The organism is Haloarchaeobius sp. HME9146, from assembly GCF_025399835.1.
In the GTDB taxonomy this organism is placed as follows: domain Archaea; phylum Halobacteriota; class Halobacteria; order Halobacteriales; family Natrialbaceae; genus Haloarchaeobius.
In genome coordinates, this window is sequence record NZ_JAODVR010000001.1 from 775,850 (window position 1) to 829,659 (window position 53,810).

A 53,810-nucleotide genomic window follows, 5' to 3' on the forward strand; every position below is an offset into this window, starting at 1 on the left:
CGCGACCTACGGGGCGGACAGCCGACACTACGAGGAAGCAGGCATTCCGACGGTGCTGTTCGGGCCGGGAAGCATCGAGCAGGCGCACTTCCCGAACGAGACCATCGACTTCGAGGACGTGCTGACGGCGGGGTCGGTACTGGTCGATGCAGTCGAGCGGTTCTGCCGCGAGAATCAGCGGTAGTCCGCGAGAATCAGAGGTACGCGTCGAGGGCGTCCGCGACGGCGTCGTCGACCGATTTGCTCTCGATGGCGGCGTGTCGCCGGAGCTCCCGGTACACGTCCGCGGGGAGCGTCACGGTGAGTTCGCCGAGGTTCACGTCGTGTTCTGCCAGGGCGTCGTCGACGGGCACACCGTCGTTGACGGCGCTGGCGATGGTCCGCACCTCGCGGACGGTGAGCTCGCCGTCGAGGGTTGCCCAGGCGAGCTGGAACCGTGCCTCGCCGCCGACGCGGGCGATGTGCTTGGCGGCGGTCGGGGCGATGTGGCCCATCGCGACGTGCCGCCGGATGGACTGTGGCAGGTCGTGGACGCGGGCCCACTTCCGGATGAAGGAGACCGTCGCGGGGTCGCCTGCGCGCTCGGCAGCGACCTTGTAGGACCCCGTGCCACGGACGAGGGCGGCACAGGCGGCGGCACCGCGCAGCATGTAGACGTTGTCGCTGCCGCCGACGGTGTTCTGGGCGAACTGGCGGACCGTCTCGGCCGCCTCGGCGACGCTCTCGGGGTCGTCAGGGTCGAACTCGACCGCGTCCCGGGCGCGCTCGCCGGTCACGGCGGGGTCGCCACGGATGACGGGCTCGCCGACCGGCGATTCGCGGCCGGCACCGGGTGGAGGGTCGTCTGTCATAGACGTGGGTTTCTCGGCATCAGTGAAAAACACCTCGCTGGTGTGCGTGGGTTACTCCTCGTCGCGCTGATCGGAGAGGTGCTCCCATATCTCGGTACAGCCCGCGCCCACGTCGACGTCACGGAGGTGCTCGTCGTGGCGCTTCTTCTTGCCACGTCGCTTCGTTGGCTCTTCCTCTGTCTCGGCTTCGTGTTCGTGTTCGACGTCCTGCTGTGTCATCTGTCTCCCTCCGGTTCGTACAGCTCGGGAGCGACGTCTGCTGACGCGTGCTGGCGTTCGGGAGTCGACTCGTCTGTCATCGACCCTTCCTATGTCAGCTACAGGTATAACCCGCCCTGCAGCCACAATCGTGTCCGCCACTACCTGATACCGGATACTGCGGCCGGTATCTGTGACGCCGCTACGTCGGGCGATTCGGCCGCCTGCTGGTGGTTGGGGGCGCGGGCGGCGTCACCGACGACGCGAACCTTTGCACGAGGCGACGGAAGGAGGCGTCCCGACGCCATACAGGAGGTATGGCCACGCAACTACGGGTCCTCGACGACGGCGCGTGGATCAGCGTCAACAACGAGCGCCAGGTGCCAAACAGCGACATCTGGCCGCTCGCGACGACCGACTTCTGTGACTGTGACATCGCCTACGTGGTGCTCGAAGCGTTCACCGAGGTGGGGGTCAATCGCCACCTCGTCGAGGTGTGTGCGGTCGGGCAGTGCATCGACTGCGGGACCGAGGGATTCCTCGACTGGCTGCCGGTTGGCCGGGTCAGCGAGGGCGAATTCCATCCCTTCGACCCCACCCAGCTCCGGGCGACGCTCGAACCTGGCAAATAGTTCCGGTAGTCGGGAGTACCGGGGCTACCTGACGAGGGAGGCGCTGGTTTAGTGCTAGAGACGGTATGCGTTTCTATGCCGACTGACGTCGAGGAGTGGAAGTCCGAGCTCTACGGCACGGACATCCGCGCCCATATGGAACGGTTCGCCGAGGAGGGCTGGGACGCCATCCCGGAAGACGAGCGAGACGCCTGGTTCGAGCGCTTCAAGTGGTACGGTCTGTACCACCAGCGCGCCGGACAGGAGTCTTACTTCATGATGCGTATCGGGCCGCCGGCCGGCGTGCTCGAACCCGGCCAGCTCCGCAAGATCGGCGAGGTCGCGAAGGAGTACTCCCAGGGTCCCGCCGAGAACCCCGAGTTCGGGAACGGCTGGGCCGACGTGACTACCCGCCAGGCCATCCAGCTCCACTGGATCAACATCGAGGACGTGCCCGCCATCTGGGACGAACTCGAATCCGTGGGTCTCTCTACCCTGCAGGCCTGTGGTGACTCGTGGCGCAACATCGTCGGCTGCCCCGTTGCCGGCAAAGACAAGCACGAGCACGTCGACGCGCTGCCGACCATCCACGAGCTCAACGACCGCTTCAAGGGTAACGAGGAACACTCCAACCTGCCCCGGAAGTGGAAGGTCTCGGTGACGGGCTGCCGCGAGGGCTGTGGTCAGGGCGACATCAACGACCTCGCACTCGAACCCGCCACGAAGGAGATCGACGGCGAAGCAGTGAAGGGCTACAACATCCGCGTCGGCGGTGGCCTCTCCCGGAACGAAGAGCGGTTCGCCCGCGACATCGACGTGTTCGCGACGCCCGAGCGCGTCGCCGACGTCTCCGGCGGTATCTCCGCGCTGTTCCGCGAGTACGGCGACCGCGAGAACCGCTACAACGCCCGCATCAAGTTCCTCGTCGACGAGTGGGGCACCGAGAAGCTCCGCGAGACCTTGCAAGACGAGTTCGTGGACTTCGAACTCCACACCGCCGGCGAGGACCTGCGTTCGGAGTACACCTACAACGCCGGCTACGAGAAGGGCGGCCACCACGACCACGTGGGTATCCACGAGCAGGCGGACGGCAACTACTACGTCGGCCTGAACTGCCTCGTTGGCCGTGTCGGCGCGGACGACGTCATCGCGATGGCGGACGCCGCCGAGGAGTACGCCTCCGGTGAGGCCCGCCTCACCCAGCGCCAGAACATCATCCTCACGGACGTGCCCGAGGAGAACCTCGACGACCTGCTCGCCGAGGACGTCTTCGAGCACTACTCCCCGGACCCGCACCCGTTCATGCGCGGCTCCATCGCCTGTACGGGCACCGAGTTCTGCTCGCTCTCCATCGTCGAGACGAAGAACCGGCAGGTGCGCTACGCCCGCTGGCTGAAGGAGAACGTGGAACTCCCCAACGGTGTCGAGGACTTCCACATCCACCTCTCGGGCTGTACGGCCTCCTGCGCCCAGCCCCAGATCGCGGACGTCTCCCTGCGCGGCATGAAGACGCGCAAGAACGGCGAGCCCGTCGAGGCCCTCGACATCGGTCTCGGTGGCGGCCTCGGCGAGAACCCGCACTTCGCGGAGTGGGTCACCGAGCGCGTCCCGGCCGACGAGGTGCCGGGTGCCATCGAGAACCTGCTCGCGAACTTCGAGGAGCAGCGCGAGGGCGAGGAAAGCTTCCGCGCCTTCGTCGCCTCGCGCGACGCCGAGGAACTCGCCGAGCTGGTCGACCCCGAGGAGACCAGCTACGAGGACCCGTTCATGCACAACACGAAGCGGACGTGGTACCCCTACGCCGAGGACGACTCCATGGACGCGAGTCCCGCCCCGAACGCGGCGGACGGCACACCGCTGTCGGCCGACGACTGAGGTCGCTGGCACGCCACTTCGTCGCGTCCCTCGTCACTGCGCGGCGAACAGCAGCAGTCGGCCGCTGACGAAGGCGAAGTACGCGACGACCATGTAGAACCCTTCTCTCCTGCCGAGACTTCCTTTCCCGAGCGTCCACACCCACCCCAGTACGACGACGCCGGCGAGTATCTTCACCGGGAGGTCCCACACCACGACGGCCTCGGGGACCTGGTACGTCGAGATGGCCCCGCCGAGCCCGATGGCGAGCAGCGGGTTCACGATGTTGCTCCCGACGAGGGTCCCGACGGCGATGTCCGGTGCGCGCCGGCGCAGCCCCTCGAACACGGTCGAGAGTTCGGGTAGGGCCGACGCGAGCCCGATGGTGACGAGCCCGACCATCGACCCGCCGAGCCGGAGCCGGGCGACGATGATCTCGACCGTCTCGAGGACGACGTACGAGCCGACGACGACCCCGACCAGCCCGAGGAGCGCGATGAGCGCGTCGCGTCCCACGCGCTTGCTCTCGGGCTCCGGCGGCACCCCGCCGCGCTCGCGGTGCGTCACGGCGTAGTAGGTGTGAGCCACGTACGCCGCCAGCAGGACTAGCCCGTCGACCCGTGAGATGGTCCCGTCGAAGGCGACCGCCAGGACGAGCACGGACGCCAGGACCATCGGGACGAACGTCGAGGTGAGGAAGACCTGGCGAGGGCGATACCGGCCGTACCCCACGAGGAAGATACCGAACAGCAACAGCTGCTGGGTCACCGACGAGCCCATGTTCCCGCCGAGGACGGTCGCCGACGTGACCGTGTAATCGAGCGCCCCCGAGACGATGCCGAGGGAGGCGATGACGTGCGAGCCGATCTCGGGGAGACTCGTCCCGACGGCGACGATGGTCACCCCGACGACCACGTCCGGCACGTCGTAGTGCTTCGCCAGCCGGATGAGCGCCCCGACCGCCGTCTGGGCACTCTTGACGAGTATCGCCAGGGCGAGTGCGCCCACGAGTAACGGCTGGAGCGTCGAGACGTCGACCATGGTTGTCCAGTCGGCGGACTGGTACTTGAGGGTTGTTCGAGACCGAAGGCCCCCGACTGGTTCGACCTACCTGACGCTGACATCGCTGAAGACGGTGTTCGTCTTTCGACGCGCCGCCAGCTCCAGCGAGCCGTCGAACGGCGCAGGAGACACTCCAGTCGGTTTACTCCCGCGGGTGACCCCCAGATGGTGGTTGTCGGCCCAATCGCTCGATTTGTAGAGGTACGTCTCGACACCGGGTTCGATGGGTTCCTCCAGTGGCCAGTGGCCCCCGTCCTCCTCCCCGAACAGCTGGACGTAACTCCCTGGTTCGAGCCGGACACCGGACTCGATGACCATCTTCACGTACCGGTCGTCGTCCGACAGCGTGGCTGCTACCTTCGGGACGCGCTCTCGCGCGGTCGGGAGCCACGACGGTTCGGTCACCGTGACCTCGCCGAGAGAGTCGAGCGTGAACTGGCTCGCGTATCGAATCTCGTTCCCGTCTCGTTCCTGTATCTGGTAGGTCGCTTCGACGGACCGAACGACCGCGTTCTCGTCGATTTCGACCGTCGCTGAGAGTGTCTGAATCGTCCCCTGATGGTACCCGGGAATCGCCGACTCGTCTTCGACGGTGTCTGTCTCGACTTCCCAGACTGCGGGGTACTCCTCCTCGACCAGCGTCGGTTCGTTCCAGTCCCCAGCACGCAGCAGGGGTTCGAGCTCTTGTCCCCACGTTATCTCTTCGACGGAGTACCCCTCGCTGTCGTTCCCGTAGGTGTAGTGGTCACCCATGTCCTCGCGCCAGAGGGCGTCGGTACCCGACCGGAATATCTCGAACGGGGCTCCCCCATCGGTTCGCGTCCACGAGCCGAGCGCGGCTCTATCGTCGACTCGGTGCGATTTCTGCCACTTGATGTGCGAGCGTTCGACGTCTATCTTCGACCACTTCGTCTGGAAGCTCGCGCTTGCGAGCGCCTGGGTGTGGAACGAATAGAGAAACCGACCGATACCGTCGTCTGAGAGGCCACTCGGATACTCCAGTTCGCCAACTCGGCCCGTCGTCGTCTGTGTCTCGGGCGCTGTCGCAGTCGCGGTTGCAGTGTCCGTCTTCGTATCGGTCTGCACGGCTTGCGTCCCGGTCGTCGTTTCGTCGCCAGAACTCAACCGCAAACAGCCCGCAGCGGCCACTCCGGAGAGCGCCCCCAGCAACGCTCGTCGTTTCATACGCGAATCTATCAGGATATCTTGATAAGCGTGCTGGCTGTCAGGTCCTCCCGGCCCCGCCACCCATCGCACACTCGCCGCCGACGAGCGGCCTAAGTGCCCTCGCACCCTGTGCCCGAACATGGCTGACCGACTGCTCAAGGTCAACGCGTACACGACCCTCGACCTCGTCGACGCCGAGGCGCGGGGCCACGACTTCACAGAGGAGGGCTTCTCGGTGGCGAACGTCACCACCGACGACGACGGCAAGGTCCTCCTGCAACTTGAACTCGACAACATGACGGAACAGAACCTGCCGGCACACGTCGACGAACTCTCGCTCGACCCGGACCAGGCGCGGACGCTGGCGGCGGCGCTGGAGAAGAGTGCCGAGAAGACGGCCGGCGGCGGCGAGTAGTCTCAGATATCGAGCGTCCTGAACGGCGTCTCCGGCGGTGGGGAGCTCGTGTTGAGTTCCCACTCGACGCCGTTGGTGTCGACGACGAAGGCCGCCGACTCGCGCTGGTCGACGTCGCAGTCGAGGTCGCGGGCGCGGTCGCAGATGTCGCCGAGTTCTCCCTCGCTCACCGAGAGCGCGATGTGGTCGACGTGACCGCCGTCGGGAGCCGAGGGGTCGTGCGAGAGCGCCAGTGCGAGCCCGTCGCGGCCGACGAACGTCAGACCGGGCTCGACACCGGCGTCCCTGGCGTCGGGCCAGTCCACACCCTCTGGCAGGGCACCGAAGTCACCGTCGAGGCTGCCCTCTCTGAACAGCACATCGAGGTCGAACAGCTCACAGTAGTACGATTCCGCGGCGGCCACGTCGGGGACGGCGAGCGCAACGTGATGCAGGCCACCAATTGTCATATCTAAGATAACGGACTGGACAGGTAAAAAGACCGTACCGGTGGTGGGTACGGCCGCGCCAGTTCGTGGGGCTCACCTGCCGTCTCAGAGCGACGGGTACCACGAGCTGGCGGCGCGCTGGACCGCCCGGAGGTAGCCGGACCAGGCGGCCAGTGGGGCGAACGCGAGCCCGGCACGGCCGCTGCGGCCGTCGGACTCGTCGAACGTCGGGCGGACCGTGACGGTCGCCTCGCACGACGGACAGTCGTACGCGGTGCCCGTGGGGTGGTCCGCGAGGACCCAGTCGCCGTCGATCGGGGACTCGTGGTCGCAGGCCGGGCAGAACAGCGTCGCCTTCGGTCGGCCGGCGCTGATGCCCGGGGTGGAGGATGTTGTGGGCATACGCGAGGCTCAGGGCTGGAAGAACAAAAGCACACGCTGAGGATGTCACACGTACGCAACAGGGCTGTTCACACGACTCTGGCGGGGGTCGCCCGGGCGGGTGACTGGCTCACGCGAGCGCCACGTCGAGCGAGAGCATCACCATCACGCCGACCATCGTCCCGAGGGTCGCGATGCGCTCGTTCCCGCGGGCGTGGGTCTCGGGCATGATCTCGTCGCTGATGACGAACAGCATCCCGCCCGCGGCGAACCCCATCGCGTAGGGGAGGATCGGCTCTGCCATCGAGACGGCGAGCGCGCCGAACAGCGCGAGCGGAATCTCGACCAGCCCGGCCCGGATACCCGCGAAGGCGGCGTAGAACCGCTTTCCGAGGCCGGCGTTGATAGCCGCGATGGAGACCGCCAGCCCCTCGGGGATGTTCTGGATACCGATGGCGAGCATGAGCGAGATGGCGTTGCCCAGCGCGCTCTGGCCGTCGACGGTCGCGCCCGGGTGGATGGCGGCCGAGCCGAAGCCGACCCCGACCGCGAGTCCCTCGGGCATGTTGTGCAGCGTGATGGCCACGATGAACAGCAGGACTGAGGCGACCCGGGCGTCATCGCCGCGGCCCTCCATGCGCTTTCGCCCGGTGATGGCGACGTGGACGTGAGGCACCCACTCGTCGGCCCGGTCGAGCAGCGCGACGCCGGCGAAGAAGCCGACGACGACGGGGAACAGGTTCCCGCCGGCGAGTTCGATACCCGGCAGGATGAGGCTCGTGAAGCTCGCCGAGAGCATCACGCCGGCGGCGAACCCGAGCGCACCGTCGAGCGAGCGCTGTGACGGGTCTTCCCAGACGAAGACGAGTAACGCGCCGAGCATGTTCATCCCGGCGATGACGAGGCCGCCGACCAGCCCCCAGAGCAGGGCGCTGTGGCCGAACCACAGGGTGAACTGCTGTTCGACGCTCGCGACGAATCCCGGCATTCGTCCGGGGCTACTCGGCCGCCAGAAAAGAACGTTGCTACCCCGTCGTCGTCGTGCAGTCGGGGCCCTATTCCCCGGCTTCGGTGAGCCGCGCCAGCTCGTCGTCGGTCAGGTCGATGGCCGACGCCGCGACGTTCTCCTCCAGGTGCTCGATGCTCGACGTGCCCGGAATCGGCAGGGTCACGTCGGAGTGGTGGAGCAGCCACGCCAGCGCGATCTGCTGGCGCGAGGCGTCGTGGGCCTGTGCCACGTCGTCGATGGTATCGCCCACCGAGTCGAGGTCGCCCGCACCCAGCGGGAACCACGGGATGAAGCCGATGCCGTACTCCTCACACGCCTGCAACACGTCCTCGTCGTCGCGGTGACCGACGTTGTACTGGTTCTGGACCGTCGCTATCTCGACGATGTCGCGGGCCTGGTCCAGTTGCTCGACCGTGACGTTGCTCACGCCGACGTGGTCGACGACGCCGTCGTCCTTGAGTTCGGCGAGGGCCTGTATCGAGTCCTCGAAGTCGGTGTCCGGGTCGGGCCGGTGGTACTGGTAGAGGTCGATGCTCTCGACGCCGAGGCGGTCCAGACTGCAGAGGTGCGCATTTCTCAGATAGTCCGGGTCGCCCATCGGCAGCCAGTCGCCATCGCGGTTCCGCAAGAGGCCGCCCTTCGTCGCCACGACCAGGTCGTCCCGTGTCGTGTCCAGCGCCTCGGCGATGAGGCGCTCGGAGACCCCCGGGCCGTAGGAGTCCGCGGTATCGATGAGGTCCACACCGAGGTCGACCGCGTGCTGGAGCACCTCGTGGGCGTACTCCTCGTCCTCGGGTCGGCCGATGATGTCCTCGCCCGTGAGGCGCATCGCGCCGAAGCCGAGTCGCTTGACCGTGTATTCGCCGCCGATGTCGAAGGTGTCCGCCTGATTCTGGACTGGCATAGGTGTGGGTAAGAAATCGGGTTCTGGACTGAAAGGTATCCGTGTCGCGGTGGATTGGGAGGGGGAATGAGGCGGTGGGTGCTGGACTGGGAATCTGGCGTGCGCGGCCGAGCGTGGTGAGCGCGAGGCGACGGCGTCGCCTCGACGCGAACGGGGAGGAACGACCCGTGAGCTAGTGAACCCGCGAGGCGGAAACGCGCGAGGGATGAGGACCACAGTGGAGCGAAACGGAGTGGAGCAGAACGAGGACCGCAATCGGCTGGGGAGGGTGTGGTGCGGTTGCGGTGTGGCGGTGCTGTGCGGTGGCGGTTTCCAGTGCCACCAGCGCGAGTGAACTGCTAGTCGAAACAACCAGTTCTTCGAGTCGTGGAGACGGATTCGTCCAATCTCGCGCCAATCGCGACGCCATGCGATTTCCACCCTGGCAGCACTTCCTCCAGCAGTACGACCTTCAACCCTCGCCACCTACACAACACCCAACATGAGCAAGTGGACCCTGGCCGACATGCCCGACCAGTGGGGGAAGACCGTCATCGTCACCGGCGCAAACAGCGGCCTCGGCTTCGAGGTCACGAAGGCGTTCGCGGAGAAGGGCGCGACGGTCGTCATGGCCTGCCGGAGCGTCGAGAAGGGCGAGCAGGCCGTCACGAAGATCCAGCAATCGGTCCCGAACGCGGACCTCGACGTGCGCGAGTGCGACCTCGCCTCCCTCGAATCGGTCCGGGTCTTCGCCGAGGCGTTCAAGGAGGACTACGACGAACTCCACGTCCTCTGCAACAACGCGGGCGTCATGGCCATCCCCCGGCAGGAAACGCAGGACGGCTTCGAGATGCAGTTCGGCGTGAACCACCTCGGACACTTCGCGCTGACGGGGCACCTGCTCGACACGCTCCACGAGACCGAGGGCGAGACCCGGGTCGTCACGCAGTCCAGCGGCCTGCACGAGCGCGGCGAGATGGACTTCGAGGACCTCCACGGCGAGCAGTCCTACGACGAGTGGGACGCCTACGCCCAGAGCAAGCTGGCGAACGTCCTCTTCGCCTACGAGTTCGACCGGTTGCTCGACGAGGCCGAGATAGAGAACGTCCTCAGCGTGGTCTGCCACCCGGGCTACGCGGCGACGAACCTCCAGCGCCGCGGCCCCGAGCAGTCCGGGTCGACCCTGCGACTCTGGATGATGAAAGCCGCGAACGCGGTGCTGGCGCAGTCCGCGGCGAAGGGGGCGCTGCCGATGCTGTACGCCGCGACCGCTTACGACGTTGCCGGCGGCGAGTACGTCGGGCCGGGCGGGCTCATGGACATGCGGGGCTACCCCGAGAAGCAGCGTTCCAGCGACCGGTCGTACGACGTGGGAACTGCAGAACGGCTCTGGGAGGTCTCGGAGGAGCTGACGGGCGTCGAGTACGACTTCGGCGTCCGGGCGACGCTGGACGGTCGAGAGGGGCGGTGACTCACGCCATCGCGCCGCGGAGCACCTTCGCCGCGGTCAGGATGGGGTCCCACACGGGCGCGAACGGCGGGGCGTACGCGAGGTCCGTCCGTTCGAGTTCGGGGACCGTCGCGTCCTGTTCCAGCGCCATCGCGAGCACGTCGATGCGGATGGCGGCCCGGTCCGCGCCGACGATGGTCCCGCCCAGCAGGCGTTTCGAGTCGCGGTCGGCGACCAGGGTGACGGTCGTCTCGGCCCCGCCGGGGTAGTACCCCGACCGCGAGCGCGAGGTGATGGTCTCCGAGACCGGGTCGAACCCGTGCTCGCGGGCCGTCTCTACGTCCGTGATACCGGTCCGGCCGCACTCCAGGTCGAACGCCTTCACAACGGCGGTGCCGGCGATGTCGCCGACGGGTTCGGGGTCGTCGTCGGTACCTGCGACGGTCTGGCCGATGGCGCGCCCGGCCCGGTTCGCGGTGAGGCCGAGGGGCACCCAGTCGGGGTCGCCCGTGACGGCGTGGCGCATCTCGGCCACGTCGCCGGCGGCGTAGACGCCCTCGACGTTCGTCCGGCCGTAGTCGTCGACCGCGATGGCACCCGAGTCCCCGATGGCGACAGGCGTGTCCTCGATGATGGCCATGTTCGGCCGGATGCCGATGCCGACCAGCGCCATCTCCACGGCGATGGCCTTCCCGTCGAAAGCGATGGCCTCGACGGTCCCCTCGCTGTCACTCCGGATGCCCTCGACCTCGCTGTTCATGTGGAGGGTGACCCCCTGCTCGCGGAGGTGGTCCTCGACGCGTTCGGCCACGGGCTCACCGAACGGTTTCAGGACGTGCTCGCTGCGCTGGAACAGGTGCACGTCGAGGTCGTGCGCCGAGAACGCCTCCGCCATCTCGATGCCGACGTAGCCGCCGCCGACGATGGCGACCGACTCCGGCGGTTCCATGTTGCCGTAGTGGGTCACCTCGGCCTCGTCGACGTAGGGTTCGCCACCGATGTCGGCGACGGCGTCGGTTTCGGGGCCGAGCAGGAACGCCCGTGTCCGGGCCGCCGAATCCAGCCCGTGCATGGTGAACGCGCCCTCGCAGCCCGCGCCGTCGATGGGGCTCGTGACGGCGTGTGCCCCGGTCGCGACGAGCAGGTCGCCGTACGGTTGCTCGAACGTCTCGTCGTGGCTCCCGCGAACCGTCACGGTCTGTGCGTCGGTGTCGACCGACAGCACCTCGTGGTGGCGTTTCAGGTCGATGCCACGGTCGGCGACGTCCTCCGGGGAGAGCGACAGCAGCCGGTCGAGCGATTCGACCTCGCCCTTGACGAAGTACGGCGTCCCGCAGTGGGCGTAGGACACCCACGACCCCTTCTCGAAGACGACGACCTCGCGGTCGGGGTCCTCGCGTTTGCACTTGCTCGCGGCGCTGAGGCCAGCCGCGTCACCGCCCACGACGACGAACGGGTCTGTCATATCTAGTTCCTCTCACGAGGAGGCAAAGACAGTTCCCCCTACTGATACGGGCTGTGTCCACATGCCCCGCCGACCGACAGCACCCACTCGCCACCGATCGTCGCCTCCCCGGCCGCCGGGTCTGCGAAGGTCGCCCACTGGCCGACGTCGACGATGTCCTGGGCACATGCTGGCCGGTCGTGGGTCGCCGAGGACCCGACCTCGTAGGCCACGGTGTGGCCGCGCACATCTCTCGGTAGTGTCGGGGTCGTCCACCGGTACACCGCCGGATCGGTGTCACCGTCGAGCCGGAGGGAATCGGCCGACCGGGGTTCGTAATCCTGGACCGCCACGAGTGGGTCGGCTCGCTCGTGTCGGTCGTACTCCCCGTAGTCGTGTGTGACGGTGAGCGAGACGGCTTCCGCGTCGCTGTCCCACCCGTGGGCGTTGACGCCTGGAATGAGCGTCTGTGACTGTTTGAGGCCGAACCAGCCGTTCTCCTGGGCAGCCCTGTACTGGACGTGCAGCTTCCCGAAGGGTTCCCGCAGGTAGGTGACTTCCGTGTCGAGCCGTGCCCAGTCGTCCGGGGACCTGTCGGTTCTCGTGCGCTGTCGGTTCCAGAACTGCGTCGCCTGGTCGTGTGTCCGTGGGGCGTCGCCGGGGCTTCCTGCGATTCCGACGAACTCGCGCAGGTGGCCGGCCGCGACCGTGTCGATGACGTGGGCAGTGATGCGGTGGGTTCCGTCGAGCGACGGCCGGGCCTGGAGGGTCATCCGCCCGTCGTCTGCCCCGACGGCTTCGAGGGCGTCACGACGCCGTTCGTCGAGTTCGGTCGGGCTAATGTGCTGGTCGTACGACCGGACGGCTCGCGTCGCTCCCGTCCCACTGTCGTGTCTGGAGAAGACGTCCGCAGTGCTTGAAGCACCGGTACTCGGGAGTCCCGAGGTGGTGGGAACGAGGCTGGTCGCCGCGAGCCGGCTCAGAACGCTACGTCGAGTCGTGGAGGGACCGTTGTCGTGCATCGTACTCGAAGGACCTGTGTCCAGTTCGTCTCGACGTTCGGAACCACTGCTGAAAAACCTGTCTGGAAAAATATGTTCCTCTGACGGTCGCTCGGTACCTCCCGCTCACGTCGGATGATACCCGACCGAGGGGGGCAACTTCACCGGTCGAGTTATTTCATCCCGTCTCATTGTCGGACCAGATGCCTCACGTCGCCTTCGCAACCAGCGCCGACTCTGCCGACCTGACCGACGACGACCGACAGCTCGCGGCCGCCCTTCGCGAGCGCGACGTGACCATCGACCCGGCCGTCTGGTCCGACGAATCCGTCGACTGGGTGGACTACGACGCCGTCCTCGTCCGGTCGTGCTGGGACTACCACAGTCGAATCGGCGAGTTCGAGGACTGGGTCACGGCGGTCGCGGCGGAGACGACGCTCTGGAACACACCGTCGACCATCTGCTGGAACAGCCACAAGTTCTACCTGCGCGACCTCGCGGGCCGTGGCATCGAGACGGTTCCGACCACCTACGTCTCGGGGGCGGATAGCAGGTCGCTGGAGGCGATTCTCGACGCCAACGACTGGCGCGAGGCCGTCGTCAAACCCGCCGTGAGCGCCGGCACCGACCAGATCTGGCGGACCGACCGGGCCCGTGCGGACTCGCACCAGGAGCGCTTCGAGAGCCTGCGGGACCACGAGGACATCCTCGTCCAGCAGTTCGTCCCCGAGATATCAGATGGCGAGTGGTCGCTCGTCTTCGCCGACGGTGCGTACACCCACGGCGTCCTGAACCGTCCCGAAGCGGGCGATTTCCGGATACTCGACCATTTCGGGGGCAGGCGGCCCGTCGAGTCGCCACCTCCCGACGTTCAGGAGGCGGCAGGGGCGGTCGTCGCCGCCGCGACCGACGAACTCGGTGAGGTCCCACTGTACGCCCGCGTCGACGGTCTCGAGGTGGACGGGACGTTCACCCTGTTCGAACTCGACCTCGTCCAGCCGTCGCTCGGTTTCGACCGCCACCCGGCCGCGGCAGGGGTGCTGGCGGACGCCGTGGTTGAACGCCTCGACGAACTGTAATCTGGGTTTCTGAGTTGTCTGACGCCCCGACACGACCGTTTAGTGTCTTGAGCCACTTCTGTACGGGTATGGCAACCCTGGCCACGGATGCGGAGCGCGACGCGTTCGCCGAGCGGCTCATCGGAGCCCTCGCCGGCGCGTTCGACGTTTACGCCATCTACATCGGCGATACCCTCGGGCTCTACCACGCCCTCGCCGGTGACACCCCCCTCACGGCAGCCGACCTGGCGGCCGAGACAGCCACCCACGAGCGGTACGTCCGCGAGTGGTGCGAACAACAGACGGTCTCCGGCATCCTCACCGTCGACGACCCGGCGAAATCGGCCGAGGACCGCCGGTACGCCCTCCCCCCGGCCCACGTCGAGATACTCACCGACCTGGAGAGCGAGCGCTTCATGGCACCGTTCGCCCAGCTGTTCGTCGGTGCCACGAGCCCGATATCGGCCGTCGTGGACGCCTTCCGGACGGGCGAGGGCGTCCCACGCGAGGCGTACGGCGACGACTACCGCGAGGGCCAGGGACGGCTGAACCGCACGGCCTACCTCGACCTGCTCGGGCGCGAGTGGATCCCCTCGATGCCCGACGTGGACGCCACCCTCCAGCTGGAGAACGCACGGGTCGCCGACGTGTGCTGTGGCCACGGGTTCGCCGGTATCGGCGTCGCCGACACGTACCCGACGGTCCACGTCGACTCCTTCGACACCGACGAGGCTGCGGTCGAGTCGGCCAGGCGTCACGTCGCCGAGTTCGGCCTGGTCGACCGGGTCGACGTCCAGCAGGAGGACGCGGCCAGTCTGCGCACCGACGACCACTACGACCTCGTCCTCGCGTTCGAGTGCATCCACGACCTCGCGGACCCGGTCGGTGCACTCACCGCGATGCGTGACCTCGCCGGCGACTACGGGACCGTCCTCGTGATGGACCGCCGGGTCGGCGACGGTTTCGGCGACGAACTGGAGTACGACTGGCTCACCTACGGCTGGAGCATGCTCCACTGTCTGCCGGTCGGGATGGCCGAACAGCCGTCGGCCGAGACCGGCGCGGTCATGCGTCCGGACACCCTGCGGCGGTACGCCGAGGAAGCCGGGTTCGACCGGGTCGAGGTGCTCCCCATCGAACACGAGCGCAACCGCTTCTACCGCCTGTACCCCTGACCTTCTCCCGATTCGTCGCTATTCGAGCCTCGCGACCAGTTCGTCGAAGCCGTCGACCGCGAGGTCCGGCTCGTCGCCGAAGGGTTCCCACGGGTTGTCCTTCCGGTTCACCCAGACACCCTGCATCCCGGCGTGTTGAGCGCCCAGTACGTCGAACCAGCCCGCGGTGACGTGGGCGATCTCGTCGATGGACGTGCCGGTGCGGGCCGCGGCGTGGCGGTACAGTTCGGCGTCGGGTTTGAACACTTCCACCTCGTGGGCGCTGACGACCCCGTCGAGCAGGTCACCGATGTTCGCGTGTTCGACCATCGAATCCAGCATCTCCGGGTTCCCGTTCGAGACGACGTAGGTGTCGTAGCCGGCGTCTCGCAGGCGTTCGATACCGTCGCGAACGTCGTCGAAGACGTCCAGTTCGTGGTACACCGCCAGTATCTCGTCGCGTTCGTCTTCGGTGACAGCCACGTCGTGGGCGTCCAGTGCGTACGTCAGGGCGTCGCGGTTCACCTCGTAGAACGGCTTGTACACGTCGACGTGGTTGCCGACGAAGGTGTATTCGAGCGACCGGGCGCGCCACAGTCTGGACACCGGTTCCGGGTCCTCGACGCGGGCGGCGAGGGCGTTCTCGGCCGCATCCACGTCCACCAGCGTGCTGTAGGAGTCGAACGTGACCGTCGACACCTGTGACCGGTCGAAGCTCATACGTCACCGATGTCGCGGTTCCAGACGGGCGTGATGGGCGCTTCGAGGCGCTCCATCTCCTCGTCGGTCAGGTCCACGTCCAGTGCGCCCACGTCCTCGTCGAGGTGGTCGACCGACTTCGGGCCGACGATGGGGGCGTCGACGAGTTCCTTGTGCAACAGCCACGCGAGGCTGACCTGTGTCGGGGTCGCGTCCTTCTCGTCTGCGAGTTCCCGCACCACGTCGAGTACGGCCCAGCCGTCCTCGGTGAAGCGCTCTCGCGTGTACTCGTCGGTCGCGGCGCGGCCCTCCTCGGGCTTCTCGCCGCGCTCGTACTTGCCCGAGAGGAACCCGCCGGCGAGGGGCGACCACGGGATGACCCCGATACCCTGGTCCCGGCACGCGGGCAGGACGTTCGCCTCCTCGTGGCGGTCGACCAGGTTGTACTCGCACTGCATCGAGACGAAGCGCTCGTAGTTCTCCACGTCGGCCTCGTACAGCGCCTTCGTGAACTTCCAGGCCGGCATCGAACTCGCACCGACGTACCTGACGACGCCCTCGTCGACGAGGTGGTCGAGTGCCGAGAGCGTCTCCGAAATCGGCGTCTCGTCGTCCCAGCGGTGGATCTGGTAGAGGTCGATGTAGTCCGTGCCCAGCCGGTCGAGGCTCGCCTGCGCCTGATCGAGGACGTGCTTTCGCGAGAGGCCGCCGCCGTTCGGGCCGTCGCGCATCGGGAAGTACACCTTCGTCGCGATGGCGAGTTCGGAGCGGTCGTACTCCTCGATGGCCTCGCCGAGAATCTCCTCGCTCTCGCCCGTCGAGTAGATATTTGCCGTATCGAAGAAGTTGATGCCGCGCTCTCTGGCGCGGTCGATGACGTCGAGGGACTGCTCGCGGTCGTGGGTCATCCACGGCTGACTGGTGCCGAAGTTCATGCAGCCGAGACAGAGGCGCGAGACCTCCAGGCCGGTCTCGCCGAGTCGTGTGTACTCCATGGGGATGGAGTCGTGCGCCGGGCAGGTGTAGGTTGGGTTGGCGGTAGTCCCAGCGTCTTCCCACCCGGCAGAATCGCTTATCTCCTCATATCACGGGTACAAGACGGTTGTCGGGCCCTGCCCGGGTCGCATACTCCGTGTCTCGTTCTTGGCCTCACTCACCCAGTCCGGCTTCGTGACGTCGACCGGTCCCGGCGTGATCTCGAGATAGAACCTGTTACCCATCTCCGCATAGGCGTTGACGATCAATCCATCGCCTCTGACTGTGAAATTCGCTGTCGGGGCCGTGTACTGGAAGTACCTTGTACCGTCTTCAGTCCACGTTTCATCGAGCGTGAAGTTGCCTTCTCCCTGTTCGACAATCTGGGTCAGCAGATTGGCGATTCCACTTCCTGCGTGTGCCGTCTCGAAGTCCTGGTACTCCTGCCGCATATACGAAACGTCCGAGGAGCCAGCCTGCGACCGCCGTCTGAACGAGTCACCCGATTCGTTCAGGAACGCGACCAACTCTGTCGGCGCAGATTCGTCGGGGGTCCGTACTGGATACGACAGCCGTCGCGTAGTCCGCCGTTTTTCATCGATGTCGCTTTTCATCTCCAGTCGACTGTACTCGGCCCACCGGGAACTCCCGTTGTCGTATTCGACCTCCGTTCGCTGCATGTACCGTATGGAGTAACTGACAGTCGAGATGACTGAAACGTGTTCGTCTATCAGTCTGGACGCGTTCGTCACCCCCGATTTGCCGACACCGGCCGGATACGCGCCAGCCGGCAGGGTCGACTCCGTGGACGTGTCAGTCACTGTCTGTCCTTCTGTCGAATGCGTATCCGACGCTTCGACGGCAGTGGTCCCGGTGTCACTGGTGGGTGTCTGTCCCAGTCCCGCACACCCCGCAGTCACGACCATCAGACCAACCAGGAAGAGAGCGGTCAGTTTCGTGGTCATGCCCGGAATTGTTATCTGGTATACAAAAACGTTCTGCCCGGTAGACAGTATCTCCCTACTCGGTGTGGGTCGACCCCGACGACCTGTCCGTACACTCGTCCGCACCGGCCTCGATGGGTTCCGAGCGCTCGCGATAGGTCTCGAACACGCGCTCTGCCCACCCCCTGGCGATGGCGGAGTCGGTGTCCACGAACACCCGCATGGTCCCGGTCTCGTCGTCGTAGCCCCCGATGGCGACCCGGTCGTCGAAGATGGCGAGCCCGTAGGGGAGAGCGTCTCGAGTCCGCAGGGTGAGGTGTCCAGCGTCGATGGCCTCGCGGGCGCGGTCTGGGTAGGCCTCGAACAGGTTCTCGACGACGGTAGGGAGGTACAGTATCTCGGTCTCGACCCCGTCGAAGAGGTGCTCGTACACGCTCGCCAGCCCCGGCGGGGCCATGTGGGTAGTGTTGAACCCCCGGAACGTCTCCGTCCGCTCCAGCAGGGAGACGAACCGGGCGACCGGTCGGTACGGGTCCGCTGGGGTGGCGGTCGTGACGGTCGCGTCGGCGAACGGCCCGACGACGAACTCCTGGTGGTCCTCGCAGATGACGTCGAGCAGCGGCGCGAGCGACGACCCGGCCCGCAGGTTCCGGTCGAACGTCACCAGCTGCTCGGCGTACACCTGCCCCTTCCCGGTCAGCCGGAAGTGGTCGTCCTCCCGGACCGCCAACCCCTCTTCGGCGAGCCAGCGAGTGAACCGGTGGCTCGTCGCCCGGGAGACGTCGAGTTCGGCTTCGATATCCCGGCGGTCCAGCGGCCCCGAGAGGAGGGCTTCCAGCACCTCGCGGTGCCTGACGACGGCGACGAGGTCGTCGGTCGGCAGGCGCTCGTCCGCTCCGGCGGCCGGCGTCGGCTCGGCCGCGAGTTCGAGGGTCGTCTGCAGTATCTCGTCGAGTATCTCGTTCGGCATCGGTGGTCCTCCCCGTGGCGTTTCGTGATACTTGTTCACACAGCTGGTTAGCTCTATCTCCGTTTCGTGGGTCGCCACTGGGACACACGTGACCGGCCTCTTCGTTCACGCCCTGAGACGGTTCTCATGGCCCGTACACCGTCTCGGTAAGTGACTATAGAGTGTCACGTCTCCTCTCGGTAGCCATGGGACAGACGACCACCCAGGCCAGCAAGGAACAGTTCATCGAGCGCTTCGTGGATGCCGTCGACGGTGCATTCACCATCTACGCGATATTCCTCGGCGACCGGCTCGGCTACTACCGCACCCTCGCCGAGGCGGGCCCACTGACCACCGCCCAGTTGGCGGCCGAGACCGACACCCACGAACGCTACGCCCGCGAGTGGTGCGAGCAGCAGGTCGTGACCGACGTGCTCACCGTCGACGACCCGGGACTCCCGGCCGAGTCTCGCCGGTACGCCATCCCCGAGTCGCGCGTCGAGCCGCTGACCGATGCCGACAGCCTCGACTTCCTCGCCCCGCTGGCACAGGTGTTCGTCGGCGCGGCTGCACCCATCGAGGCGGTGCTGGCGGCCTACCGGACCGGTGATGGCGTCCCCTTCGACGCCTACGGGCACGAGATGCACGAGGGGCAGGGGCGGATGAACCGCGCCGCGTTCCTCCACCAGCTCGGCCAGGAGTGGCTCCCTGCGCTCGACGACGTGGACGAACGCCTGCGGTCGGTCGGTGCCCGGGTCGCCGACGTGGGCTGTGGCCACGGGTACTCGGCCATCGGCATCGCCCGGTCGTATCCGACCGTGACCGTCGACGGGTACGACCTCGACGAGGCCTCGGTCCGGGCAGCCCGCGAGCACGTCGCCGAGGCGGGGCTCGAAGACCGGGTGACGGTCCACCAGCGGGACGCGGCCGAGGCGACGACCGACGAGCCCTACGACCTCGTGACCGCCTTCGAGTGCGTCCACGACATGTCCGACCCGGTCGGCGTGTTGCGGACGATGCGCGACCTCGCCGGCGAGGACGGGACCGTCCTCGTGATGGACGAACGCGTCGGCGACACCTTCGGCGAGGAGGCCGACTTCGACTGGATGATGTACGGGTGGAGCATCCTCCACTGTCTGCCGGTCGGGCTGGCGGACCAGCCCTCGGCTGCGACCGGGACCGTCATGCGAGCCGGGACGCTCCGCGAGTACGCCGACGCCGCCGGCTACGACCGGGTCGAGGTGCTCCCCATCGAGAACGACTTCTTCCGGTTCTACCGGCTCACGCCGTAGTGCGCCGCTAGCCTCGCATTTTATACTGGATTGCCTCGCTGTGGCGCGTATACACATGGCACGACCCGCGCAGCCACACCGAACCGACCAGTTCGTCACGGTCGCCGACACCGAGATTCACTATTCGGCCTGGGGTGACCCCGACGACCCCGTCGTGGTGTGCGTCCACGGTCTCTCCCGGAACGGGCGGGACTTCGACCCGCTCGCCCGCGAACTCGCCGACGAGTACCGCGTCATCTGTCCGGACATGCCCGGCCGCGGGCTCAGCGAGTGGGCCGACGAACCCGACACCGAGTACGCGAAGGCTGGCCTCCGGGAGACCGTGTTGGGCTTTTGCGACGCGCTCGACCTCGAGGAGTTCCGCTACGTCGGCACCTCGATGGGCGGCCTGCTCGGGATTCCACTCGCGGCCGGTCCGCTCCGCGACCGAATCACGCACCTGGTCTGCAACGACATCGGGCCGGTCCTCACCCACTCCGAGGTCGGCGTCGAACGCATCGTGGACTACCTGACGAACCCGCCGGTCTGCGACACCGTCTCCGAACTCGAGGCCTGGTACCGCGAGACCTACGCCACCGCGAACCCGAAGACCGACGCCCAGTGGCGACGGTTCACCCTGACCAGTATGCGACGGCGAGACGACGGTCGCGTCACCCGTGACTACGACGAGCGAATCGTCGCCCCGTTGCTGCGCAACGACGAATCCGACGCCGAGGCGTGGGCGAACTGGGAATCGCTGGACTGTCCGGTGTTCGTCGTCTGGGGCCGCGAGTCGGACATCCTGCACGAGGAGACGGTCGAGGAGATGCTGGAACGACGACCGGGGATGGAACTGCTCGAACTCGACTGTGGACACCCGCCGGGGTTGAACGACGAGACACAGATTGCACCGATCAGGGACTTCCTGGCGGCGTGACCCCCGCCAGTAGCCCGGCTCGTCTCCCGTTCGAACACAAGAGGTTTACTCTCACTATCTGTTCATGACGATATTCCGATGCTACGTTCCCGCCGCTCCCTCCTCGGCACGCTCGCGGGCCTCGCGGGGCTCTCGACGACGACCGCTGGCTGTCTCTCCTTCGGCGGTGGCCAGGACTACCGGTTCCTCGCGAGCGACCTCGACACGCCGCTGGGACGCGAGTTCCTCGTCGCGAACCCTGCCTCTCGGCGGGCCGAGACCCGGCTCGACTACACGGCCGAACGCAAGCAGGCGTTCGTGGACGAACTGTTCGAGACCGGGACGGTCACTGCCGTCCAGTGGCCCCTGACCGAACTGACGTACTGGGGCGACCACGCCCGCCCTCGCCCCGCGTTCGTCCTGCGAGACGGTGTCTACTACCACATCCACGTCGAGGAGGAACAGGTCGACCGGGACCGATGGCTGTTCGCGGTCGAACGAACCGACGACGAGCCAGCGGGAGACGCGACGGTCCTCCGGGAGCCATTCTCCTCGCTCTCGGAACGAGACGCGGCCATCGTCCAGGCAGCCCTCGACGCCATCTACGCCGGGAACGACGGGTTCCTCGGCGAACCAGAGTTCGACGAACTCCAGCCCGTCGAGTACCACGAGGGGATGGACCCGGACGCGAGCGAACTCGTTCCGTCGCCACCGTTCGAGTACGTCGAATACGCCGAGGACTACTATCGTCCGGTCACGGACCGTCGGACGGTGTCGGTCCCGAAACGGACGTTCTCGCTCGAGCAGGTCGCCGACTCCGCGGAGGCGTTCGAGCGCTACGCCAACGAGACCATCCCCGACGTACGCTTCTCTGACGTGTCGGTCTCGGACGCCGAGCGCGAGGTGCTTGACGCGGTCGTCGACCCGGAGAACTACTCCGGACACAACGAGGACCATCCCCTCTCCGACGGGCTGGCGTCGGCGCTGGCCCACCTCGGCATCCGGGCGCATCTGCGTCCCGCCAGCGAGTACTCTGGGCGGGTCGAGTTCCGCAACGCGATCGCGGAGTACGAGGGCGACTGGTACCGGTTCGACCTGCTCGTGAACCCCAAAGACGTGAACTGAGAGGCGACTGGAAGTCGTGTTACGAGACTCTCTCGGCGTCGCGTATCACAGGGAGCGCAGCCCCTCTCAGACCTCGACTGTCGACCCCAGCTCGGGTGCGGCCGCCTCGAACCCTTCCTCGCGCAACTCGGCGGCGAACCCGGCGCAGTCGTCGCCGTGGTTCACGAGGATGGGCGTGTCGCGGTAGGAATCCAGGAACTCTCGCAGGGCGTTCGCGTCGGCGTGGGCCGAGAAGTCGTACTGCTCGGTCTGTGCGGATATCGGCATCACCCGGCCGTCTATCTCCGCCCGGCCGTGTTCGAGCGCCTGGTGGCCCGGCGTGCCCTCGACCTGATATCCAGTAAACGCTATCTTGTTCACCGGGTGGTCCCGGATCTCGGGGACGTAGGTCATCGCGGGGCCGCCGTGGAGCATCCCCGAGGTCGTGATGATGACCGTGTTCTGCTTCGCGATGCGCTTTCGCTGCCCATCGCGGCCGGTGACGAACCGGGCGTGCCCACTCGCCCGTTTCAGCTCGTCGGCGTCACGCAGGAAGCTGGGATACCGGCGGAATATCTCGGTGACGTGCTTGCCCATCCCGTCGACGTAACAGCCGATGTCGTGGGCGGCGCAGACGCACATTATCTCCTGGGTGCGGCCGATACCGAAGGCAGGGACGACGACCGTGCCGCCCTCCCAGATGGTCGTCTTCAGGCTCTCGGCGAAGCGCTGTTCGATTTCGGGCCGGGGGTCGCGGTAGGTGTCGGCGTAGGTCGCCTCCGTGAGAACCACGTCGGCGTCGGGGCGGTCCCGGGAGCCGGCGAGCAGGCGCTGGTTCTCGGTGTGGAAGTCGCCCGAGTACAGCAGTCGTGTCTCCCCGTCGTCGACGAGGACGTGCGCACTGCCGGGGATGTGGCCCGCGTTGAAGAACGTCACCTCGTAGCCCGCGGCCTCGAACGGGACGCCGTAGGCGTGGGTGTGCGACACCTGCGTGAGTCGCTTCAGTTCGGCCTCGGTGAACGGGCAGTCGTAGGTCCCGCCGTTGAGTTTGAGCGTGTCCCGCCCGAGCACCTGCGTGAGTTCGGCGGTCGGCGGCGTCCAGTGGACCGGGGGGCGCTCGTTGCCCGACAGCAGGGCCGGGATGGTGCCGACGTGGTCGAGGTGGCCGTGGCTCACGACCACGGCATCGGGCGTCGGCTGGTCGACGGGGTACTGCGGGGGGTTGCCCGAAGCCATCCCGAAATCGAGCAAGAGCGAATCGTCGACGAGGATGGCACTCCGACCGATCTCGCCCGCACCGCCGAGGAACCGTAGCTGCATCTGTCTCCACCTTGCTGCTGGAGGTGTTTCCCTTCGTCGGTTCGGAACGTCCAGCCGACGGGCTCAGAACGTCCCGTTCTCGCGCTGGCTGCGCCTGACGGTGAAGTACTGGTACTCGTCGCCGTAGGCCAGCGCGAGCGACCCGAGCCACCAGTTCCAGCGCTCGACCACGTCACCCTCGGGTGCGTCGCGGAGGTTGTCCACGATGACGTCCGACGTGAGCTCGTGGCCCGCGTCCCGCCGGTACTGCCCGGAGTCGTGGAGGTCCACTGCCTCGCGCACGACGACGTGGGCCTGTCCGCCGAACTCGCGTTCGAGCCGGAGCTCGAGTCGGCCGGGTTGCATGGTCGCTGGTTCGGCGGCGGGTGACTTACCTTTCGGGGTGGTTTCGACGGAGTTTTGAACGACGGTGAACGAGTTGGGAGCACTATGGCGAGTTTCAACGTCGTCGTTGCGGACCCCGAGACGGGCGCGACACACCAACTCGAAGCAGAGGAACAGGACGCCAACCGATTCATCAACAAGGAGATCGGTGACGAAGTCGACGGCGCCGCCGTCGGCCTCGACGGCTGCACGCTCGAGATCACGGGCGGCTCCGACGCCGCCGGTCGCCCGATGCGTGCCGACATCGCCGGCCCGAACCTCAAGGAGGTCCTGATGAAGGAGCGCTCCGTCGGCTACAAGCCGGACCGTCCGGGCCAGCGCAAGCGCCTGACCCTCCGCGGTCGCGTCGTCTCCGACGAGACCAGCCAGATCAACACGAAGGTCGTCTCCGTCGGCGACAAGAGCGTCCCGGAGCTCCTCGGCCTCGAAGGCGGCGAGGACGAGGACGAAGACGCAGACGAAGAGTAAGACCACCAGACGGGTCCGTCCCGAGCGCGTCGTAGGTCTCCTGAGGGTCACTCCCTCGGCGCGCGCTCGCGGCCCACGACACTTCTTTCGCGCCCTTCCCCGGCGAGCGACAGGTATTCCAGCCGTGACGGTCCATTGGTACGTATGGCTGATCGCGTTTCTTCCGATGCAGTGCCGACGGTGCGAGCGAAGTTACAGAAACACGGAGCGACCGACCGACTCAGAATCGAACTCCCGGCCGAGGAGGCCGAGAAGTTCCCCGAAGGCGAGGTCGTCCGGATGATGCTCGATGGGAAAGAGCGCCACGCCCGCATCGAATCGCACCTGACGAGCGAGGGGCTGGTCATCGCCGGTGTCTTCGACACGCCGTCGGCCGCCCGCGAGAAGAGTGGGGACGACCGACTCGCCGAGTGGTGTTCGAAGCACAACCGCAGCGCTGGCGGGTCGGTGCTGGTCGACATCATCGAAGACGCGTTCCAGTACGGCGTGCGGGCCCCGGGAGACCGCGCGTTCTACACCGCACTGGAGAAGCCGAGTGATAGTCTCGCGTCTATCGCTGAAGATATCGAAGATTAGAGCCGGGGGAGGAACGAGTAGAGCAGATAGCCGAACGCGAGGTGCTGGAGCATGGTGCGTTCGACGGTCACGCGGACCTGGTGTTCGTCCTCGATAGAGTACTCCTTGGTGCGGACCTTCTTGTGCATGCGAAGCGTGTCTTCCTCTTCGAGCTGGTGCAGGCTGGGGTAGACCGTCCCCGGGCTCAGCTGGGCGTCGAACAGGCGCGTGAGGTCCGAGATGAGCTCTTTGCCGTGGGTCTCCCCGCGAAGGGAGATGAGCATGAGCAAGATCTCGTCGAGGTTCTCCTTGATGATCGTCTCCTCGAAGTCCGCGTGGTCGGTCGGGAGCGCTTTCTCGACCGAGTCGAGCATCTCGTCGAGCTCTCGCTCGACGGATTTGTCGTCGACCTTGTGGGCGGACCCGATGGTCAGTTCGTACTGTTCCTCGCCACTATCGTCACCGGTGGCAGCTGCCGTGAGGTCGCTGAACACCGACTGGGAATCGGAATCGTCGTACATATTGTCGTCACCTTTTGGCCTTCTCCGAACGGACGTAAGGGGCCTCCACCAGGAGCCTCGAGCCGCGTCCAGATACTGAATAGATGCTAGGAGTCCTCTGCAATAAGTCAATCGGCCAACCAACATTCTATGACATAAGTGTAATGGCCGAGAGGCGCTGGAATTCGCTAGTCAGGAAATGCAGTAAATTACAGTCTCAGGTACTCGAAACTCTAAAATTCAGAATTGGTGATTTCTGTCGGTACTGCCGATACTCGCAGCATGTATCAGAAATATTTTATGGCTCGTCAGTCGTCACCGATGGCTTTGATTATCTCCTGTCGAGGGGGGTCCTGGTCGTCGAGGTCCTTCTCGACCCGTCGTTCCGCGAGCCGGGCGAGCATCAGGTGCTCTTCGAGGTCGTCGTCTGCCATCCTGGCGATGTACTTGAGCGACCGGGCGTGGGTCCCGAAGGGTGTCCCCGAGAGCGTCTCCAGGGGGTACTCCAGTGTCGCCGGTTCGTCGTACTTCCTGTTGTGGATCTCGGCCAGCGACAGCCCGCGGATGTACGTCACCATCGCGTTCCGGACGGTCGAACTGATCCAGCCGAGGTGTTCGTAGTAGCGCAGGCAGTTGAGCGCCCCGCTGGTCCCGAACGTCTCACCGAGGTAGCGAGCCCACTCCATGGTGGCCTCCATGGCCGCCGGAGTGCTGGGCATCGACCGCAGATACGGTTTCTCGGTGTGCAGTGACATCCGTGTCTCCTACTGGAATCCTCGGTCCATATCGGTATAAAAGCTCTTGCCATATCGAGCACTGAGTCGCGGGCTGTGTCGCGCCGGGGCGACTCAGACGGAGATGAGCGCGTCGACGACGTAGCGGGTCAGCTCGGCCGTGAGCGCGCCGGTCCACGTGAGCGCCACGAAGTGGACGTACCCACTCAGCATGTGGCCGCGGTCGGTCACCCGGATCATGATGGACGAGAGCACCGCGTTGAGTACGATGGTCAGGATGAGCAGGAACTCGATCATCTGCACGTCGTACTGCTTCGTCGACAGCAGGAAGCTCATCTGGCTCGCGCTCAGGTTCATGTCCTCGGTTATCTGCATCAGCAACTCGACGACCTCCAGCCCGACGAAGAAGGAGAACACCGAGGCGGCGGTGAGGCCGTACAGGACCCCGATGAGGGTCGTGGTCGCCTGCTGGCGCTGTTCGCGCACCTTCAGAACCTCTCCTAAGTTGCGGGAGATGACCTGCCCGAGCATCTTCGGGTCCCCACCCATCCGGCGGCCCTCGACGTACATGTCGCCGAACTTCTGGATGAGGTACGAGCCGGTCTCTGCGGCGAAGAGGGCCCACGACCGCGTCGAGTCGATGCGGATGTTCAGGCGCTTGTACAGGTTGTCGATGTTCTTGGTGAGCGAGCCGAAGTCCTTCTTGCGAAGGGTCTCGAGGACGTTCCCGGTCGAGGTCTGCTTGACCGACTCGACCGCCCCGAGCGCCCGGATGAAACTCGGGAACTCGCTGTCGCGGTCCTGGACCTTCTTCTCCTCCCTGCGGACCAGCCAGCCCGGGATGAGCAGGGGCGTCACCGGGATGGCCGCCATGATGGGCAACGGGAGGATGTCGCTCTCGATGGGAAGGTAGCCGAGCAGGATACCACCGACGACGGCGAAGGAGACGATGGAGAGGCCACCACCGACCACCATCGCGGGGAGGGCGCGCTTGAGCGGGTAGTCACCGGCAGTCTCCTGGATGTACCACACCGGGTCGTACGGCGAGATGGTGTGGATGGCGTAGACGAACCCGGCCTGCACGATGACGAACATCCCGATGACCGCCCCGACCGCGAGCGTCGGGTTGACCCCCACGAGGACGGGGAGGACGATGGCGAACACGAGGACGAACGCGGTCGACAGCATCATCGACAGGTAGAGCTCTTTCATCACGTCCAGTTTGTTCAGGTCCGCCTCGTACCGGATGACGAACTGCTGGATGATGCTCTCCTGTTCGTCGATGAGGAACTCCGAGATCTGCTGGCCGCCGCCGATGGTGTACGCGAGGCGTTCGAGGAAGTCAGAGAGCAGGGGGGAGTTCACCTGCCGGGCGCGCATCCGGCAGGCGTCGTCGAGGCTCTGGTTCCACGTGTCCACCAGCGCGACGAGGTAGCCCATCTCCTCGGCGAGCGCCTGGTACTCGTCCTCCTCGGCGAGGGTCCGGAATATCTCGACGCGATTGATGTTCGTCATCGAGAGGACGGTGATGTGGGTCAAGAACAGGTGAAAGCGCTGCCGGATCTGCTTGCGCTGTCTGTCCTGGACCGCTTTCGGATAGAGCAGTGCCGCGACCACGGAGAACAGTCCGAGCAGGACGAGCGGGCCGCCGACGGTCAGCGAGAGCGACAGCGCGACCGTGATGGCGATGGTCCCGACCGCGAACACGAACGACGGCAGGACGATGATGAGCAGGTACGTCCGAACCGGCATCTCCATCCGCCGGTAGGCCTCCTGGATGGAGGAGATGAGGGCGTTCACGTCGCCGGGCTGTTGGGTCGCGGTTGACATGGTCAGATGGTCGCGCCGAGGTCGGCGGTCCGGATGGGGATGCCCTCCATCCCGTCGCGCTGGAAGTCGGCGATGAACTCGTTCACCTCGTGGTAGCCGAGGATGTCCGCGTCCATCGCGCGCCGGATGAGTTCGGCGCGCTTGTCGAGTTCGTCGTAGATGAGCCGGGTGTCCTGGTAGCCGAGCAGCTCCGCGATCTGCTCTTCGAGCACGTAGGAGTTGTTCCGGCCGGTGAAGTCGACGTTGTCCTCGCGGGGGTCCCAGTTGAACGCCTGTCGCGTGACGACGCCGCCCTCGTAGTCGGAGTAGCCCTCTATCTCCTGGACCGACGTGACCCGGCGAAGCACCTTGTCACCCTGCTTGACGCGGTTCTGGAACAGCGCCACGTCGCAGTTGTCCATGAACGTCTCGGGGACGTTGATGGGCGCGCCGGTGAACCGCTGGATCATCGAGACGATGTCCGAGGCGTGGAACGTGAGCATCACCGGGTGGCCGGTCTGGGCCGCCTGGAACGCCATCTGGCCCTCCGCCCCGCGGACCTCCCCGACGATGATGTAGTCGGGGCGCGAGCGCAGCGCGGCCGCGACGAGGTCGAACATGTCGACGTCCGCGCCGTCGTCGCCCGAGCCCTCACGCGTGAGGAGTTGCTGCCACGTCTCCTGTGGCGGCTTCACCTCGGCGGTGTCCTCGGCGGTGTATATCTTCGAGTCGTTCGGGATGAACGAGAGGCTCGCGTTGAGCGTCGTCGTCTTCCCCGACGCCGTCTCCCCGACGACGAACACCGTCTGCTCGTTCTCCAGGCAGAGCCAGAGGTACGCGCTGAGTTCGGGACTCAGGGTGCCCCACTTCGTGATCTGGAAGATGGAGAGCGGAATCTCCTCGCCCTGACGGATGGTGAGCGACGGGCCTTTCACCGAGACGTCGTCGGAGAAGATGATGTTGACACGCGACCCGTCCGGGAGCGTCGAGTCGATGATGGGGTGCGAGTCAGACACCGGCGTGTCCATCCGCTCGCCCATGTTACGGATCCAGTTCTGGAACGCCTCCAGCGAGCCGAAGTCGACGTTCGTGCCGACCATCCCGTAGGTCCCGTGGTCGATGTCGCACTGGTGCGGGCCGATGACGTGGATGTCCTCGTTCTCCGGGTCCTGCATGACGGGGTCGAGCGGGCCGAGGCCGACGATGTCGCGCTGCAGGTGGTAGCGAAGCGAGTGGTAGGTCTGCTGGTCGACCGTGATGTTCCCGCCGAGTGCCCCGCCGATGCCGCTGATGGCCCCGCCGACCGAGACGACCTCGTTCAGGAGGCCGTCGAGGTGCTTCTCGAACTCATCGTTCTCCGAGGGCGCTGGCCGGGTGACCGACCGGTCGAGGATGCGCTGGCGGACCTGCGCGTACAGGTCGCGCTGTTGCTCCGAGAGCGTCGGTTCGATGCAGTAGTAGGTGGTGTCGATACCGAGGTCGCCGAAGACGTGGACGAACACGTCGTCGGCCACCTGGTAGCAGACGTTCGGTCGGTCCGATTTGTAGTCGCCGGGGTCGTCGACCAGCGTCGGGTACTCCCCGAACTCCGCGCCGAACTCCTGGAGGTGGTCCATCAGGTGCAGATGCTGTTCGGCCTGCTGGCGCAACTCCGAGGACATCCGGGTGGTGCCGTACTCCGCCATCTCAGGCCACCGTCCGGTTCACGACGGTCATCCCACGACCCTGCTGGACGTTGAAGCCGATGGAGTCGTCGACCGGGTCCCGCATGTTGGTGAACCGGCGCACCCGGATGGTCCGTCGGATGGCCTGTCCCACGGTCTCGGTCTCGATCTGTAAGAACACGTCCGCGACGCTCCGGATGGGCAACAGCGCCTTCTCCGTGACGGCCTCGGGGTCGACGGTCAACACGACCGACTTCCCCTTCTTGGTCATCCCCTGCAGATAGGTGAGGACGCTCTCCATCTTGTGGTCCTCGTCGCCGACGCCGGTGATGGCGTCGAACGTCGGGTCGTTGCGCAAGAACGCGCTGAAGGCGTCGACGATGATGACGTCGCCCTGCCACAGCAGGCTGGGCTGGGTCAGCCGGGAGAGCAGCTCCCGGCGGTCGCCGTTGCGGTGCGTGTCCACGTCCGCGGTGAGGAACAGCACCTTGCCCGACAGCAGGTGGTCGACCACGTCGTACGACAGCGAGTGCATCTGTCGGATGAACTCACCAGCCGTGAGTTCCGTCGAGACGTAGCCGACGTAGGCGTCTTCGGACGCGACGCCGTACGCGATGCGCTGGCTCAGCACCGATTTTCCTGCACCGTCGACGCCTTCGACGAGGACGATGCTGCCTTCGGGGATGCCGCCCCCGAAAGCGTGGTTGACGCGGTCAGTGTCGGTCAGTCCGAGCGAGTAGTAGTCGTTCATACGTAGAATTCGAACACCTCCTCGTCGCCGTTCACGATGATGACGACGCGGTGCGCTCCGGTCGCGAGGCTCCGGTCCAGGTCGAGTTGTGCGACGTTGCCCGGCCGCCACTCGCTGCCGTCGATGACGGTCAGCGAGCGGTCGCCATCGGTCACGTACTGGCCGTCGACGAGCACGTCGACGTTGCTCGTCTCGTTCGGCAGCCGCTGGTTCCCGGTGTTCTTCACCAGGAGCGTGATGGTGTCCGAGCCGTCGTCGTACACCGCGGTACTGCCGGGGTCGGAGATGATGTCGACCTCGGTGTCTATCTTCTGTGCCGCGTCCGCACTCTTGGCATCTATCGAGCTACTCACCTCGCCGACGTTGGTCACCATGGTCCCGGCGACGCTCACCGCGATGAGCATCGCGGCGATGAACATGATGAGACTCGAGACTGATGTGCTTGCCATCTTACACCTCCGTTATCGTTTCCGCCACGCCGTACTCGGTCACCACCTTCACCCGGTCCGGGGTGGTGGTGATGCCGGTCAGTTCGAACTCGAGGGACTCGCCCGGCATCCAGAGGACCCGGCCGGAATCACCCTCGACCCGCGTCGTCGCGTCGGTCCGGTAGACGCCGTCGACCAGCAGGTCCGTCTCGTTCACCGAAAGGGTGCGAGAGCCGGTGTTCGTGACGTTCACCGTCAGGGTGTCCGCGCTGGCGTTGTACGTCACGTTCGTCACGTTCATGTCCGTGTTCCGCCGTTCCAGCTCGCGCTCGCCGCGGTCGTCGACCGCGGTCGTGACCCGCTCGTTCGCGCTCTCGAGGACCGGGACGGCCGTGCTCACGGTGAGGAGCACGCCCACGAACAGGATTGCCGCCGCGCCACTGATACTCAGTCCCATGGTTACAGTCCGGTGTCGTCCATCGTCTCCTGGACCGCGCTGAGCTTCATGATGTACTCGTAGCTCTCGGCGTGGTCCTCCGCGTTCAGTTCTTCCGGGTCCCGACTCGGGTCCACGTTGAGGTCGAGGTCCGGTCCCGAAAGGACGCCCTCGAGGTACGATTTCACCGCGGGCGATATCCACCCGATCTCCTCGTAGTAGGCGATCGCCCGCAGGGTCGCCGCGGGCCCCGCGCTGGTCACCAGGTCGGTCAGCCACTCGAACACGATGATGTCCGTCGCGTACGTGTCCGCGAGGCTGGGCAGCGTCGCGTCGGAGCCGACACCTTCGGCGGCGACGAACGGGTCGGTCGCCTCCGTCACCTGGTCGGCTCCGTCCTCCCGGTCGTTCTGTGCAACGTCCTGTTCGGCGGTGCTCATCTCGGCGTCCTCCGATTCGGACGTGGTCTCGACCTGTATCTCGTTGTCCGGTTCATCTGCTTCTTCTGGGCTATGCGTCTGTACTGTTTCGCCGTCGTCATCGTGTTCCTCGTGGTCGGCTTCGACCGCCGAATCGGCCGCCTGCTCCGCTTTGAGGTCGTCGAACGACACCGCGTCGCCGTCCTCGTCGTCCTCGTCCGCGGTGGAGTCGGTCGGTTCAACGGGGACCTCGTTGTCGTCCCCGTCTACACCGTCCTCGTCCGCGTTTTCGCCGTCCTCGTCGTCCTCCTCGCCGGCCGGCATCCCGGCCGGTTCGTCGGTCTCGGTGGCGAAGCCGAACCCCTCGGCGTCTTCGTCCATCGCCGCGCCGGGCTGCCCGCCCTCCATGAACGGGTTCGCGCTCGCGGTCAACTGGTCGTAGATGCCGAGCAGCTGGCGGACCGTGTCGTTCACGTCTTCGATGCGATCGGCGACTTGCTCCTGAGAGCCCTGGATGCCGTCCAGCTGGTTCTGGGACTGGCTCAGGTCCTCTTCCATCCCGTCGATACGCTGTTCGAGCGTCTCGATCTGCTCTTCCTGGTCGAGCTCGTCGATGGAGACACGGGTGTTCTGTGGCTGGGGGCTCTGGTTGCCCTGTCCGGGCATGCCGCCCTGTCCAGCCTGTGAACCGCCTGCCGACTGCTGCTGCTGGTTCTGGCCGGCACCGGGGGCGGTCCCCCGTGCCTGATTGCCGCCCGAACCGAGGAAGTCGGCGAGGATGTCTCGAAGTCCCATGTCGTGTCGTTAGTACTCGTCTTCGCTCGTGTGCGAGCCGTCGTCTCTGCGACGTAGTGCGAGTCTCGCGACCGTCTCTGTGCTCTCAGCAGTCACCATCGAACACTTACAGGGTAGTTTGTATAGAGGCTCGTACGAGTTCGGAGGCCGACTCGGTGGGCGTATCGAGACGTGAGTCGACGACCGATTCGACGCCCGAGGGCATACGGGCCTTGATAGGCTCATACTCCGATGCCATACTCGGGGAACGCTCCCCAAGCTGTGATGCTACACATCGGCTCACCCCGGAACGGGGAACGACGTTCGCGGCAGCTGGCGACAGACGGGATCGACCCGTCCGCCCAGCTGCCGGTTGGCCCATCTGGGCCATGCGCAGCTGGTCACGGCCACGTGGGCCATCTCGCCCGCGCGGTCGTGAGTGAGCCACTCGCACACGGGGTGAAATACCGATGAACGTAACGGAATCAAAAGATGGTGACCGCGGGCAGGTCGGAATCGGCACCTTGATCATCTTCATAGCGATGGTCCTGGTGGCCGCAGTCGCAGCTGGCGTGTTGATCAACACGGCCGGCATGCTCGAAGCGAAGGCGTCGGACACGAGTTCAGACGCCCAGGCCCAGGTCTCGAATCACATCACCGTCGTTTCGGCGACCGGTGAAGTGAACGCAAATGGCACCGGAATCGATACGGTCAACATCACCTTGATGAAGGCCGCCGGTGCCGGCGACATAGACCTGACCAAAGCGTCGTTCGAATGGGTCTCAGACACCGCAGCAGTCACGCTGTCAAGCGACAGCACTGCTGTCTCGCTCACGAAGATGAGCGGAGACTCGAACACGACGCTGAACGACCGCTCCGACCGGATCCGCGTCACCATTAACGTCACTGACGCAGCAGTCGAAGGACAGTACCTCGCAGAGGGCGAAAAAGCGATGTTGCAGATAGTCGATGCATCTGGGGCGAAGACGCTTTACGGCATCAACGTCCCGTCGACCATCTCCGACGAGAAATTCGTCAAAGTCTGAGAGGGAAACGAACCGTGCCCCATCCGGGGCACCACGATCACACATGAACGAACGCACAATCAACGCGGACGCGAACGCAGATGGAGTCCTCTCGCCGGAGGACCTCTCTCCCGACGAGGACCGCGTCAAGGCCCTCGAGGAGAACCGGTTCGTCGTTTCGGCGAGCGAGGACTCGGCTGCGAACACGTACGGCGGTGAGAACCGATTACCGGACGTGGACCCGGCGCTCATCCCAGACGTCGGGTCCGACACCCGGGACCGGGACCGGCCGACCAGCGGGTCGGCCGACCCCGCCGATACGCTAGCGAACGCGAGTGCCCGCTACGGTGTGGACGTGACGGTGAAGACCGACGACGGTATCGAACGCGAACAGTTGACCTCGAGCGACATTCGGGTCGTGTTCACGAAGTTGCTCCGCTGGTACGCACGGCAGCTCGACGACGAGCTCCCACCGGAGGAGACGCTGCAGATCCTGCTCGACGCGTCCGAGCTCGAAGTTACGTACTGAATCTGGTAGTTTCTCGGTTGTTTCTCGACGCTGTAGCGGTAGCGAAGAACGTGTGAGTTTCTACTAACCGATAGACTAGAGTACGGAAATCGGCTCGTTTTCCACCTCGTATCGAGACGTGAGTCGAGGTTCGAATCGGCACCTGAAATGATACTTGCCTTGATAGTACTACCTTGCTATGGACTATTCGGGGCGCATCCCCACCCAGGAAAATGATAGTGGACAATACAACGAACGGCGAACGCGGCCAGGTGGGCATCGGTACGCTCATCATCTTCATCGCGATGGTGCTGGTCGCAGCGGTTGCAGCTGGCGTGCTCATCAACACGGCCGGGCTGCTCGAAGCGTCTGCGTCCGACACGGGCGCGGACTCGCAAGCACAGGTTTCCAACCAGATCGACGTGGTCACCGCGGTCGGTGAGACGAACGCGACCGACTACGTCGACACGCTGAACTTCACGGTCAAGAAGTCCGCAGGCTCGGGCAAGATTGACTTGCAGTCGGCGACCATCGAGTACCTCTCGGACGACGCGAGTACGACGCTCTCGTACGGTGCGACCGCGGACGCGTCGAACTACTCGACGACCTCGCTGGTCGGTAACGGCGACGACGTGCTCGACAACACGACCGAGCGCGTGAAGATCACGGTCGACCTCTCGTCGGGGAGTGGCCTCGCTGATGCCCTCGCAGCTGGCGAGGAAGCGACCGTCCGGCTGGTCGACCAGTCCGGTGCGACGACCATCTACGGTGTGAACGTCCCCGACACGATCTCGGGTGAAACGTTCGTGGCGGTGTAATCATGTTCGGAGAATTCAACGCAGACGACGACCGCGGTCAGGTTGGTATCGGCACGCTCATCATCTTCATCGCGATGGTGCTGGTCGCAGCGGTTGCAGCTGGCGTGCTCATCAACACGGCCGGGCTGCTCGAATCGTCTGCGTCCGACACGGGCGCGGACTCGCAAGCACAGGTTTCCAACCAGATCGACGTGGTCACCGCGGTCGGTGAGACGAACGCGACCGACTACGTCGACACGCTGAACTTCACGGTCAAGAAGTCCGCAGGCTCGGGCAAGATTGACTTGCAGTCGGCGACCATCGAGTACCTCTCGGACGACGCGAGTACGACGCTCTCGTACGGTGCGTCCGCGGACGCGTCGAACTACTCGACGACCTCGCTGGTCGGTAACGGCGACGACGTGCTCGACAACACGACCGAGCGCGTGAAGATCACGGTCGACCTCTCGTCGGCGACGGGCGTGGCTGATGCCCTCGCAGCTGGCGAGGAAGCGACCGTCCGGCTGGTCGACCAGTCCGGTGCGACGACCATCTACGGTGTGAACGTCCCGGACACCATCTCGGGCGAGACCTTCGTCGCGGTCTAAACTAGCGGCTGACACCCGCTCCGAGTCGTCACGTCTGCGGGCGTATCCATCCCATCGGTTCGGTCTCCGGACCGGGGATGCGCCGGTGAGACCGACCGGAGGAACGGCCGCTCGACGCGTCCGACCCACGGATGCGCTCGTAGACCCGACCCGGGATTTCAGTACAGTGCGACCGATCGACAGAAACGATGTGGCGTATCCCACACACATCACAGGCAACGAAGATTCGGCTCGAATCGGTGTCGACCCCTCACGCTATGATAGTGGCGTATCCCAGGGCACATCGCGAGGCAACGCGAGACTGACCCGATTCGTCCCGGATTCGTACTCCATTCCCACCTTCGCGGGCTCGCGGGCACTTCCCACGTCCGTGACTCGCGTTCTTTTTACCATTCGAGGAGCTACCGCGTCTATGAGCGATTCACCCCGTACGGAGTTCCTCGCAGGCGAACGTACCGACGACGTCGCACTGTATCTCGCCGACTCGTTCGTCGACGACATCGGCCGACTGGAGAAGTACGGCGAGCGCGCCGACGACGGCATCGTCATCGTCGTCGACGGCGACAGCGGTCGGAACGCGTTCACCGTCGGCACCGGCTCGGACGCGATGGCGTTCGCCCAGGAGGCGATGAAGATCGAGGGGACCATCGGTGCAGACCTGACCAGCGGGGAGTGCCCCGAGTGCGAGGGCGGGACTGTCGATTACGTGTTCGCGTTCGCCGAGGAGCAGAACGAGGAGGTCGGCGGGCTCTACGAGGAGGGTGACGTCATCCACGCCTACGCTCGCTGTACCTGCGGTGCGGCGTACAGCCACAAGTGGGTCGCCGGCGAGCGGTAGGCGATGCCCACGGTCGTCACGGTCGGCAGCGCCCTGCTTGACCGAATCTACCCGGTGACGAACCTGCCCGAACCCGACGGCGGCGCGTTCGCTCGCGACGAGCAGCTCGCGGTGGGCGGGGTCGCCGCGAACGTGGCCGCGGGGCTGTCGACACTCGGGAGAGAGACGGGCGTCGTCAGCCGGGTCGGCCGTGACGACGACGGTGACCGCGTGCTCGCGGACCTGCGCGAGCGCGGCATCGATGCTTTGCGAGTCAAACGCGGCGAGGAGCGCTCCAGCTACACGATGATTCTGCGGGACGACGACGGGGAGCGCATGATAATCGCCGGCGGCGAGAGCATCCCGAAGCTGCGACTGGACGAGAACGATATCGACTACTGTCGCGAGGCAGACGCCGTGTTCACGAGTGCCTACGCCCCCGACCCGGCGGTCTCGGCGCTGGTCGAGGCGGCGCAGGAAGACGGCGGTTTCCCGCCCATCGTCTTCGACCTGGCGGGCCCGCTTGCGGAGCTGGAGGGGCGGGGAACCCAAAAAGAGACCATCGACGACCTGCTCTCTGTGGTGGACTGTTTCGTGTCGAGCGAGGTGCCCATCGAGTCGTACCTCGGCTGTACCGGCCGCGAGGCTGCTGCGGAACTTCGAGAGCGGGGCGTCTCGCGGGCCGCTCTGACCCAGGGCGAGGACGGCGCGTTGTTGCTCGACGGCGAGGAGATCGTCGAGGTGCCGGCGTTCGGGGTCGACGCCGTGGATACGACCGGTGCAGGTGACGCGTTCTCTGCGGGACTGGTCGATTCGTGGGTGCTCGATGGCAAGGCTGCGGCGAAGGCCGGCCGGTTCGCGGCGGCGGTCGCGGCCGAGAACTGTCTCGGCGCAGGGGCTCGCGGTGGGTTGCCGACGCGAGAAACGGTCGAATCGCGGTTGTCGCTGTTCTAGCGCTCCGTCTCGACGCCCTCGTCGTCCTCCTCGGGGAGGTTCCGGAAGGCGTCGATGATGACCTGCTTCGTCGTCGCGCCGCGGGTCGTCCAGTGGTGGGCGTAGTCCAGCATGTCGTCGTAGATGCGGGGCTTGCAGCCCGCGGCCTTGGGGTGGCCGCCGCCGTTGACCTGCCCTGCGACCTCGTGGCAGCGCTGGAACTCGTCGGTTCCTCGAATACTTGCCGAGCCGGCGGGCTTGACGATGACCGTGGCGTCAGCGCCCTTCTCGCGGAATGCCTCGGCGACCTCGTTCTGGGAACAGCGGCCGTAGGTCACGGCCACCTTCCAGCCGTCGATGTTCCGAATCTCGCCGCGCTCGACCGCCTTCTCGATGAGCGCCTCCTTCTCGACCCGGCGCTCGGCGAGCAGCTCACGGGCCGTTTCGGGCAGTTCGACGCCGTGCTCGGCGACGATGTCGACGTACTCCTCGGGTTCGAGCCAGTACGCCAGGTCGGCGATGTCGTCCGAGCGGGGGTCCTCGCGGAGCCAGAGGTCGTGGTCGCGGGTGACTTTCGCGAGTTCGGCGAACTGTTCGTCGAAGTCGTAGTCGAGCGAGCGCAGCGCCACGTCGGCGGTACACTCCTCCTCGCTGTCACCGACGACGAGGTCGACGCCGGCCTGGCGGACCTTCGCGGCCACGTCGTCGTGCCACTGGTGGTGGTCGAACCAGCGGACAGAGGCGCTGTTCGCCATGAGGGCTTCCAGTTCCTCGTCGACGTACTCGAACTTGTCCGGGCAGAGGTCACAGACGAACACCTGCACGTCCGGGCTGGCGTAGTCGGCGACGCGCTGGAGGCCGTCTTCGAGTTCGTGCGGGCCGGCGGGGACGAGTGCGCCCTCGCCGAACACCTCGCGGACCAGTGCGACGCAGGCCAGGCCGTCGGCGTCGGGGTCGGCCACGACGGCGACCTCCTGGCCCTCCAGGGCGGCGGCGACCTCGCGCTCCTTTCGCTCCTCGTCGATCTCGTCGGGGACGAAGAAACCGGTCCCGGGCAGGATAGATTTGCGGGACAGCGGCATGTCCTCGTCGTCGATGACGTCTTCGTACATGCCCGGACAGTGCGGGTGGGCGGGGAAGAAACCGCCGGTTCGTCAGCGTCGCGCCGCGTCGGCGGCCGGAACCACCCTCTCGACCACCGTCCCATGGGGCTCGTTCTCCCTGAACGTGAGCGTCCCATCCGAGAGGGTCACGGTCCAGAACAGCAGCCAGAGACCGAGGCCGGAGCAGTGGACCAGCGCGTCCTCGGTGCCGTCCCTGATCGCTGCGACTTCGTTGTCCGGGATGCCGCTCCCGGTGTTGGCGACCCGGACCATCACGTGCTCCCTGTCGGGGTGTTCGACCGAGACGACGACCGTTGTCGACGGGTCGTTGTGTCGAATCGCGTTGTCGATGGCCTCGGTCACGGCGAAGGAGAACTGGGGGTGCACCATGGCAGGGGCGGACGCCGGCAGTTCCGTGGTGACCGCCGTCGTCCCGTGGGCGGATGACATGGCGTCGACGCTCTGGGCGACCACGTCGACGAGGTCGATGGCGGTCGAGTCGGCGTCCTCCCACACCCGGTTGAGGCGCTTCGCCTGGCCGCTCAACCGTTCGACGTTCTCCGAGTGCGCCCGGACCCTCTCCAGCGCTTCGACAGCCTCGGCGTCGTCGACGCTGTCCACGAGCAGGTCGGTGTAGCCACGGATGATGGTCGTCTCGTTGCGCAGGTCGTGCCTGAGGACCCGATTGAGCACGGTCACCCGCCGGTTCAGTCTGTCGACGGCGGCCTTCTGGCTGCGGAGTGTCTCCTGTTCGTCGAGGAGTCGTTCCCGGTATTCCGTCACGGCGAGTCCGATGACGGCGGTCGCAGCCGAGGCGTTCAGCAGCAACACGGGGACGTTCTGGATGGGTACCCCGTCCAGTTGCTGCATCGAGATGAGGACGGCGGCGACGACGAGTCCCACGCCAGCCGAGGCGACGGTCCAGGAGAAGACCCGGAAACTGTCCCCGAGACCGAGTTGCAGCCGGGAGAGCCGGTTCGCACCGTAGATGAGACAGCCCGCGAGCACGGCCAGCAGCCCTGACTCGCCGACGGTCGAGACCAGCGAGTCACGGTGCCACACGAGATGGACGAACGCGGCGAGCAGGTACAAGCCGCCGAGGAGGAACACGGGGACGGACCGGTATCGTTCGAGGGCCGCCCTGTGCATACTGGCGGGAAGCGTGGCTGGTGACTTAATCTATCGGGCCAGAACGCTCAGAGGGCTGCTGTTTTCCCGAAAAAACGAGGGGTTTTCTGGAGAACCTACGATTTCTCCTGCAACTGCCGAACCGTCAACACCGGCCTGTCGCACGTCCGGACCACGCGCTCGGCCACACTGCCGATCAAGAACCGGTTCTCGCCGTGCCGTCCCCTCGTCCCGGTCGCCACCAGGTCGGCGTCGACCTCGCGGGTGTACTCGCAGATCTCGGCCGCGGGGCGGCCCTCGCGGACGGCGGTGACGACCTCGGCATCGGTCTCGGCGGTGACCGTCTCGAGGGCTTCCTCGCCGCTCTCTTCGAGGGCGGCGCGGAACTCGTCGCGCACCGATTCGGGCGACGATTCGACCTCGGAGGCGTCGACGACGTACAGAGCGTGGACGGTGGCCTCGAAGCGCTCGGCGAGGTCGAGCCCGACCGTGACGGCTCGCCTGACGCTCTCGGAGCCGTCGGTGGCGATGACGACGGTATCGAACATACGGCAAGCGTCGCAGTGGGACGGCTTAAAGCCCGCGCCACGTCGCCATCTCGTCGTGCTGCGGGCGAGTCGCGGGCAGACCCTGGCGCGGTGGGACCGACCCCTGTAGCTTTTTGGTGCCCGGCGTTGCACTCACGAGCATGACCGACTCCCCGCCCGCGACGGCTCCGCTCGACGTCGAGATGGTCCTCGTACCGGTCGACGGCAGCGACGAGTCCGTCACGGCCGTCGAGTACGCGGTGGCCATCGCCGAGAAGTACGACGCCAAGGTCCACGCCGTCTACGTCGTCGGCCAGGACGTGGTCCGGGGTATCGAAGAGGGTGTCCTCGACCAGGCGGAGGTCGCCGACGACGCCCAGACGTTCATCGAGCAGGTCGAAGACAGCGTGGGGGGGACCGAGGTCCCCCTGAACAGTTCGACCGCCTACGGCTTCTCGACCCATCGCAAGACCCAGCATCCGGGCAGCGTCATCCTCGACACCGCCGACGACCTGGAGGCGGACTTCATCGTGGTGCCCCGCGAGCCGCTGACCAGTGACTCCGGCGACGTGCTGGCGAAGGCCGCAGAATACGTGCTGCTGTACGCGAGTCAACCGCTGCTGTCGGTCTGAGTCGAGGGCTCAGGAATCGTCCAGCAGCAACGACATCTCTAACTCGAAGCTCTCGGAGCCACAGGTCTCGAAGCCGGTGTCCCGGTAGAGCGAGACGGCGGCGGTGTTCCAGCGCTCGACGGTGAGCCAGACGCGCTCGACGCCCTCCTCGTGGCCGTACCCGAGCAGTGTCTCGAGGAGCTGGCGGCCGATACCGGCGCGCTGGTACGCCTGGAGGACGAAGATGGCGAGTTCGTGGGCGACCTGGTCGGTCTCGAAGGTGCTGGTGTCGGGGACGAGGGTCGCGTGGCCGACGACGCGACCGTCGTGGCGGGCACAGATGTTCAGCCCCTCGCCGACGATGGTGTCGAGCCAGTCGCGGATGCGGCCCTCGCCGGTCGGGGGAATCCCCTGGGCGCGGTCGGCGGGGTCGAAGTCGAGGTACATCGCGGTGATGTCGTCGACGTCGTCCATGTCTGCGGGCTCGAGTTCGATGGTGCGCTCCTCCTTGTCCGCGAACGACCGCGGTGGCGTCGGGAACGGGCCAGCTGGCTCGTCCGGGTAGACGCGTTCCGGACTCATCGGACTAATCTCACCGTGATGTTGGCGTTGAGCAGGACGAACTCGGTGATCGGCCCGAGCCGTATCTTGCCCATCGGGCTCTGGGTGCCGCCGCCGATGGCGAGCTGGTCGAAGTCCTCGCGTTCGGCGATATCGACGAGCGTGCTACCCGGGTGGCCCGACACCACCCGGACCTCGGCGTCGATGCCGGACTTCTCGACGAGTTCGCGAGCCTGTTCGGCCATCTCGGACTGTTCGCGCTTCGCCTCGTCCTTCTCGACGACGACGATTGTCAACTCGTCACCGGCCTCCTTCGTCCGCTCTATCGTCTTTCGCAACGTCCGCATCGACTCGTCGCTTCCCTCGATTCCGAGCAGCACTCTCATGTTCTTACGTCCACCCGCCCCCGTGAAAACCGTTGCCCCACGACCTGCGCCCGTCCAAGCTCAAACGGGCGTTTGAGCCTGGGATACGGCCTTTATCCTGCCTGTCGTGGTAGTCGTATGCGCAGTTCCCTCCCCGCACTCGTGCTCGCTGGCATCCTCGTGGTGTCGGCGGTCGGTGCCGGCCTCGTGGCCGTCACCGGCGGATTCGACCCTGCTCCAGACGACCCCTCACCCGACGACCCCGGCTCGAACGTGGGCGACGGGAGCGTCACACAGTTCGAATCGGCGGCTGCCTTCACCGCCTACGTCCAGGCCGCCCAGGACCGCGGCGGCTACGGCGGCTTCCTCGGTGGCGTCGCCGTCGCGGAACCGGGGGTCGAGTTCACCACCGACTCGGCGAGCAGCGGTGCCGCCGAGGGCGGTGACGGGGCCGCTGGTCAGGCCGGGAGTGCGTCGGCCACCGACGGTGCGTCGCGCGTCTCCGGAACCAACGTGCAAGAGACGGGCATCGACGAGCCCGACCGGGTGAAGACCGCGCCCGACGGCTCCGCCATCTACTACGCGGACGGCCGCGGCTACTGGGGTGAGGGCGGCCAGACCCGCGTCCTCGACACCAGCGACCCCGCCGCGCCCGCGGTCGTGGAGAACATCGATGCCTCCGGGAAACTCCTCCTTTCGGGTGACACCCTCGTCGTCTTCGACCAGCGGGGCATCTACGCCTACGACGTGTCCGACTCCGCGAACCCGGAGCGGACCTGGTCGCGCACCCTGAACGCGAGCGTCCGGTCGGCCCGCCTCGTGGACGGGCGGCTCTACCTCGTCCTCCAGAAGGGGGTTCGCCCCGACCACCCCTGCCCGGTCGAACCGTTCGGTGACGGCCCTGGCATCGCCTGTACCGACGTGTACCACCCGACCAGCCAGACCGACGCGACCGTGACCTACACGACGGCAGTCCTCTCGCCGGAATCGGGGGAGACCCTGGACTCCGTGACCGTGCTGGGGACCTACGGCCACTCGGCGACCTACGTCTCCGAGAACGCGGTGTACCTGACCTACACGAAGCGGGTGAGCCACGCCGAGACGTTCGAGGGGTACCTCGAATCGAGCGACCTGCTCGACCAGCAGGCCGAGAGCCGGCTCGACGAACTCGCCACCTACGACCTCTCGTCGCGGGCGCGACAGGTCGAACTCCAGGCGCTCGTGCAGAACTGGCTCGCCCGGCAACCCGCCGAGGAGCGCCAGGAACTCCAGCAGCAGTTCCAAGAGGGCTACCAGCAGTACGTCGAGGACCGCAAGCGCCAGCTGCTCCGCTCCGGCATCGTGAAGATCGCTATCGGGGACGACGGTGACTCGCTCTCGGTCGCCGAGACGGGCGAGGTGCCGGGCCGTCCGCTGAACCAGTGGGCGCTCGACGAGCACGACGGCGAGCTCAGGATCGCCACGACGGTCGACCCGTGGGGTGCGACCTCCACGAACGACCTCTACACGCTCGATTCCTCGCTCTCCATCCAGGGGTCGGTCGAGGACATGGGCGTCACCGAGCGCATCTACTCGGTCCGGTTCATGGGCGACACGGCCTACGTCGTCACGTTCCGCCAGATAGACCCGTTCTACGTGGTCGACCTCTCCGATTCGGCGAACCCCGAAGTCAAGGGTGAGGTCAAACTGCCCGGCTTCTCGCGGTACCTCCATCCCATCGGCGAGGACCGGATGCTCGGCATCGGGCAGGAGGACGGGCAGGTAAAGGCGACCGTGTTCGACGTGTCCGACCCGCAGAACCCGACCGTCGCGGAGTCGAAGATACTCGACGCCCGCTGGTCCGCAATCGCCCAGACCCACCACGCGTTCCTCCACGACCCGAAGCACGACGTGTTCTTCTTGCCCACCGAGCGCGGCGGCTACGTCTTCGGCGAGGACCTCTCCCAGAAGACGTTCGTGCAGACGGACACCCCGGCGACCCGGGCGGTGTACCTCGACGACTACCTGTACGTGTTCAGCGAGTCCGAACTCGTCGTTGTGGACGAGAATTCGTGGGAGACCGTGGCGGAGGTCGTGCTCGGCGTCGATGGCGGCGAGGAACGCGAGGAGAAGCCGATACCGACGGAACCTGAGGACTACCAGCGCGAGAAGAACGTCCACATGGCCTCGCTGGCGTCCGGCGCATCCGGCGCGGTGTAGGCATCGCCCGCATCTCCGCCGGCCCAGTCGTGGCCCATCCCCTCGACCTCCCAGTACTCGACTGCGACGTTTCCTGTCCCGTCCTCGAACTGCCGCCTGCGCCAGTCGTAGCCACCCGTCGTCCCAGAATCGTCTGATTCTGGTGTCGCGTCGACGTTCCCGTCGTCGGCCCCGTCGCTCGCGAGGTCGTTCGTCTCGATGGCCTGCACGGTCGCCTGGTCGCCGTTGACCGGGTAGACGGTGGTGTCGCTCGTCCCGTGGAAGACGATAGTTGGAACCTCGCCGACGACGCCGTTGGCCTGCATCGCGTCGTAGGCGGCCTCGCCCTGATAGTACGGGTCCGGACCCCCCCACGTCATCGCGTAGGTGGCGCCCGTCGCGGTCTCGGCGGCGTCGTACTCCAGCCCGGAGTGGACCCCGCCCGCGGCGTACACGTCGGGGTAGGCCACGAGCAGGTTCGGGACCATCGCAGCCCCCGCGGAGAAGCCGGCGACGTACACCCGCGAGGCGTCGAGCGATTCTTCGGCGATCTCGTGCTGGGCGATGCTGGTGATGCTCTCGCCCTCGCCCGACCCGCGCTCGGTGTTGTAGTCGTAGTACCAGTTCCAGCAGTCGAAGCTGTTCGCGAACGACGACTGGTCCGGGTACACCACGACGAACCCCCCGCGCTCGGCGACCGCGTTCATCCCGGTCGCCCGGGCGAACTCGGCCGGCTCCTGGCCGCAGCCGTGGAGCATCACCAGCAACGGCTTGCCGGCCGCCCCGTCGGAGGGGACGTACTTCGTGTAGTGGTAGCCGTCCCAGTACTCGTGGGTGAAGCTGCCGCCCGCCGCGAGGGTCCCTGTCGACCCGGCCGCGACCGCGCCCGTGGCTGCCAGTGCTGTCCCCGCCGACTTCAGGATGTCACGTCGCCTCATGGCAATACTTGCCACGCGGTCTCCGTCCGGGGTATAGCCACGGGTTCACACGTTAACCGTGATGGTGATTCGTGGTGGTGTGTGTCTGTCGACCGTAGCTGAAATTCCGGATGGCGCGTGCTTGCGAGCGTGCTGGAAGCCGCGAGCCAGCAGCGCGCGAGGGATGAGGACCGCAGCCGCAGGCGAGGACCGGAATCGGCTGGGGAGGGGGTGGTTCGGTGCTGTGCGGGGCGGTTCCATTGCCACCCGCGCGAGTGAACTGCTCGTCGGCACCATCACTAGACCTGTTTCTCCCTACGACCCCACTCGAACTACACCGACCAACCACAACCGCACCGACAGCCAGCGAAGCTTTTTCCCGGTTGCCGCCAGACGCACAGCCAATGACCGAGCAGACGCCCGACGATTCCCCCGAGGTCCCCGACGCTGTCGACGAGGAGCCGGACACCCCAGAACGAGCCGACCTGGAACAGACCAGAGACGACCAGGAACCGGCAGCCGAGTCGGCCGAGCAGTCAGAACCGGCCGCAGTTTCTGACACTGAGACGGCCGAATCCGACGCAGCCGACACAGCCGCCACCGAATCCGAGACGGACGCCGAAGCCGACACCGACCCCACCCCCGGCGTTCCCTCCGAGGAGAACCTCGACGTGCCCGAGGACGTGGCGAAGTACGACCGCTTCAAGAAGATGGACGGGGCGCAGTACGACCGCGTCAACGAGTTCCTGCGCGACCGGACCTACATCACGGCCCGCGAGTGGGCCATCGCCCGGCTGTGTTCCGACTTCCGCACCGAGACGGGCGTCGAGATGACCAAGATTGGTGAGAACCTGCCCGAACTCGTCCCGTTCATGACCGACACGTACACGCCACAGGCCGTGAACCAGGCGCGCTCGGCGTTCGAGGACAAGATTCGGACTGCAGGCGCGACGTTCCTCTACGGCGCGATGTGTGACTTCTTCACCGCCGAGGAGCTGGACGACGTGATGTACGAGGCGACCGAGGTCGCGAAGTTCCTGCTCGAGGTGGAGGGCGTGAACCTCTCGGTCGAGGAGGAACTCGACGCCGAAGAGCGCATCTCGTCGGTGATGCGGGAGGTGCGCGAGGCGAGTTCGGAACTGCGCGAGCAAGAGGAGTAATCGGTTACCCGGCCAGCAGCCGAGTCGTGTGCTCTGAATGCTCTGAACGACGACGAGCGCGTGTCCCCCGGGCCGATGACCAGTGAGGGTGCTCGTTTCCTCACCGGCGTGGGTGGAAGCACGGTTGCTATCTACCGTGACTGCCTTTCTCTATCATGGGTTCGAAGGGCAACCGTCGCGAATCGGCAGTCGACCGAACTGCAGGGACCCGGCGACCCGCGGTCGGTCGACGGGCGCTCTTGCAGGGGATGGCTGTCGGCGTCCTCTCGGCCGGTGTCGGAGGGGCCAGCACGACGGTCGCCGTCGCCAGCGCGGACGAAACGCTCGAATGGGACGGTAGACCGGTCGTGCTCTCCGAGCCGAACACGACCTACCAGCTCGTGAGCGACTTCTACGGGACCATCACCATCGAGGCGAACGGCATCACCCTCGACGGCGCAGACTTCGTCATCGAACCGACGGAAGAAACGGGCCAGCCGGGAGACGGTGTGGCCGTCAGGCCGATGCAACGAGCGCCGACCGATGGACCACCGGATGAGGAGGAATCCTCGGACGAGATCGAACCATTGGGCGAGGATGAATCACCGGCTGAGAGCGACTCACCGGGCGAGGCTGGACCTTCAGACGAGAATGGACCACCGGGTGAGGGTTCCGTTCGGGGAGACGAGGCGGTCATCGGCGTCAGCATCGAGAACCTCGTGGTCAAGAACGCCCAGACCGGTATCCGGGCGTTCAACGCCCCGGCCCTTCGCCTGAAGAACGTGGACGTGGAGGGGGCACGCGGTGGCGTCAACGTCTCCTCCGCGTCGTGGGACGTGGCCGACAGCGACCGGTCGGTCCCGGCCGAGACGGTCCTCGAACAGGTTCGTGTCCGTCGGTCGCAGTGGGACGGCTTCGTGGTGGCTCGGACGCCGGTTCGGTTCCGCAGCTGTCTGGCCGACCGGTGCGGTGGGCCAGCCAGGGCGTCGGGGTTCAGGCTGCAGGACAACGGGATGGTCTCGATATCGAGGTGCCTCGCGCAGAACTGCAACGAGTACGGGTTCCATCTGACCAGCGAGACCCCGACGGATGCATCGGTCCGGATGGCCGCCGCGCTCGGGAACGGAACCAGCGGCATCCACAGCCACGCCGTCGACGACCTGGAGCTGTACTGCTGTTACGCCGGGGAGAACGCCATCGATGGCATCGCCGTGGTCGAGGTCGACCGGCTGTCGATGCTGGACTGTACCGCGAGTGAGAACGACGGGACCGGCATCGCGGTCGTGACGACCGATGCGGGCACCGGCATCTACGCGGGGGTCGTAGCCGAGGGGAACGGGGAGCAGTTACGGCTTCCAGCGGCGTTCGAGGAACGGCCGCGCGGGGACTTCGCCCACGAGGGCTGTGTCCCGAGTACAATGAAGGACCGGCTCCTCGACTGGGCTGCCCAGAAGCGCGAGAGGACCGAACCAGTGGAACCGCCGGCCAGTCCGCCAGGCAACGGTGGGTCGGTGTGACCCAGGGCCGGTCGGCGCGTCAGGTCGCGTTTTCAGGTCGCGTCGTCCGGCTCAGTCGTCGCCGCGTCGGTCGTCTCTGTCAGCTGTCCGTACTCCTCCAGCCGGAACGAGAGGTACGCGAGCACGACGGCGAGTGTCGCGAGTCGGCCGGCGTTCGCGAGCGCGCCGGGGAGGTCCGGTGAGACGACGGGGACGATCGGGAGGTTCCCCAGCACCACGCTGGAGAAGGCGAACCCGGCGACGGCGATGAGGAACGTTCGCCAGGCGACGGTCAGGAGGAACTCGTATTCGGGTCTGGAGGCGGACATCTGTTCAGTCGAGACTCCCCATCCCGGGCACGAAAAGGCTGGGGTCGTCGTGTGCGAACGTGACGACGCTCGCGTCCGTCCCGTCTGGACCCTCGGCGGGCCGGACGTGCGTGAGCAACTCGCCACGGTCGCGGGCGGCGTCGAGCATCGGCGTGGCCGCCTCGATGTCGTAGTACAGCGGAATCACCACGGCCGATTCGGTCGCGGTGTCGGCGACGGCGACGATGACGAGTGCGACGGAGTCGACCCGGCGGGAGTACACCTCGCTCGCGTCGAAGGTGGTGGCCTCGGTCGCGACGGCGGCCTCGACCGGCCCGAACTGGTCGGCCGGGACGAGGACCTCGATGCCGACGGTGGGCAACTCGTCGCCAGCGTCGGCACCGTCGTCGGTCAGCAGGGTCACCTCGGTCGGTTCGAGGGTGCGGGCGTTCCAGCCCGCGTCGCGGTACTCGGCGGCGATGGCTGCGGCGTCTTCCAGCAGTTCGTCGCGGTGGGCCGCCACCACGTCGGCAGGGTCGGTCGTCACGACGGTCACTCGCCACCCGGCAGGAACGGCGCGGGCTCGTGCTGGGTGAACGTCAGGATGCGACGCTGGTCCAGGGGGCGGAGGTGGATGCGGAGTTCGCCCTCCTCGCTCACCATCTGGAGGAACTCCTGGGAGGAGTCGGCGTCGTAGTAGATGGGGACCAGCAGCGCCGTCTCCGTGGTGGCGTTCTTCAGGGCGGCGACGGCGAAGACGATGCCCTGCTCGACGGCCCGGAACGCCTCGACCTCGTCGAAGTCCCCGTCGGCGTCGTACGCCGCTTCGATGCGGTCGAACTCGTCGTCGGGCAACACGACGTCGAGGCCGGTCTGCCCCTCGCCCTCGGTGATGGTCGCGATGTCTCCCGGATGACATTCGAGGGCCTCCCAGCCCGCTTCGCGGTACTCCTCGGCTGTCGCTTCCATGTCCGCGACGACGCGTTCCCACACCGGCAGCACTCGCTCTGCGACGTGCTTTGGGTCCTCGGATTCGTCCATACGTCCGGGCCGGTGAGGGACGGACAAAAGCGTTCCCTTCGCTGGTTGAGCTATCGTTTCTCATGTGGAAAGGTATTTCCGGCCAGTATTGCGATATGAAGCCAATGACCGACCTACTGTCTCTCTCCGACTTGCAGACACAGTTCAAGACGGAGCGCGGCACGGTGAAGGCCGTCGACGGGGTCGACCTCACCATCCGCGAAGGGGAAACCGTCGGACTCGTTGGCGAAAGCGGGTCGGGCAAGAGCGTGACGGCGCTGTCGGCGATGCAACTCGTCGACGACCCCGGCGAGATCGCCGGCGGTGACGTGACGTTCCGCGACGCCGAACTCGCGACCGAACTGCGCGAGAAGTACCCGAAGAAGGCCGATGGGTTCGTCTCCGGGGATACGGTCACCCTGACTGACGCGCCCGAGGCGGCCATGCGAGACATCCGGGGCGGGGACATGAGCATGATCTTCCAGGACCCGATGACTTCGCTCAACCCCGCCGTGACCGTCGGCGAGCAGGTCGCAGAGAGCCTGCGCCTGCACCGCTACGACGGGAAACGAAAGGACACCTGGCTGAACGCAATCCGCGAGCTGTTCCCCGACCGCGACGTGGACGACCGTGTCATCGAGGACACCATCAACATCCTCGACGCGGTCGGTATCCCCGAGCCCGAGGCCCGGCTCGACGAGTACCCCCACGAGTTCTCCGGTGGGATGCGCCAGCGCGTCCTCATCGCCATCGCGCTCGCCTGCCGCCCGAAACTGCTCATCGCGGACGAGCCGACGACGGCACTGGACGTGACCATCCAGGCCCAGATTCTGGACCTCATCAACGACCTGCAGGACGACTTCGGCATGTCCGTGCTGTTCATCACGCACGACCTCGGCGTGGTCGCCGAGACGTGTGACCGCGTCGCCGTGATGTACGCCGGCGAGATCGTCGAGGAGGGCCCGGTCGAGGAGATATTCCACAACCCTTCGCACCCGTACACCTACGCCCTGCTCGAGTCCATCCCGACCGAGGACTCGGACCGCCTGACCCCCATCGAGGGGAACGTCCCGGACCTCATCGACATGCCTGCCGGGTGCCACTTCGCTCCCCGATGCCCCTGGGCGACCGACGAGTGTACCAGCGGCGAGATGCCGTTCAAGCAACACGGCGGCCCCGACGTCCAGCACCGGGCGAAGTGCGTCCTCGACGAGTTCGAGGAGAGCGAGTACGGGGCCGACCTGGAGACCGTCTCGGCCGAGCGCGAGGAGTTCGGTGGCGAGCCGCTCCTCGAGGTGGACGACCTGCACAAGTACTTCTCGCGGGCCGACGACCTGCTCGACAAGTGGCTCTCGAACGAGCCACAGACCGTGAAGGCGGTCGACGGCGTGGACCTCGACATCTACGAGGGCGAGACGCTGGGGCTGGTCGGCGAGTCCGGCTGTGGGAAGTCCACGACCGGCCGTGCCATCCTGCGACTGCTCGAACCGACCGACGGGACCGTCGTCTTTGCGGGGGACGACCTCGGCGGACTCGGCAGCAAGGGCCTTCGCGAGAAGCGACAGGACATGCAGATGATCTTCCAGGACCCGCTGTCGTCGCTGGACCCTCGGATGACGGTCGGCCAGACCATCATCGAGCCCCTGAAGATACACGACCTGCCCGAGAACACGGGCGGGAAGTCACAGCGCCAGGCGCGCCGCGACCGCGCCGTCGAGCTGATGGAGGCGGTCGGCCTCGAACCGGCGCAGTTCGACCGCTACCCCCACGAGATGTCCGGTGGGCAGCGCCAGCGCGTCGGCATCGCCCGGGCGCTCGCGGTCGACCCCGACTTCATCGTGGCCGACGAGCCGGTGTCGGCGCTGGACGTCTCGGTGCAAGCGCAGATTCTCAACCTCATGGAGGACCTTCAGGAGGAGTTCGGGCTCACCTACCTGTTCATCGCCCACGACCTCTCCGTCGTCCGGCACATCTGCGACCGCGTGGCCGTGATGTACCTCGGGCAGGTGGTCGAGACCGCGCCGACGTGGGAGCTGTTCGACGACCCGCAACATCCCTACACCCAGGCGTTGCTCTCCTCGATTCCCAAACCCGACCCCCTGGAGGACACCGACGACCGCATCATCCTCAAGGGCGACGTACCGAGCCCCATCGACCCGCCGTCGGGCTGTTCGTTCCGGACGCGCTGTCCCCAGGTCATCCCGCCGGCAGACCTCGACGTCGACCAGGAGACGTTCCGGGCGGTGATGGACTTCCGCCAGCGCGTCGAGGCGCGTGACATCAGCCTCGATGCGGTGCAGGACGAGGCGGTCGAAGACGACCCCGGCGAGGTCGAGCCACCGATGCAGGCCGCGACCGACGGCGGCGCATCGACGCGCGACCTCGTGGACGCCCTCGTCGACCGTGAGTTCGAGGAGCCGCCACGGGGCGAGGCCGGTAGCATCGTCCGCGAGGTGTGCGAGCTGGTCGTCGCCGACGAGTGGGAGCAGGCCGAATCGCGCCTGCAGGAGACGTTCGAGACCCCGTGTGAACAGGACGACCCCGAACTCGCCGGTGACCGCCACCAGACGGCCTGTCACCTCCCCCGGTAACGCGTCTCTCGATTCTTCTGTCGTACCACTGTCGAGGTTTTCCGGTGAATACCGATGGTACAGAGCCTCTCTCGCAAGTATTGCTATCTGTCGATTTCGCCCTGTAACACGTCCTCATGGCCTTGTTTAGGTGTGTCACAGCATCGGTATGTTTATAAGGTAAACGGTGCCACACGTGGCTATGGCACGCGATACGGTTGACAGACGCAGTTTCTTGAAGGCAGCTGGGACGGCGACCGTCGCAGCGACGACGACGGCTGGGTGTCTCGGCTCCCTCAGTGGTGACAGTGGTGGGGGCGGGGGCACACTCGTCTACTCGCGCGGCGACCACCCGACCAACTACGACCCGCAGCAGACGACAAGCGGTGAGGTCGCGAAGGTCACGAACCAGATCTTCGACCAGCTCATCCAGTTCGCGCCCGGCAGCGGGGGCCAGCTCAGCGACAGTCTCGCGACCGAGTACAGCCTCGACGGGACGACCGCGACGCTGACCCTCCAGGAGGGCGTGACGTTCCACAACGGCGAGGAGTTCACGGCGGCCGACGCCAAGGCGACCATCCGTCGCTTCACCGACTCCGAGTACGACTACTACCTCGGCGACGAGAACCGCTCCGGCTACGGCCCGTTCACCTTCGGGAGCTGGGTCAAGAGCATCGACGCCAGCAGCGACTACGAGCTGTCCATCGAGCTCACCCAGCAGTACGCGCCGTTCCTCCGCAACCTCGCGATGTTCGCGGCGGCCATCCTCTCGAAGAAACAGATCGAGTCCCTGGGTTCCAACCCGAGCGGCCAGGTCAAGCTCGGCACGGACCCCAAGGGGACCGGCCCGTTCCAGTTCGACGAACTCGACAACTCCAACCAGCGCGTCCGTCTCGCCGCCTACGGTGACTTCTGGGGCGACGGACCGAACGTCGACGAGGTCGTCTTCTCGACCATCAAGCAGAACTCCACGCGCGTCTCCAGCGTCATCGAGGGCGAGTCCCACATCACGGACAACCTCGACTCGCAGTCCTCGAAGCAGGTCCAGGACGCCGACACGGCGACGCTGGCCTCCAAGAACGGCATCAACGTCGGGTACATGGCGTTCAACATGGCCCGCAAGGAGGAGTTCCGTGACAAGAAGGTCCGCCAGGCCATCAGCTATGCGGTGAACACGGAAGCCATCGTCAACCAGATCTACGAGGGCTTCGCCAGCCAGGCCGACCAGCCGCTCCCGCCGGACGTCCTCGGGCACAACGTGAACCTCGACCCGTACCCGACGGACAAGGACAAGGCGTCGACGATGCTCGAGGAGGCCGGTGCGTCCGACATCGAGTTCGAGCTCGCGACGTTCTCGAACCCGCGTGGGTACAACCCGAGCCCGGTCCAGACGGCCAACCAGGTCAAGTCCGACCTCGAGGAGATCGGCCTGACGGTGAACATCAACCAGTTCTCCACGTTCTCCTCCTACCTCGACTACACCGCCCAGGGCAAGCACGACGCGTGTTTCCTCGGCTGGTACACCGACAACGCGGACCCGGACAACTTCCTGTACGTCCTGCTCGACCCGAAGGTCGACATGGACGCCGTTCCGGACGGCCAGGACTGGGTCAGCTTCGACACGGAGGGCTACAGCACCCTCAACGTCGGCGGCTGGGCCAACACCGAGTTCATGGAGACGGTGCGTGAGGGCCAGTCCACCTACGACGAGGCCAAGCGCAAGGAGCTCTACCGGAAGGCGAACGAGATCGCTCACGACGAAGCGCCGTGGATCTTCGTGGACTACGCACAGACGCTGCGTGCGGTCAACGAGGCGGTCGAGTCCGACTCCTACACCGTCAGTTCTGTCGGTGGACCGTACCTTGAGACGGTTACACTGAAGTAGCGCAGCCCCATTCCCTCCGTTATTCACTCGTACAATGGTCTCTAAGCGGTTCGTACTGAAACGGCTGTTACTGCTCGTGCCGGTCCTGTTCGGAGTGGCGTCGCTGGTCTTCGCCATCCTCCATCTGGCCCCGGGTGACCCCGTCAGGGTCATCCTCGGCCAGCGGGCCTCCGCGGAGCAGATCGCACAGGTTCGCGAGCAACTCGGGTTGAACGACCCCTTCTTGGTGCAGTACGTCCGGTTCCTCGCCGATGCAGCCCAGTTCGAGTTCGGCCAGTCCTACCAGATCGCGAAGGGCCAGCCGGTCAGGGAGGTCCTGATCGAGAAGCTCCCGGTCACGGTGGAGCTCGCGCTGTACGGCCAGGCCATCGGACTCCTGCTCGGCATCCCACTGGGCGTCCTCTCGGCCGTGAAGCAGGACACGCTGACGGACCACGCGACCCGTATCGGGGCGCTCGCCGGTATCTCGGTGCCCATCTACTGGTCCGGGCCGCTGCTCATCCTGTTCTTCTCCATCTACCTGGGCATCTTCCCGACCAGTGGTCGCATCGGCAGCACCATCTTCCTCGACAACAGCTGGTCCCTCCTCGGGGTCGAGTTGCCGCTGACGGGGATGGTCACGATCGACACGCTGTTGCTGGGTCGCCTCGACGCCTGGCTTTCGGCGGTGCATCACATGTTCCTCCCGGCGGTGACCATCGGGGTGTACTCGATGGCGCTCGTCTCGCGGATGATGCGCTCGTCGATGCTCGAGGTCGTCAGGCAGGACTACATGCGGACCGCCCGCGCCAAGGGCCAGGGTGCGAAGATCACGACGTTGAAACACGGGTTCAAGAACGCGATGATCCCCGTCATCACCGTCGTCGGCATCCAGTTCGGGACGCTGCTCGGTGGTGCGGTGCTGACCGAGACGGTGTTCGGCATCGGTGGCGTCGGCACGCTGCTGGTCGACGCCATCGGCGCGAGTGACTACCCGCTCGTGCAGGGCACCGTGTTGACGTTCGCACTACTGTTCACGCTCGTGACCCTGGGCGTCGACATCACGTACAGCTACCTCGACCCACGCATCCAACAATGAGCACGGAAACATCGGACTCGAAGTCGAAGACGGTCGGGACGGACCGTGGGCTGCTCACGCGGCTACGCGAGTCGCCGTTCCTCTCGCAACTCCTGTCGAACCGCCTCGCCCTCATGGGCATCGGCATCATCCTGATGATGCTGGTGATCGCCGTCTACGCCCGGCTGTTC

At 66.1% G+C, this 53,810-nt stretch carries 59 protein-coding genes (2 of these 59 running past the window's edge); 26 read left to right on the plus strand and 33 right to left on the minus strand.

From position 1 onward, the window contains the following. Nucleotides 1–184: the 3' end of an ArgE/DapE family deacylase gene (locus N6C22_RS03980; protein WP_261649548.1), read on the plus strand. It extends 1,073 nt beyond the left edge of the window; only the last 184 of its 1,257 coding nucleotides appear in the window; its start codon lies off the left edge, out of view; it ends in the stop codon at nucleotides 182–184. Nucleotides 185–194: 10 nt separating this feature from the next. On the opposite strand, the gene N6C22_RS03985 is transcribed toward N6C22_RS03980, so the two are convergent. After that, nucleotides 195–851 (minus strand): hypothetical protein, encoded by a 657-nt coding sequence (locus N6C22_RS03985; RefSeq protein WP_261649550.1) that lies wholly within the window; start codon nucleotides 849–851, stop codon nucleotides 195–197. Nucleotides 852–902: 51 nt separating this feature from the next. Next, complete coding sequence (locus N6C22_RS03990) at nucleotides 903–1,070, minus strand: hypothetical protein (protein ID WP_261652578.1); 168 nt, start codon at nucleotides 1,068–1,070, stop codon at nucleotides 903–905. Between the two features lie 296 nt (nucleotides 1,071–1,366). Between N6C22_RS03990 and N6C22_RS03995 the strand changes: the two genes are divergently transcribed. Both N6C22_RS03995 and N6C22_RS04000 read left to right on the plus strand, forming a co-directional pair. Beyond that, nucleotides 1,367–1,681, plus strand: a complete 315-nt coding sequence (locus tag N6C22_RS03995; RefSeq protein WP_261649551.1) for a hypothetical protein — start codon at nucleotides 1,367–1,369, stop codon at nucleotides 1,679–1,681. A gap of 75 nt (nucleotides 1,682–1,756) precedes the next feature. Further along, nucleotides 1,757–3,535: a nitrite/sulfite reductase gene (locus N6C22_RS04000; RefSeq protein WP_261649552.1), complete on the plus strand. Its 1,779-nt coding sequence runs from the start codon at nucleotides 1,757–1,759 to the stop codon at nucleotides 3,533–3,535. Nucleotides 3,536–3,568: 33 nt separating this feature from the next. Here N6C22_RS04000 and N6C22_RS04005 read toward each other — a convergent pair whose 3' ends face one another. Together N6C22_RS04005 and N6C22_RS04010 are read right to left on the minus strand one after the other, a co-directional pair. After that, a complete protein-coding gene (locus N6C22_RS04005; protein ID WP_261649553.1) occupies nucleotides 3,569–4,555 on the minus strand; it encodes a sodium:calcium antiporter in 987 nt (328 codons plus the stop codon). A gap of 66 nt (nucleotides 4,556–4,621) precedes the next feature. Further along, nucleotides 4,622–5,761 (minus strand): hypothetical protein, encoded by a 1,140-nt coding sequence (locus tag N6C22_RS04010; protein ID WP_261649554.1) that lies wholly within the window; start codon nucleotides 5,759–5,761, stop codon nucleotides 4,622–4,624. Nucleotides 5,762–5,882: 121 nt separating this feature from the next. Between N6C22_RS04010 and N6C22_RS04015 the strand changes: the two genes are divergently transcribed. Continuing rightward, nucleotides 5,883–6,158, plus strand: coding sequence for a DUF6360 family protein (locus N6C22_RS04015; protein WP_261649555.1), 276 nt, complete (start codon nucleotides 5,883–5,885; stop codon nucleotides 6,156–6,158). A gap of 2 nt (nucleotides 6,159–6,160) precedes the next feature. Here N6C22_RS04015 and N6C22_RS04020 read toward each other — a convergent pair whose 3' ends face one another. From N6C22_RS04020 to N6C22_RS04035, 4 genes are all read right to left on the minus strand, one after another. After that, on the minus strand, nucleotides 6,161–6,607 hold the full coding sequence (locus N6C22_RS04020) for a VOC family protein (protein WP_261649556.1): 447 nt from the start codon (nucleotides 6,605–6,607) through the stop codon (nucleotides 6,161–6,163). 84 nt (nucleotides 6,608–6,691) lie between these two features. After that, nucleotides 6,692–6,988, minus strand: coding sequence for a hypothetical protein (locus tag N6C22_RS04025; RefSeq protein ID WP_261649557.1), 297 nt, complete (start codon nucleotides 6,986–6,988; stop codon nucleotides 6,692–6,694). 109 nt (nucleotides 6,989–7,097) lie between these two features. Then, entirely contained in the window at nucleotides 7,098–7,955 is an 858-nt protein-coding gene (locus N6C22_RS04030; protein ID WP_261649558.1) for a ZIP family metal transporter, read from the minus strand. Nucleotides 7,956–8,022: 67 nt separating this feature from the next. Then, the gene (locus tag N6C22_RS04035) at nucleotides 8,023–8,880 is read right to left on the minus strand and encodes an aldo/keto reductase (RefSeq protein ID WP_261649560.1); all 858 of its coding nucleotides are present in this window, start codon (nucleotides 8,878–8,880) and stop codon (nucleotides 8,023–8,025) included. A gap of 481 nt (nucleotides 8,881–9,361) precedes the next feature. Here N6C22_RS04035 and N6C22_RS04040 point away from each other — a divergent pair, with 481 nt between their 5' ends. After that, the gene (locus N6C22_RS04040) at nucleotides 9,362–10,330 is read left to right on the plus strand and encodes an oxidoreductase (RefSeq protein ID WP_261649561.1); all 969 of its coding nucleotides are present in this window, start codon (nucleotides 9,362–9,364) and stop codon (nucleotides 10,328–10,330) included. A 1-nt stretch (nucleotide 10,331) separates the two neighbouring features. Here N6C22_RS04040 and N6C22_RS04045 read toward each other — a convergent pair whose 3' ends face one another. Together N6C22_RS04045 and N6C22_RS04050 are read right to left on the minus strand one after the other, a co-directional pair. Further along, the gene (locus N6C22_RS04045) at nucleotides 10,332–11,774 is read right to left on the minus strand and encodes an FAD-dependent oxidoreductase (protein ID WP_261649562.1); all 1,443 of its coding nucleotides are present in this window, start codon (nucleotides 11,772–11,774) and stop codon (nucleotides 10,332–10,334) included. 38 nt (nucleotides 11,775–11,812) lie between these two features. Next, entirely contained in the window at nucleotides 11,813–12,775 is a 963-nt protein-coding gene (locus tag N6C22_RS04050; RefSeq protein ID WP_261649564.1) for a hypothetical protein, read from the minus strand. 182 nt (nucleotides 12,776–12,957) lie between these two features. On the opposite strand from N6C22_RS04050, the gene N6C22_RS04055 reads away from it, so the two are divergent. Continuing rightward, nucleotides 12,958–13,833, plus strand: coding sequence for a RimK family alpha-L-glutamate ligase (locus N6C22_RS04055; protein ID WP_261649566.1), 876 nt, complete (start codon nucleotides 12,958–12,960; stop codon nucleotides 13,831–13,833). A gap of 68 nt (nucleotides 13,834–13,901) precedes the next feature. Beyond that, nucleotides 13,902–14,987, plus strand: coding sequence for a trans-aconitate 2-methyltransferase (locus N6C22_RS04060; protein WP_261649568.1), 1,086 nt, complete (start codon nucleotides 13,902–13,904; stop codon nucleotides 14,985–14,987). 18 nt (nucleotides 14,988–15,005) lie between these two features. On the opposite strand, the gene N6C22_RS04065 is transcribed toward N6C22_RS04060, so the two are convergent. From N6C22_RS04065 to N6C22_RS04080, 4 genes are all read right to left on the minus strand, one after another. After that, nucleotides 15,006–15,686: a haloacid dehalogenase type II gene (locus N6C22_RS04065; RefSeq protein ID WP_261649570.1), complete on the minus strand. Its 681-nt coding sequence runs from the start codon at nucleotides 15,684–15,686 to the stop codon at nucleotides 15,006–15,008. Then, the gene (locus N6C22_RS04070; protein ID WP_261649572.1) at nucleotides 15,683–16,660 is read right to left on the minus strand and encodes an aldo/keto reductase; all 978 of its coding nucleotides are present in this window, start codon (nucleotides 16,658–16,660) and stop codon (nucleotides 15,683–15,685) included. The genes N6C22_RS04065 and N6C22_RS04070 overlap by 4 nt, the downstream gene beginning before the upstream one ends. A 90-nt stretch (nucleotides 16,661–16,750) precedes the next feature. Further along, a complete protein-coding gene (locus N6C22_RS04075; RefSeq protein WP_261649573.1) occupies nucleotides 16,751–17,605 on the minus strand; it encodes a hypothetical protein in 855 nt (284 codons plus the stop codon). Between the two features lie 55 nt (nucleotides 17,606–17,660). Further along, a complete protein-coding gene (locus tag N6C22_RS04080; protein ID WP_261649575.1) occupies nucleotides 17,661–18,554 on the minus strand; it encodes a winged helix-turn-helix domain-containing protein in 894 nt (297 codons plus the stop codon). A gap of 185 nt (nucleotides 18,555–18,739) precedes the next feature. Here N6C22_RS04080 and N6C22_RS04085 point away from each other — a divergent pair, with 185 nt between their 5' ends. The 3 genes from N6C22_RS04085 to N6C22_RS04095 all read left to right on the plus strand — a co-directional run bounded on the left by N6C22_RS04085 (nucleotide 18,740) and on the right by N6C22_RS04095 (nucleotide 21,845). Further along, nucleotides 18,740–19,825, plus strand: a complete 1,086-nt coding sequence (locus tag N6C22_RS04085; RefSeq protein WP_261649577.1) for a bifunctional 2-polyprenyl-6-hydroxyphenol methylase/3-demethylubiquinol 3-O-methyltransferase UbiG — start codon at nucleotides 18,740–18,742, stop codon at nucleotides 19,823–19,825. A 55-nt stretch (nucleotides 19,826–19,880) separates the two neighbouring features. Further along, entirely contained in the window at nucleotides 19,881–20,741 is an 861-nt protein-coding gene (locus N6C22_RS04090; protein WP_261649579.1) for an alpha/beta fold hydrolase, read from the plus strand. Between the two features lie 78 nt (nucleotides 20,742–20,819). Then, nucleotides 20,820–21,845, plus strand: a complete 1,026-nt coding sequence (locus tag N6C22_RS04095; protein WP_261649581.1) for a hypothetical protein — start codon at nucleotides 20,820–20,822, stop codon at nucleotides 21,843–21,845. A gap of 66 nt (nucleotides 21,846–21,911) precedes the next feature. Here the strand turns inward: N6C22_RS04095 and N6C22_RS04100 are convergent, their stop codons facing one another. Together N6C22_RS04100 and N6C22_RS04105 are read right to left on the minus strand one after the other, a co-directional pair. Next, nucleotides 21,912–23,144, minus strand: coding sequence for an MBL fold metallo-hydrolase (locus tag N6C22_RS04100; protein ID WP_261649583.1), 1,233 nt, complete (start codon nucleotides 23,142–23,144; stop codon nucleotides 21,912–21,914). 63 nt (nucleotides 23,145–23,207) lie between these two features. Continuing rightward, the gene (locus N6C22_RS04105; protein ID WP_261649585.1) at nucleotides 23,208–23,489 is read right to left on the minus strand and encodes a hypothetical protein; all 282 of its coding nucleotides are present in this window, start codon (nucleotides 23,487–23,489) and stop codon (nucleotides 23,208–23,210) included. A gap of 84 nt (nucleotides 23,490–23,573) precedes the next feature. Between N6C22_RS04105 and N6C22_RS04110 the strand changes: the two genes are divergently transcribed. Together N6C22_RS04110 and N6C22_RS04115 are read left to right on the plus strand one after the other, a co-directional pair. Continuing rightward, a complete protein-coding gene (locus N6C22_RS04110) occupies nucleotides 23,574–23,996 on the plus strand; it encodes a 30S ribosomal protein S6e (RefSeq protein ID WP_261649588.1) in 423 nt (140 codons plus the stop codon). A 144-nt stretch (nucleotides 23,997–24,140) separates the two neighbouring features. Further along, a complete protein-coding gene (locus N6C22_RS04115) occupies nucleotides 24,141–24,572 on the plus strand; it encodes a hypothetical protein (protein WP_261649590.1) in 432 nt (143 codons plus the stop codon). Here the strand turns inward: N6C22_RS04115 and N6C22_RS04120 are convergent. From N6C22_RS04120 to N6C22_RS04155, 8 genes are all read right to left on the minus strand, one after another. Further along, on the minus strand, nucleotides 24,569–25,072 hold the full coding sequence (locus N6C22_RS04120; RefSeq protein WP_261649597.1) for a PadR family transcriptional regulator: 504 nt from the start codon (nucleotides 25,070–25,072) through the stop codon (nucleotides 24,569–24,571). The genes N6C22_RS04115 and N6C22_RS04120 overlap by 4 nt on opposite strands. A gap of 287 nt (nucleotides 25,073–25,359) precedes the next feature. After that, nucleotides 25,360–25,806 carry a FlaD/FlaE family flagellar protein gene (locus N6C22_RS04125; RefSeq protein WP_261649598.1) on the minus strand — a complete coding sequence of 149 codons (447 nt, stop codon included), beginning with the start codon at nucleotides 25,804–25,806 and terminating at the stop codon, nucleotides 25,360–25,362. Between the two features lie 93 nt (nucleotides 25,807–25,899). After that, nucleotides 25,900–27,615, minus strand: a complete 1,716-nt coding sequence (flaJ, locus tag N6C22_RS04130) for an archaellar assembly protein FlaJ (RefSeq protein WP_261649599.1) — start codon at nucleotides 27,613–27,615, stop codon at nucleotides 25,900–25,902. Nucleotides 27,616–27,617: 2 nt separating this feature from the next. Next, nucleotides 27,618–29,279, minus strand: a complete 1,662-nt coding sequence (locus N6C22_RS04135) for a type II/IV secretion system ATPase subunit (RefSeq protein ID WP_261649600.1) — start codon at nucleotides 29,277–29,279, stop codon at nucleotides 27,618–27,620. A 1-nt stretch (nucleotide 29,280) separates the two neighbouring features. Next, nucleotides 29,281–30,009 (minus strand): ATPase domain-containing protein, encoded by a 729-nt coding sequence (locus N6C22_RS04140; protein ID WP_261649601.1) that lies wholly within the window; start codon nucleotides 30,007–30,009, stop codon nucleotides 29,281–29,283. Further along, on the minus strand, nucleotides 30,006–30,458 hold the full coding sequence (locus tag N6C22_RS04145; protein ID WP_261649602.1) for a flagellar protein G: 453 nt from the start codon (nucleotides 30,456–30,458) through the stop codon (nucleotides 30,006–30,008). Before N6C22_RS04145 ends, N6C22_RS04140 begins: the two co-directional genes overlap by 4 nt. A 1-nt stretch (nucleotide 30,459) precedes the next feature. Beyond that, nucleotides 30,460–30,894: a fla cluster protein FlaF gene (locus N6C22_RS04150; protein ID WP_261649603.1), complete on the minus strand. Its 435-nt coding sequence runs from the start codon at nucleotides 30,892–30,894 to the stop codon at nucleotides 30,460–30,462. Nucleotides 30,895–30,896: 2 nt separating this feature from the next. Continuing rightward, complete coding sequence (locus N6C22_RS04155; protein ID WP_261649604.1) at nucleotides 30,897–32,087, minus strand: FlaD/FlaE family flagellar protein; 1,191 nt, start codon at nucleotides 32,085–32,087, stop codon at nucleotides 30,897–30,899. A 449-nt stretch (nucleotides 32,088–32,536) separates the two neighbouring features. Between N6C22_RS04155 and N6C22_RS04160 the strand changes: the two genes are divergently transcribed. The 6 genes from N6C22_RS04160 to N6C22_RS04185 all read left to right on the plus strand — a co-directional run bounded on the left by N6C22_RS04160 (nucleotide 32,537) and on the right by N6C22_RS04185 (nucleotide 36,775). After that, the gene (locus tag N6C22_RS04160; protein WP_261649606.1) at nucleotides 32,537–33,112 is read left to right on the plus strand and encodes an archaellin/type IV pilin N-terminal domain-containing protein; all 576 of its coding nucleotides are present in this window, start codon (nucleotides 32,537–32,539) and stop codon (nucleotides 33,110–33,112) included. 43 nt (nucleotides 33,113–33,155) lie between these two features. Then, nucleotides 33,156–33,620, plus strand: coding sequence for a hypothetical protein (locus N6C22_RS04165; protein ID WP_261649608.1), 465 nt, complete (start codon nucleotides 33,156–33,158; stop codon nucleotides 33,618–33,620). A 218-nt stretch (nucleotides 33,621–33,838) separates the two neighbouring features. After that, nucleotides 33,839–34,417, plus strand: a complete 579-nt coding sequence (locus N6C22_RS04170; protein WP_369684390.1) for an archaellin/type IV pilin N-terminal domain-containing protein — start codon at nucleotides 33,839–33,841, stop codon at nucleotides 34,415–34,417. Nucleotides 34,418–34,419: 2 nt separating this feature from the next. Beyond that, nucleotides 34,420–35,004, plus strand: coding sequence for an archaellin/type IV pilin N-terminal domain-containing protein (locus tag N6C22_RS04175; protein WP_261649612.1), 585 nt, complete (start codon nucleotides 34,420–34,422; stop codon nucleotides 35,002–35,004). Nucleotides 35,005–35,416: 412 nt separating this feature from the next. Continuing rightward, nucleotides 35,417–35,842 (plus strand): DUF5807 family protein, encoded by a 426-nt coding sequence (locus tag N6C22_RS04180; protein ID WP_261649616.1) that lies wholly within the window; start codon nucleotides 35,417–35,419, stop codon nucleotides 35,840–35,842. Between the two features lie 3 nt (nucleotides 35,843–35,845). After that, complete coding sequence (locus N6C22_RS04185) at nucleotides 35,846–36,775, plus strand: carbohydrate kinase family protein (protein WP_261649618.1); 930 nt, start codon at nucleotides 35,846–35,848, stop codon at nucleotides 36,773–36,775. Here N6C22_RS04185 and N6C22_RS04190 read toward each other — a convergent pair. The 3 genes from N6C22_RS04190 to N6C22_RS04200 all read right to left on the minus strand — a co-directional run bounded on the left by N6C22_RS04190 (nucleotide 36,772) and on the right by N6C22_RS04200 (nucleotide 39,533). Continuing rightward, on the minus strand, nucleotides 36,772–37,866 hold the full coding sequence (locus N6C22_RS04190) for a DHH family phosphoesterase (protein ID WP_261649620.1): 1,095 nt from the start codon (nucleotides 37,864–37,866) through the stop codon (nucleotides 36,772–36,774). The two genes, N6C22_RS04185 and N6C22_RS04190, sit on opposite strands and share 4 nt — an antisense overlap. 42 nt (nucleotides 37,867–37,908) lie before the next feature. Further along, nucleotides 37,909–39,006 carry a sensor histidine kinase KdpD gene (locus N6C22_RS04195; RefSeq protein WP_261649622.1) on the minus strand — a complete coding sequence of 366 codons (1,098 nt, stop codon included), beginning with the start codon at nucleotides 39,004–39,006 and terminating at the stop codon, nucleotides 37,909–37,911. A 95-nt stretch (nucleotides 39,007–39,101) separates the two neighbouring features. Beyond that, nucleotides 39,102–39,533 carry a universal stress protein gene (locus tag N6C22_RS04200; protein WP_261649624.1) on the minus strand — a complete coding sequence of 144 codons (432 nt, stop codon included), beginning with the start codon at nucleotides 39,531–39,533 and terminating at the stop codon, nucleotides 39,102–39,104. Between the two features lie 140 nt (nucleotides 39,534–39,673). Between N6C22_RS04200 and N6C22_RS04205 the strand changes: the two genes are divergently transcribed. Continuing rightward, a complete protein-coding gene (locus tag N6C22_RS04205) occupies nucleotides 39,674–40,144 on the plus strand; it encodes a universal stress protein (RefSeq protein WP_261649625.1) in 471 nt (156 codons plus the stop codon). A gap of 9 nt (nucleotides 40,145–40,153) precedes the next feature. Here the strand turns inward: N6C22_RS04205 and N6C22_RS04210 are convergent, their stop codons facing one another. Together N6C22_RS04210 and N6C22_RS04215 are read right to left on the minus strand one after the other, a co-directional pair. Next, nucleotides 40,154–40,705: a GNAT family N-acetyltransferase gene (locus N6C22_RS04210; protein ID WP_261649626.1), complete on the minus strand. Its 552-nt coding sequence runs from the start codon at nucleotides 40,703–40,705 to the stop codon at nucleotides 40,154–40,156. Further along, nucleotides 40,702–41,070 (minus strand): universal stress protein, encoded by a 369-nt coding sequence (locus N6C22_RS04215; RefSeq protein ID WP_261649628.1) that lies wholly within the window; start codon nucleotides 41,068–41,070, stop codon nucleotides 40,702–40,704. The genes N6C22_RS04210 and N6C22_RS04215 overlap by 4 nt, the downstream gene beginning before the upstream one ends. A 117-nt stretch (nucleotides 41,071–41,187) precedes the next feature. Here N6C22_RS04215 and N6C22_RS04220 point away from each other — a divergent pair, with 117 nt between their 5' ends. Beyond that, nucleotides 41,188–43,248, plus strand: coding sequence for a beta-propeller domain-containing protein (locus N6C22_RS04220; protein ID WP_261649629.1), 2,061 nt, complete (start codon nucleotides 41,188–41,190; stop codon nucleotides 43,246–43,248). Here the strand turns inward: N6C22_RS04220 and N6C22_RS04225 are convergent. After that, nucleotides 43,185–44,165, minus strand: coding sequence for a PHB depolymerase family esterase (locus N6C22_RS04225; protein ID WP_261649630.1), 981 nt, complete (start codon nucleotides 44,163–44,165; stop codon nucleotides 43,185–43,187). The two genes, N6C22_RS04220 and N6C22_RS04225, sit on opposite strands and share 64 nt — an antisense overlap. A gap of 383 nt (nucleotides 44,166–44,548) precedes the next feature. Between N6C22_RS04225 and N6C22_RS04230 the strand changes: the two genes are divergently transcribed. Together N6C22_RS04230 and N6C22_RS04235 are read left to right on the plus strand one after the other, a co-directional pair. Then, nucleotides 44,549–45,304 carry a DUF5806 family protein gene (locus N6C22_RS04230; protein WP_261649632.1) on the plus strand — a complete coding sequence of 252 codons (756 nt, stop codon included), beginning with the start codon at nucleotides 44,549–44,551 and terminating at the stop codon, nucleotides 45,302–45,304. A 155-nt stretch (nucleotides 45,305–45,459) separates the two neighbouring features. Then, the gene (locus N6C22_RS04235; protein WP_261649634.1) at nucleotides 45,460–46,800 is read left to right on the plus strand and encodes a right-handed parallel beta-helix repeat-containing protein; all 1,341 of its coding nucleotides are present in this window, start codon (nucleotides 45,460–45,462) and stop codon (nucleotides 46,798–46,800) included. A 32-nt stretch (nucleotides 46,801–46,832) separates the two neighbouring features. On the opposite strand, the gene N6C22_RS04240 is transcribed toward N6C22_RS04235, so the two are convergent. Genes N6C22_RS04240 through N6C22_RS04250 form a run of 3 tightly spaced genes read right to left on the minus strand, consistent with a single transcriptional unit; the run spans nucleotide 46,833 to nucleotide 48,128 of the window. After that, the gene (locus N6C22_RS04240; protein WP_261649636.1) at nucleotides 46,833–47,108 is read right to left on the minus strand and encodes a hypothetical protein; all 276 of its coding nucleotides are present in this window, start codon (nucleotides 47,106–47,108) and stop codon (nucleotides 46,833–46,835) included. Nucleotides 47,109–47,112: 4 nt separating this feature from the next. After that, the gene (locus tag N6C22_RS04245; protein ID WP_261649637.1) at nucleotides 47,113–47,634 is read right to left on the minus strand and encodes a hypothetical protein; all 522 of its coding nucleotides are present in this window, start codon (nucleotides 47,632–47,634) and stop codon (nucleotides 47,113–47,115) included. A 5-nt stretch (nucleotides 47,635–47,639) separates the two neighbouring features. After that, entirely contained in the window at nucleotides 47,640–48,128 is a 489-nt protein-coding gene (locus N6C22_RS04250) for a hypothetical protein (protein ID WP_261649639.1), read from the minus strand. 104 nt (nucleotides 48,129–48,232) lie between these two features. On the opposite strand from N6C22_RS04250, the gene N6C22_RS04255 reads away from it, so the two are divergent. The 4 genes from N6C22_RS04255 to N6C22_RS04270 form a co-directional block, all read left to right on the plus strand. Continuing rightward, nucleotides 48,233–50,698 carry an ABC transporter ATP-binding protein gene (locus N6C22_RS04255; protein ID WP_261649641.1) on the plus strand — a complete coding sequence of 822 codons (2,466 nt, stop codon included), beginning with the start codon at nucleotides 48,233–48,235 and terminating at the stop codon, nucleotides 50,696–50,698. 181 nt (nucleotides 50,699–50,879) lie between these two features. Then, nucleotides 50,880–52,562 carry an ABC transporter substrate-binding protein gene (locus N6C22_RS04260; RefSeq protein ID WP_261649643.1) on the plus strand — a complete coding sequence of 561 codons (1,683 nt, stop codon included), beginning with the start codon at nucleotides 50,880–50,882 and terminating at the stop codon, nucleotides 52,560–52,562. 34 nt (nucleotides 52,563–52,596) lie between these two features. Beyond that, complete coding sequence (locus N6C22_RS04265; RefSeq protein WP_261649645.1) at nucleotides 52,597–53,640, plus strand: ABC transporter permease; 1,044 nt, start codon at nucleotides 52,597–52,599, stop codon at nucleotides 53,638–53,640. Beyond that, nucleotides 53,637–53,810 carry the 5' end (the start) of an ABC transporter permease gene (locus tag N6C22_RS04270; protein ID WP_261649647.1) on the plus strand. The gene runs 837 nt beyond the window's last position, so 174 of the gene's 1,011 nt are visible here — the first part of the coding sequence; it begins with the start codon at nucleotides 53,637–53,639; the stop codon falls past the right edge of the window. The genes N6C22_RS04265 and N6C22_RS04270 overlap by 4 nt, the downstream gene beginning before the upstream one ends.

Coding starts and splice junctions, on each gene's coding strand:
- N6C22_RS03985 (WP_261649550.1), bottom strand. CDS start 851: ATGACAGACGACCCTCCACCCGGTGCCGGCCGCGAATCGCCGGTCGGC.
- N6C22_RS03990 (WP_261652578.1), bottom strand. CDS start 1,070: ATGACACAGCAGGACGTCGAACACGAACACGAAGCCGAGACAGAGGAA.
- N6C22_RS03995 (WP_261649551.1), top strand. CDS start 1,367: ATGGCCACGCAACTACGGGTCCTCGACGACGGCGCGTGGATCAGCGTC.
- N6C22_RS04000 (WP_261649552.1), top strand. CDS start 1,757: ATGCCGACTGACGTCGAGGAGTGGAAGTCCGAGCTCTACGGCACGGAC.
- N6C22_RS04005 (WP_261649553.1), bottom strand. CDS start 4,555: ATGGTCGACGTCTCGACGCTCCAGCCGTTACTCGTGGGCGCACTCGCC.
- N6C22_RS04010 (WP_261649554.1), bottom strand. CDS start 5,761: ATGAAACGACGAGCGTTGCTGGGGGCGCTCTCCGGAGTGGCCGCTGCG.
- N6C22_RS04015 (WP_261649555.1), top strand. CDS start 5,883: ATGGCTGACCGACTGCTCAAGGTCAACGCGTACACGACCCTCGACCTC.
- N6C22_RS04020 (WP_261649556.1), bottom strand. CDS start 6,607: ATGACAATTGGTGGCCTGCATCACGTTGCGCTCGCCGTCCCCGACGTG.
- N6C22_RS04025 (WP_261649557.1), bottom strand. CDS start 6,988: ATGCCCACAACATCCTCCACCCCGGGCATCAGCGCCGGCCGACCGAAG.
- N6C22_RS04030 (WP_261649558.1), bottom strand. CDS start 7,955: ATGCCGGGATTCGTCGCGAGCGTCGAACAGCAGTTCACCCTGTGGTTC.
- N6C22_RS04035 (WP_261649560.1), bottom strand. CDS start 8,880: ATGCCAGTCCAGAATCAGGCGGACACCTTCGACATCGGCGGCGAATAC.
- N6C22_RS04040 (WP_261649561.1), top strand. CDS start 9,362: ATGAGCAAGTGGACCCTGGCCGACATGCCCGACCAGTGGGGGAAGACC.
- N6C22_RS04045 (WP_261649562.1), bottom strand. CDS start 11,774: ATGACAGACCCGTTCGTCGTCGTGGGCGGTGACGCGGCTGGCCTCAGC.
- N6C22_RS04050 (WP_261649564.1), bottom strand. CDS start 12,775: ATGCACGACAACGGTCCCTCCACGACTCGACGTAGCGTTCTGAGCCGG.
- N6C22_RS04055 (WP_261649566.1), top strand. CDS start 12,958: ATGCCTCACGTCGCCTTCGCAACCAGCGCCGACTCTGCCGACCTGACC.
- N6C22_RS04060 (WP_261649568.1), top strand. CDS start 13,902: ATGGCAACCCTGGCCACGGATGCGGAGCGCGACGCGTTCGCCGAGCGG.
- N6C22_RS04065 (WP_261649570.1), bottom strand. CDS start 15,686: ATGAGCTTCGACCGGTCACAGGTGTCGACGGTCACGTTCGACTCCTAC.
- N6C22_RS04070 (WP_261649572.1), bottom strand. CDS start 16,660: ATGGAGTACACACGACTCGGCGAGACCGGCCTGGAGGTCTCGCGCCTC.
- N6C22_RS04075 (WP_261649573.1), bottom strand. CDS start 17,605: ATGACCACGAAACTGACCGCTCTCTTCCTGGTTGGTCTGATGGTCGTG.
- N6C22_RS04080 (WP_261649575.1), bottom strand. CDS start 18,554: ATGCCGAACGAGATACTCGACGAGATACTGCAGACGACCCTCGAACTC.
- N6C22_RS04085 (WP_261649577.1), top strand. CDS start 18,740: ATGGGACAGACGACCACCCAGGCCAGCAAGGAACAGTTCATCGAGCGC.
- N6C22_RS04090 (WP_261649579.1), top strand. CDS start 19,881: ATGGCACGACCCGCGCAGCCACACCGAACCGACCAGTTCGTCACGGTC.
- N6C22_RS04095 (WP_261649581.1), top strand. CDS start 20,820: ATGCTACGTTCCCGCCGCTCCCTCCTCGGCACGCTCGCGGGCCTCGCG.
- N6C22_RS04100 (WP_261649583.1), bottom strand. CDS start 23,144: ATGCAGCTACGGTTCCTCGGCGGTGCGGGCGAGATCGGTCGGAGTGCC.
- N6C22_RS04105 (WP_261649585.1), bottom strand. CDS start 23,489: ATGCAACCCGGCCGACTCGAGCTCCGGCTCGAACGCGAGTTCGGCGGA.
- N6C22_RS04110 (WP_261649588.1), top strand. CDS start 23,574: ATGGCGAGTTTCAACGTCGTCGTTGCGGACCCCGAGACGGGCGCGACA.
- N6C22_RS04115 (WP_261649590.1), top strand. CDS start 24,141: ATGGCTGATCGCGTTTCTTCCGATGCAGTGCCGACGGTGCGAGCGAAG.
- N6C22_RS04120 (WP_261649597.1), bottom strand. CDS start 25,072: ATGTACGACGATTCCGATTCCCAGTCGGTGTTCAGCGACCTCACGGCA.
- N6C22_RS04125 (WP_261649598.1), bottom strand. CDS start 25,806: ATGTCACTGCACACCGAGAAACCGTATCTGCGGTCGATGCCCAGCACT.
- flaJ (WP_261649599.1), bottom strand. CDS start 27,615: ATGTCAACCGCGACCCAACAGCCCGGCGACGTGAACGCCCTCATCTCC.
- N6C22_RS04135 (WP_261649600.1), bottom strand. CDS start 29,279: ATGGCGGAGTACGGCACCACCCGGATGTCCTCGGAGTTGCGCCAGCAG.
- N6C22_RS04140 (WP_261649601.1), bottom strand. CDS start 30,009: ATGAACGACTACTACTCGCTCGGACTGACCGACACTGACCGCGTCAAC.
- N6C22_RS04145 (WP_261649602.1), bottom strand. CDS start 30,458: ATGGCAAGCACATCAGTCTCGAGTCTCATCATGTTCATCGCCGCGATG.
- N6C22_RS04150 (WP_261649603.1), bottom strand. CDS start 30,894: ATGGGACTGAGTATCAGTGGCGCGGCGGCAATCCTGTTCGTGGGCGTG.
- N6C22_RS04155 (WP_261649604.1), bottom strand. CDS start 32,087: ATGGGACTTCGAGACATCCTCGCCGACTTCCTCGGTTCGGGCGGCAAT.
- N6C22_RS04160 (WP_261649606.1), top strand. CDS start 32,537: ATGAACGTAACGGAATCAAAAGATGGTGACCGCGGGCAGGTCGGAATC.
- N6C22_RS04165 (WP_261649608.1), top strand. CDS start 33,156: ATGAACGAACGCACAATCAACGCGGACGCGAACGCAGATGGAGTCCTC.
- N6C22_RS04175 (WP_261649612.1), top strand. CDS start 34,420: ATGTTCGGAGAATTCAACGCAGACGACGACCGCGGTCAGGTTGGTATC.
- N6C22_RS04180 (WP_261649616.1), top strand. CDS start 35,417: ATGAGCGATTCACCCCGTACGGAGTTCCTCGCAGGCGAACGTACCGAC.
- N6C22_RS04185 (WP_261649618.1), top strand. CDS start 35,846: ATGCCCACGGTCGTCACGGTCGGCAGCGCCCTGCTTGACCGAATCTAC.
- N6C22_RS04190 (WP_261649620.1), bottom strand. CDS start 37,866: ATGTACGAAGACGTCATCGACGACGAGGACATGCCGCTGTCCCGCAAA.
- N6C22_RS04195 (WP_261649622.1), bottom strand. CDS start 39,006: ATGCACAGGGCGGCCCTCGAACGATACCGGTCCGTCCCCGTGTTCCTC.
- N6C22_RS04200 (WP_261649624.1), bottom strand. CDS start 39,533: ATGTTCGATACCGTCGTCATCGCCACCGACGGCTCCGAGAGCGTCAGG.
- N6C22_RS04205 (WP_261649625.1), top strand. CDS start 39,674: ATGACCGACTCCCCGCCCGCGACGGCTCCGCTCGACGTCGAGATGGTC.
- N6C22_RS04210 (WP_261649626.1), bottom strand. CDS start 40,705: ATGAGTCCGGAACGCGTCTACCCGGACGAGCCAGCTGGCCCGTTCCCG.
- N6C22_RS04215 (WP_261649628.1), bottom strand. CDS start 41,070: ATGAGAGTGCTGCTCGGAATCGAGGGAAGCGACGAGTCGATGCGGACG.
- N6C22_RS04220 (WP_261649629.1), top strand. CDS start 41,188: ATGCGCAGTTCCCTCCCCGCACTCGTGCTCGCTGGCATCCTCGTGGTG.
- N6C22_RS04225 (WP_261649630.1), bottom strand. CDS start 44,165: ATGAGGCGACGTGACATCCTGAAGTCGGCGGGGACAGCACTGGCAGCC.
- N6C22_RS04230 (WP_261649632.1), top strand. CDS start 44,549: ATGACCGAGCAGACGCCCGACGATTCCCCCGAGGTCCCCGACGCTGTC.
- N6C22_RS04235 (WP_261649634.1), top strand. CDS start 45,460: ATGGGTTCGAAGGGCAACCGTCGCGAATCGGCAGTCGACCGAACTGCA.
- N6C22_RS04240 (WP_261649636.1), bottom strand. CDS start 47,108: ATGTCCGCCTCCAGACCCGAATACGAGTTCCTCCTGACCGTCGCCTGG.
- N6C22_RS04250 (WP_261649639.1), bottom strand. CDS start 48,128: ATGGACGAATCCGAGGACCCAAAGCACGTCGCAGAGCGAGTGCTGCCG.
- N6C22_RS04255 (WP_261649641.1), top strand. CDS start 48,233: ATGACCGACCTACTGTCTCTCTCCGACTTGCAGACACAGTTCAAGACG.
- N6C22_RS04260 (WP_261649643.1), top strand. CDS start 50,880: ATGGCACGCGATACGGTTGACAGACGCAGTTTCTTGAAGGCAGCTGGG.
- N6C22_RS04265 (WP_261649645.1), top strand. CDS start 52,597: ATGGTCTCTAAGCGGTTCGTACTGAAACGGCTGTTACTGCTCGTGCCG.